Annotated in this window: 48 protein-coding genes, 1 tRNA gene and 1 pseudogene; 10 read left to right on the forward strand and 40 right to left on the reverse strand. The window is 44.3% G+C overall.

Translation table 11 applies throughout. The annotated features are described in order from the left end of the window. Positions 1-75: 75 nt before the first annotated feature. From RYK49_RS06550 to RYK49_RS06620, 15 genes and pseudogenes are all read right to left on the reverse strand, one after another. Positions 76-3,063: a type I restriction endonuclease subunit R, EcoR124 family gene (locus RYK49_RS06550; protein ID WP_125439291.1), complete on the reverse strand. Its 2,988-nt coding sequence runs from the start codon at positions 3,061-3,063 to the stop codon at positions 76-78. Positions 3,064-3,202: 139 nt separating this feature from the next. Further along, positions 3,203-3,655, reverse strand: coding sequence for a GNAT family N-acetyltransferase (locus RYK49_RS06555; RefSeq protein ID WP_314865287.1), 453 nt, complete (start codon positions 3,653-3,655; stop codon positions 3,203-3,205). Beyond that, positions 3,656-4,501, reverse strand: coding sequence for an aldo/keto reductase (locus RYK49_RS06560; protein ID WP_125378676.1), 846 nt, complete (start codon positions 4,499-4,501; stop codon positions 3,656-3,658). Positions 4,502-4,581: 80 nt separating this feature from the next. Then, a complete protein-coding gene (locus RYK49_RS06565) occupies positions 4,582-4,776 on the reverse strand; it encodes a hypothetical protein (protein ID WP_002903311.1) in 195 nt (64 codons plus the stop codon). 158 nt (positions 4,777-4,934) lie between these two features. Continuing rightward, the gene (nagA, locus tag RYK49_RS06570; RefSeq protein ID WP_314865290.1) at positions 4,935-6,086 is read right to left on the reverse strand and encodes an N-acetylglucosamine-6-phosphate deacetylase; all 1,152 of its coding nucleotides are present in this window, start codon (positions 6,084-6,086) and stop codon (positions 4,935-4,937) included. A 240-nt stretch (positions 6,087-6,326) separates the two neighbouring features. Next, the gene (gene rbfA / locus RYK49_RS06575; RefSeq protein WP_002908941.1) at positions 6,327-6,677 is read right to left on the reverse strand and encodes a 30S ribosome-binding factor RbfA; all 351 of its coding nucleotides are present in this window, start codon (positions 6,675-6,677) and stop codon (positions 6,327-6,329) included. Between the two features lie 174 nt (positions 6,678-6,851). Continuing rightward, positions 6,852-9,644 (reverse strand): translation initiation factor IF-2, encoded by a 2,793-nt coding sequence (infB, locus tag RYK49_RS06580; protein WP_314830778.1) that lies wholly within the window; start codon positions 9,642-9,644, stop codon positions 6,852-6,854. A gap of 19 nt (positions 9,645-9,663) precedes the next feature. After that, positions 9,664-9,960 carry a YlxQ-related RNA-binding protein gene (locus tag RYK49_RS06585; RefSeq protein WP_002918063.1) on the reverse strand — a complete coding sequence of 99 codons (297 nt, stop codon included), beginning with the start codon at positions 9,958-9,960 and terminating at the stop codon, positions 9,664-9,666. Then, entirely contained in the window at positions 9,953-10,249 is a 297-nt protein-coding gene (rnpM, locus tag RYK49_RS06590; RefSeq protein ID WP_002923338.1) for an RNase P modulator RnpM, read from the reverse strand. Before rnpM ends, RYK49_RS06585 begins: the two co-directional genes overlap by 8 nt. 168 nt (positions 10,250-10,417) lie before the next feature. Next, positions 10,418-11,516 (reverse strand): annotated as a pseudogene (nusA, locus tag RYK49_RS06595) (transcription termination factor NusA); the annotation flags it as partial. A 59-nt stretch (positions 11,517-11,575) separates the two neighbouring features. After that, positions 11,576-12,064 carry a ribosome maturation factor RimP gene (rimP, locus tag RYK49_RS06600; protein WP_314449302.1) on the reverse strand — a complete coding sequence of 163 codons (489 nt, stop codon included), beginning with the start codon at positions 12,062-12,064 and terminating at the stop codon, positions 11,576-11,578. Between the two features lie 199 nt (positions 12,065-12,263). Then, complete coding sequence (gene trmB, locus RYK49_RS06605; RefSeq protein WP_314830779.1) at positions 12,264-12,902, reverse strand: tRNA (guanosine(46)-N7)-methyltransferase TrmB; 639 nt, start codon at positions 12,900-12,902, stop codon at positions 12,264-12,266. After that, on the reverse strand, positions 12,899-13,693 hold the full coding sequence (gene ccrZ, locus RYK49_RS06610) for a cell cycle regulator CcrZ (RefSeq protein WP_002893562.1): 795 nt from the start codon (positions 13,691-13,693) through the stop codon (positions 12,899-12,901). The genes trmB and ccrZ overlap by 4 nt, the downstream gene beginning before the upstream one ends. A 50-nt stretch (positions 13,694-13,743) precedes the next feature. Beyond that, positions 13,744-14,790, reverse strand: a complete 1,047-nt coding sequence (locus tag RYK49_RS06615; protein ID WP_314865292.1) for an ABC transporter permease — start codon at positions 14,788-14,790, stop codon at positions 13,744-13,746. Then, positions 14,787-15,518 (reverse strand): ABC transporter ATP-binding protein, encoded by a 732-nt coding sequence (locus tag RYK49_RS06620; RefSeq protein WP_314865293.1) that lies wholly within the window; start codon positions 15,516-15,518, stop codon positions 14,787-14,789. The genes RYK49_RS06615 and RYK49_RS06620 overlap by 4 nt, the downstream gene beginning before the upstream one ends. A 68-nt stretch (positions 15,519-15,586) precedes the next feature. Here RYK49_RS06620 and RYK49_RS06625 point away from each other — a divergent pair, with 68 nt between their 5' ends. Both RYK49_RS06625 and RYK49_RS06630 read left to right on the forward strand, forming a co-directional pair. Then, on the forward strand, positions 15,587-15,997 hold the full coding sequence (locus tag RYK49_RS06625; RefSeq protein WP_314865295.1) for an HIT family protein: 411 nt from the start codon (positions 15,587-15,589) through the stop codon (positions 15,995-15,997). Positions 15,998-16,006: 9 nt separating this feature from the next. Continuing rightward, on the forward strand, positions 16,007-16,297 hold the full coding sequence (locus tag RYK49_RS06630; protein WP_314865297.1) for a hypothetical protein: 291 nt from the start codon (positions 16,007-16,009) through the stop codon (positions 16,295-16,297). A gap of 117 nt (positions 16,298-16,414) precedes the next feature. Here the strand turns inward: RYK49_RS06630 and brpA are convergent, their stop codons facing one another. The 5 genes from brpA to RYK49_RS06655 all read right to left on the reverse strand — a co-directional run bounded on the left by brpA (position 16,415) and on the right by RYK49_RS06655 (position 20,952). After that, positions 16,415-17,653, reverse strand: coding sequence for a biofilm formation/cell division transcriptional regulator BrpA (gene brpA, locus RYK49_RS06635; protein ID WP_125402347.1), 1,239 nt, complete (start codon positions 17,651-17,653; stop codon positions 16,415-16,417). Positions 17,654-17,660: 7 nt separating this feature from the next. Further along, on the reverse strand, positions 17,661-18,182 hold the full coding sequence (locus RYK49_RS06640; protein ID WP_314865299.1) for a GNAT family N-acetyltransferase: 522 nt from the start codon (positions 18,180-18,182) through the stop codon (positions 17,661-17,663). Beyond that, complete coding sequence (tsaE, locus tag RYK49_RS06645; RefSeq protein WP_314865300.1) at positions 18,175-18,615, reverse strand: tRNA (adenosine(37)-N6)-threonylcarbamoyltransferase complex ATPase subunit type 1 TsaE; 441 nt, start codon at positions 18,613-18,615, stop codon at positions 18,175-18,177. The genes RYK49_RS06640 and tsaE overlap by 8 nt, the downstream gene beginning before the upstream one ends. Before the next feature lie 140 nt (positions 18,616-18,755). Next, positions 18,756-20,177 carry an NCS2 family permease gene (locus tag RYK49_RS06650; RefSeq protein WP_314865301.1) on the reverse strand — a complete coding sequence of 474 codons (1,422 nt, stop codon included), beginning with the start codon at positions 20,175-20,177 and terminating at the stop codon, positions 18,756-18,758. Positions 20,178-20,322: 145 nt separating this feature from the next. Further along, a complete protein-coding gene (locus RYK49_RS06655) occupies positions 20,323-20,952 on the reverse strand; it encodes a DUF1361 domain-containing protein (protein ID WP_314865303.1) in 630 nt (209 codons plus the stop codon). Between the two features lie 96 nt (positions 20,953-21,048). Here RYK49_RS06655 and RYK49_RS06660 point away from each other — a divergent pair, with 96 nt between their 5' ends. The 6 genes from RYK49_RS06660 to RYK49_RS06685 all read left to right on the forward strand — a co-directional run bounded on the left by RYK49_RS06660 (position 21,049) and on the right by RYK49_RS06685 (position 26,797). Then, the gene (locus tag RYK49_RS06660; RefSeq protein ID WP_314865305.1) at positions 21,049-21,861 is read left to right on the forward strand and encodes a Cof-type HAD-IIB family hydrolase; all 813 of its coding nucleotides are present in this window, start codon (positions 21,049-21,051) and stop codon (positions 21,859-21,861) included. A gap of 217 nt (positions 21,862-22,078) precedes the next feature. Then, entirely contained in the window at positions 22,079-23,098 is a 1,020-nt protein-coding gene (gene adhP, locus RYK49_RS06665) for an alcohol dehydrogenase AdhP (protein WP_314830782.1), read from the forward strand. Positions 23,099-23,558: 460 nt separating this feature from the next. Continuing rightward, positions 23,559-24,554 (forward strand): PTS sugar transporter subunit IIB, encoded by a 996-nt coding sequence (locus tag RYK49_RS06670; protein ID WP_314830783.1) that lies wholly within the window; start codon positions 23,559-23,561, stop codon positions 24,552-24,554. A gap of 44 nt (positions 24,555-24,598) precedes the next feature. After that, positions 24,599-25,405: a PTS mannose/fructose/sorbose transporter subunit IIC gene (locus RYK49_RS06675; RefSeq protein WP_002893578.1), complete on the forward strand. Its 807-nt coding sequence runs from the start codon at positions 24,599-24,601 to the stop codon at positions 25,403-25,405. Between the two features lie 18 nt (positions 25,406-25,423). After that, the gene (locus RYK49_RS06680) at positions 25,424-26,365 is read left to right on the forward strand and encodes a PTS system mannose/fructose/sorbose family transporter subunit IID (RefSeq protein ID WP_002893579.1); all 942 of its coding nucleotides are present in this window, start codon (positions 25,424-25,426) and stop codon (positions 26,363-26,365) included. Between the two features lie 69 nt (positions 26,366-26,434). Further along, positions 26,435-26,797 carry a DUF956 family protein gene (locus tag RYK49_RS06685; protein WP_111675359.1) on the forward strand — a complete coding sequence of 121 codons (363 nt, stop codon included), beginning with the start codon at positions 26,435-26,437 and terminating at the stop codon, positions 26,795-26,797. Between the two features lie 185 nt (positions 26,798-26,982). Here the strand turns inward: RYK49_RS06685 and RYK49_RS06690 are convergent, their stop codons facing one another. From RYK49_RS06690 to RYK49_RS06700, 3 genes are read right to left on the reverse strand one after another with little or no spacing between them, the layout of a single operon-like run. Continuing rightward, the gene (locus RYK49_RS06690; RefSeq protein WP_314865307.1) at positions 26,983-27,615 is read right to left on the reverse strand and encodes a GNAT family N-acetyltransferase; all 633 of its coding nucleotides are present in this window, start codon (positions 27,613-27,615) and stop codon (positions 26,983-26,985) included. Between the two features lie 13 nt (positions 27,616-27,628). Continuing rightward, entirely contained in the window at positions 27,629-28,207 is a 579-nt protein-coding gene (locus RYK49_RS06695; RefSeq protein WP_314865309.1) for an NAD(P)H-dependent oxidoreductase, read from the reverse strand. Then, positions 28,200-28,757 carry a TetR/AcrR family transcriptional regulator gene (locus RYK49_RS06700; protein ID WP_314865311.1) on the reverse strand — a complete coding sequence of 186 codons (558 nt, stop codon included), beginning with the start codon at positions 28,755-28,757 and terminating at the stop codon, positions 28,200-28,202. Before RYK49_RS06700 ends, RYK49_RS06695 begins: the two co-directional genes overlap by 8 nt. A gap of 311 nt (positions 28,758-29,068) precedes the next feature. On the opposite strand from RYK49_RS06700, the gene serS reads away from it, so the two are divergent. Further along, complete coding sequence (gene serS, locus RYK49_RS06705; RefSeq protein WP_314865313.1) at positions 29,069-30,346, forward strand: serine--tRNA ligase; 1,278 nt, start codon at positions 29,069-29,071, stop codon at positions 30,344-30,346. A gap of 119 nt (positions 30,347-30,465) precedes the next feature. Here serS and RYK49_RS06710 read toward each other — a convergent pair whose 3' ends face one another. The 16 genes from RYK49_RS06710 to RYK49_RS06785 all read right to left on the reverse strand — a co-directional run bounded on the left by RYK49_RS06710 (position 30,466) and on the right by RYK49_RS06785 (position 44,006). After that, positions 30,466-31,383, reverse strand: a complete 918-nt coding sequence (locus tag RYK49_RS06710; RefSeq protein WP_314865315.1) for a TDT family transporter — start codon at positions 31,381-31,383, stop codon at positions 30,466-30,468. Positions 31,384-31,455: 72 nt separating this feature from the next. Continuing rightward, the gene (locus RYK49_RS06715) at positions 31,456-32,520 is read right to left on the reverse strand and encodes an acyl-CoA dehydrogenase family protein (RefSeq protein ID WP_314865317.1); all 1,065 of its coding nucleotides are present in this window, start codon (positions 32,518-32,520) and stop codon (positions 31,456-31,458) included. An 18-nt stretch (positions 32,521-32,538) separates the two neighbouring features. Then, on the reverse strand, positions 32,539-33,087 hold the full coding sequence (locus RYK49_RS06720) for a carboxymuconolactone decarboxylase family protein (RefSeq protein ID WP_009659051.1): 549 nt from the start codon (positions 33,085-33,087) through the stop codon (positions 32,539-32,541). A gap of 199 nt (positions 33,088-33,286) precedes the next feature. After that, positions 33,287-34,057 (reverse strand): acetyl-CoA carboxylase carboxyl transferase subunit alpha, encoded by a 771-nt coding sequence (locus tag RYK49_RS06725; protein ID WP_002927615.1) that lies wholly within the window; start codon positions 34,055-34,057, stop codon positions 33,287-33,289. Further along, positions 34,054-34,917, reverse strand: coding sequence for an acetyl-CoA carboxylase, carboxyltransferase subunit beta (gene accD, locus RYK49_RS06730; RefSeq protein ID WP_314830788.1), 864 nt, complete (start codon positions 34,915-34,917; stop codon positions 34,054-34,056). Before accD ends, RYK49_RS06725 begins: the two co-directional genes overlap by 4 nt. A 99-nt stretch (positions 34,918-35,016) precedes the next feature. Beyond that, positions 35,017-36,384, reverse strand: coding sequence for an acetyl-CoA carboxylase biotin carboxylase subunit (locus RYK49_RS06735; protein WP_002893598.1), 1,368 nt, complete (start codon positions 36,382-36,384; stop codon positions 35,017-35,019). A gap of 18 nt (positions 36,385-36,402) precedes the next feature. Next, positions 36,403-36,825: a 3-hydroxyacyl-ACP dehydratase FabZ gene (gene fabZ, locus RYK49_RS06740; RefSeq protein WP_002896886.1), complete on the reverse strand. Its 423-nt coding sequence runs from the start codon at positions 36,823-36,825 to the stop codon at positions 36,403-36,405. Continuing rightward, on the reverse strand, positions 36,822-37,310 hold the full coding sequence (gene accB / locus RYK49_RS06745; protein ID WP_314865319.1) for an acetyl-CoA carboxylase biotin carboxyl carrier protein: 489 nt from the start codon (positions 37,308-37,310) through the stop codon (positions 36,822-36,824). Before accB ends, fabZ begins: the two co-directional genes overlap by 4 nt. Positions 37,311-37,316: 6 nt before the next feature. Continuing rightward, positions 37,317-38,549: a beta-ketoacyl-ACP synthase II gene (gene fabF, locus RYK49_RS06750; RefSeq protein ID WP_060976613.1), complete on the reverse strand. Its 1,233-nt coding sequence runs from the start codon at positions 38,547-38,549 to the stop codon at positions 37,317-37,319. 64 nt (positions 38,550-38,613) lie between these two features. Next, positions 38,614-39,348, reverse strand: coding sequence for a 3-oxoacyl-[acyl-carrier-protein] reductase (gene fabG / locus RYK49_RS06755; RefSeq protein ID WP_002922206.1), 735 nt, complete (start codon positions 39,346-39,348; stop codon positions 38,614-38,616). Positions 39,349-39,360: 12 nt separating this feature from the next. Then, positions 39,361-40,281, reverse strand: a complete 921-nt coding sequence (fabD, locus tag RYK49_RS06760) for an ACP S-malonyltransferase (RefSeq protein WP_314865323.1) — start codon at positions 40,279-40,281, stop codon at positions 39,361-39,363. After that, on the reverse strand, positions 40,274-41,248 hold the full coding sequence (fabK, locus tag RYK49_RS06765) for an enoyl-[acyl-carrier-protein] reductase FabK (RefSeq protein WP_002902460.1): 975 nt from the start codon (positions 41,246-41,248) through the stop codon (positions 40,274-40,276). The genes fabD and fabK overlap by 8 nt, the downstream gene beginning before the upstream one ends. Before the next feature lie 136 nt (positions 41,249-41,384). Further along, positions 41,385-41,609 carry an acyl carrier protein gene (locus tag RYK49_RS06770; protein WP_002893611.1) on the reverse strand — a complete coding sequence of 75 codons (225 nt, stop codon included), beginning with the start codon at positions 41,607-41,609 and terminating at the stop codon, positions 41,385-41,387. A 55-nt stretch (positions 41,610-41,664) separates the two neighbouring features. Beyond that, on the reverse strand, positions 41,665-42,639 hold the full coding sequence (locus RYK49_RS06775; RefSeq protein WP_314865328.1) for a beta-ketoacyl-ACP synthase III: 975 nt from the start codon (positions 42,637-42,639) through the stop codon (positions 41,665-41,667). Further along, entirely contained in the window at positions 42,639-43,073 is a 435-nt protein-coding gene (locus RYK49_RS06780; RefSeq protein ID WP_002901186.1) for a MarR family winged helix-turn-helix transcriptional regulator, read from the reverse strand. Before RYK49_RS06780 ends, RYK49_RS06775 begins: the two co-directional genes overlap by 1 nt. A 141-nt stretch (positions 43,074-43,214) precedes the next feature. Beyond that, positions 43,215-44,006: an enoyl-CoA hydratase gene (locus RYK49_RS06785; protein ID WP_314865329.1), complete on the reverse strand. Its 792-nt coding sequence runs from the start codon at positions 44,004-44,006 to the stop codon at positions 43,215-43,217. Positions 44,007-44,257: 251 nt separating this feature from the next. On the opposite strand from RYK49_RS06785, the gene RYK49_RS06790 reads away from it, so the two are divergent. Continuing rightward, a complete protein-coding gene (locus RYK49_RS06790) occupies positions 44,258-45,622 on the forward strand; it encodes an aspartate kinase (protein ID WP_314865330.1) in 1,365 nt (454 codons plus the stop codon). A 231-nt stretch (positions 45,623-45,853) separates the two neighbouring features. On the opposite strand, the gene RYK49_RS06795 is transcribed toward RYK49_RS06790, so the two are convergent. Beyond that, positions 45,854-45,927 (reverse strand) — tRNA-Asn (locus RYK49_RS06795). Positions 45,928-45,984 lie beyond the last annotated feature (57 nt).

Here is a 45,984-nt window from a genome sequence, read left to right on the forward strand (position 1 = left end):
CGTGTTCGGCTTTTAGATTGATTGGTTTTTTAGCCAGAGACTATTCTTCGAAGTTTTGATGATTCCCTTTTTCTCTTATCTCCCCGCTCTCAAGGGCTCGATGACTTCCTCAATCAGTCGAATGCAAGCTTCTTTAATTTCTTTTTTGTAGCGCAGAGGATTAAGAGCGCCTTCAACTTCCGTCTTGTACTCTTTGTATCGTTGGCTATGGTTTAGCTGACTCTCGCCGGCTTGTTTTTTCGCTCCTTTGCGGTAGTTATCGATGAAATAGCGAAGCTCATCTGCTCCAACATACCACTGCTTGGCAAAGGTCTGGACGTGTTGGTCAATGACTGATTGGATCATCTGATCTAGGATGTGGGAGATGGACTGACCGCGATAATTCTCAGGGTCTTTCTGGATTTCCTGCCAGAGGTCAGCGATAATCTGGGCTAAAGCTGGATTGGTCCTGCTGAGACTGGCGATATAGTCACCAACAGCTTGGACATCCTTTGGACTCAGCTCTCGGCTGTCTATATCCTCTTGAGAGATAAAGGCTTGGATGAGGGAGAGGATATAGCTGTAATTGATCTCATCAATATGGACAGATTCCAGCTCATAGAGGATATCCAAAGGCTCATCCTCGTCTGTACCGTCCTTGCGAAGCTTGAGCTCAGCAAGGATATTCTGATACAGGCCAAGATAATTCTCCAGACTCTCATCGCTAAGTCCAGTCTCCTGATAAAGCGTCTCCTTGTCATACTCAGCATAAACCTGGATAGAGGCCATATACTTGTCCAGTTGCTGGTAGCTTTTGGCTAGCTTCTTCAGCAAGGCTGTCGGGGCGCTTTCGATAGCTAGTCCATCCTCGGAGCTACTAGATAGCTGTCCCTGAAAATCAGCTAAAGCCCGGTCAAAGTTAGCTTTCTCCTCCGGCCATTCTGGAGCCAGCACCTCATTTTCTCCCCCATTGGAGTAGAGTCGCAGGGCATCGTCCACTGCATCCTTAAAGGCTAGTGGCTTTTGAAAGGTCATGATATGTCCATAGGACTTACGCTGATCAAAGATCCGATTAGTCCGACTGAAAGCTTGGATCAGATCCTGCGGCTGCATAGGCTTTCTATCAATATAGAGTGTCGATAGGCAAGGGGCATCAAAACCTGTTAGGAGTCTATTGACGACAATGACCAAGTCCAGCTGCTCATCTCGATAGAGATACTTCTCTTTCTTTCTGGATAGACGATTATTGACATCAGTATTAAAGCTCCCAAGAGTTGATAGACTGTAGTGAGTGCCAAACTCCTGATTGTAGTCATCCAAAGCCTGCTTCATCTTGTCCTGATTGACAGAGGATTCCTCTTCATTCTCTGTCACTGAGTAGGTAATAGTAAACTTAGGAAAGTCTGGCAGCACGCGCTTCGTCCGCTCAGAGACCTTAATGCGAGTCTGACCTTCCTTGACCTGTTTGAGCAGGTCATAGTAGCGTTGCGCCTGATGAATTGACTTGACAGTCAGGATGGCAGTATAAGTCCGGCCAACGCCATTTTCAAGACCCAGCTGACGATGGCTTTTATTGAGGATAGCATCCAGCACTTCCAGCATATGATCTTCATGCTCATAGGCACTATCTGGGATAGCTTCTTCTTCTGCGTCCGTGATAAGAGTGTTGCGATAGTCCACCTTGAAGCCTAGCACAGAATTGTCATGAATGGCTTCCTTGACCGTATATTCATGCAGACGCTCTCCATACTGCTGCTGGGTAGTCTGAGCCAAATCCCCTACCTGCTTGCGTTTATTTTCCCCAAAGATAGGTGTTCCAGTAAAGCCATACCAGAGCGAGTAGATAAAGAACTCGCTGAGAGACTTGTGAGCCTGTGGCGTGACAGCTCGGTGGCACTCATCCACAACAAAGGCTACTCTGAGCTCTTTGATTTTCTTGTATTCCCGCTGGTAATGTCCCTCTTCAAACTTGTGCAGCATGGCATTGATCTTCTGAATGGTCGTAACGACCAGCCCTTTATTATCTTCATAGAGACGGCTGATCAGTTCTTTAGAATTGTCCGTCTCATCAATATCAATGATATCATTGGCTGCATAAGAGAGAAAGCTAGAAGTCGTCTGATCATCGAGCTCTCTGCGGTCTACGACAAAGATTGTTTTTTGAATCGATGGGATTTGCAGGAGATTCCGAGCCACCTTATAGGAAGTCAATGTCTTCCCAGAGCCCGTCGTGTGCCAGATATAGCCCGACTCCTGACGCATGGAGGCTTCTCGGACGGCTTCAATAGCATGCACCTGATAAGGCCGCAGTAAAATAAGCGACTTTCTCACATCATCAATGACCGAATACTGCATGACCATCTGATGGGCACGCGGAATAGACAGCACTTGCTCCGCGAAGTCAAAGAGATCTGTAACCGGCTGGTTCTGGCTATCAACCCACCTGGTCAGAAACTGCGCATTGAGCTTGTTTTCCTTTGCAGCTGCGATATAACGGGTGTCAATGACATTGGATACGACAAACATCTGCAGGCTGGAGTAAATCCCGCGAAACTTCCCTTCCTTGTCGTAATTCTGGATTTGCCGAAAAGCGTCCAAAAAAGGCTTTTGACGGCTTTTCAGCTCGATATGAATCATGGGCAGGCCATTGATGAGCAAGGTCACATCCAGACGACGGTTCGGATCCATTGGATAGGCCTTGTCACGCTCCACTTGATGGACAATCTCATAGCTAGACTTGCCACCTGCCACATTGTCTCGCCAAATAACTGAGAGACGAACCTTTCCAAGTCTGGCATCTTCTCGCTGAACCTGGACTTTTGCAATTCCATTCTCACCTGCCAGCCATTTAGCTGCTTCATAGTAGTTGACAAAGTTGAGCTGGTTTTTGATTTGCTCCTTTTCCTGCGCAGTCAGCATCTGATCTTTCAAATCAGGCAGATTATTTTGCTCTAACTTAGCAAAAAAATTCTCCCACAGCTGCTCCTCTGTCCGCAACTCTTGCCGATAAGTCCATTGACTTTCTCCACTTGTCAAGCGCTCAATTAGCTGTCTTTCGATTTCCAATTCTTGGGTCTTCTTCATCTAACTCTCCCATATTAGTGTTTCGTTGGATATTGGTCTCATTTTACATCTCTCATTATAGCACATAAGCAGCTTGTTTTATAGTTTCTTCTGGCGGTAGAGATAAAAATCCCCAGCTCTTTTCAAACTGGGGATAGCTTTATATTTTTAATTCATATACTTCCTGCCAGCCGGCTGGTCCTAATATGCGCTGGGGCTTTTTGCTAAAGCCGGTCTCTCGGTAGAGATAGGAAGCTACTTGATTTCTCTCATTGACGCCTAGTATGATGCTTTTATACATAGGCAAATGCTCTCTTATGAAATCAGGCAAGAGCTTCAGCGTCTGACTACCGTATCCTCGCATCCGAAAGCCTTCATCCGTTGAAAAACTACGAAGGAGCAGGCTATCTGGCTGACCGCCATAAGCAAACTTCTTTTCTCCAGCATCCAAGATTAGAAAGGTTACAATTTGATCTTCTTCAAGACCCAAGATAGCATAGCGATTTTCCAAATCAGCGACAGCCTGGCTCGGATGGCTGGTAAATCTCAAGTCGGTTAAATGGTAAGACTGCAAGGCTTCTCTATCTGAGCTTCTATAGAATCGGATTTTCACCTAAAAATCCATCCCATCCGGATTTGGTGCGCCACCGGCCAAACCGCTGACATTTTTGAGCACTTCCAAGTCAGCAGCATCTAGCTCGATGTCAAAGCAGTCCAGATTGCTGGCGATCCGGCTCGGAGTGACCGACTTAGGCAGGGGCAGGAAGCCTTCCTGCAAGCTCCAAGCTAGAGCGACTTGGGCAATAGTCTTGCCATACTTATCTGCCACAGCCTGTACGGCTGGATTTTGGAAGAGCTCACCTTGGCCAAATGGTCCCCAAGCTTCCAGTAAAATCTCATGCTCACGACAGAAGTTCACCGCTTCTGTCTGATAGACACCTGGAGCCAGGCGGATTTGATTGACAGCTGGGGTCATACGCGCAGTTTCAAGCAAGGCTTCTAAGTGATGAGGCAAGAAATTGCTGACGCCAATCGCTCGAATCTTGCCGAGATTATAAAGATCTTCCATAGCCCGCCAGACTTCGGCATTGCGCTTTTTCCAAGCATCGTTTTCCCTCAGGGGTTTGGGATTCGGCCAGTGGATGAGGTAGAGGTCCAGATAGTCCAGTCCCAACCGCTCCATTGAGGCAGCAAAGGCCTCTTGAGCTTCCTCGTAAGTATGAATGTCATTCCAAAGCTTGGTCGTGATGAAGAGCTCCTCCCGCGGAATGCCGCTGTCCTTGATTGCCCGTCCGACGCTCTCCTCGTTCTTATAGATGGCTGCCGTATCAATGTGCCGATAGCCTGCCTTGAGAGCGGCTAATGTTGCTTGATAGGCTTCTTCGCCATCCTGAGCTTTCCAAGTACCAAAGCCCAGCACCGGAATGCCAACACCATTGTTCAAAAGATATTCTCTCATCTCACGTCTCCTTTATAAGTTTCATCTACTGCTTGCCTTCAGTAAGGCAGCTGCTACAGTGATTACAAGAGCAGAACTGCTCACTTCTTTTCTTTTTTCTTCAGTATTGGCTTAGGTTTGAAGATATTTTCCTTGGTCGGCTCCATACCTTTACTGAAAAAGCTATAGATAATGAAAGCCACTCCTGCGACAAGGATCAAGATTCGTCCAAAAATCAGTCCCGCCAGCAGCAAAACAAGTCCCATTATCAAAAATTTCGCATCAATTCGTTTCATAGCCTACTCCTGTTTACATCATAGTTTCATTATATCACGCCTAAGAAAGCAATTCAAATCTAGGCGAAGACTATCAAGTAGCTTGCCAATCAAAAAGAACAGGTTGCCCTGCTCTTTCTGAAAAATATAAGGAGACTAATTTAAAATACCTGCGGTTCTCATGCATGGAATCGTTCTTGACCATCAAGATAAGTAGCTACCAGCTCTAAATCTTTATCTAAGACGATAAAGTCAGCATCGTAGCCTTCCTTGATCTGTCCGCAGACATCATCAATATGGACGGATTTTGCCGGAATCAGGCTAGCCATCATAACCGCCTGATGAGGATTGGCAATGCCCCATTTGACCACATTTTTCAATCCGTCCTTGAGCTTGAGGATAGACCCAGCTAGATTTCCCGTTGACTTGAGCCGAGCGGTTCCTTCCGCCACAACCACTGGAAATTCTCCCAGCATGTAGTCACCATCTTCAAGACCTCCTGCGGTCATACAGTCAGTAATGAGGGCAATATTTTCATGTCCCTTCTGCTTGAGCAAGATGTCACAGGCCTTAGGGTCCACATGATGGCCGTCACAAATCAGTTCCGCATAGGTGTGGGGCAACTCATACATGGCACCAACCATGCCTAGCTCCCGATGAGTCAAGCCCCGCATACCATTGTAAGCATGCACCCAGACACTGGCACCTGCTTCGACCGCAGCTTTGGCTTCATCATAGGTTGCGTTAGAATGCCCCAGAGCAACGGTCACGCCTTCATCAGTCAGCGTACGGACAAATTTCTCAACGCCATCACGTTCTGGCGCGAGAGCTATCTTATTGAGCAAGCCATTTGCGGCCTTTTGCCAAGCACGAAACTCATCCATGCTAGGATCTTTCATATAGGCCGGATTTTGAGCGCCTTTATACTTTTCGGTGAAATAAGGCCCTTCAAAATAGAGTCCGCGAATCTTGGCCCCGCTGGCTTCTTGATAGCGAGCACCGATATTTTCAGTAACCGCTAAGAGCCGCTCATAGGACGAAGTCAGCGTTGTAGGTAAGAAGCTGGTCACACCGGTAGTCAAGAGACCCTCACTCATGGTATGAAGAGTTCCTTCGATGTTGTTGTCCATGACATCAACACCGCCGAAGCCGTGAATATGAGTGTCCACTAAACCTGGTGCAATCGAGTAGCCACTGTAGTCTATGACTTCTGCATCCTGCGGAACAGACTGCACCAGCTTGCCAAACTTGCCGTCAATCAGCTCTAAATAACCGCCCTGACGGATTCCTTGAGGATAGAAAAATTGATCTGCTTTGATATATGTAGGCATAAGACTGCCTCCCTTGTTCTTGAATGCTATATTCTCGGCCATTCAAAGCGGAAGTCTGTGATAGAGCTAGCATCTTTCTATAGCTACTTTCTACCCCCCGCTTTTGAATCTCTGAGTTTTCTTGACTATATTATAACTCTTTCTTTTTTATTTGTAAATGGTATATACCTATTTTTGTAAAAAATTGTTATATTAAATTTAAAAAACAGAAAACCCAGCCATGACAGCTGAGTTTCTGCTTTACTTTTTATCTAAATCGCGCAGCATCTGGTCGATTTTATTGCCATACTCAATGGATTCGTCCTTGACAAAGGTCAAATCTGGAATCTTGTACATCTTCAGATTGTGACCCAGCTCTCGCTTGATGGTACCGGTCGCTTTTTCAAGACCAGTCTGAGCTTTTTGATTATCAGAGGCCAAATTGCTCATAATCGTGTAATAGACCTTGGCCATGGATAGGTCACCCAGCATCTGGACATCGGTAATGGTCACACCTTGGACACGCGGATCACGAACTTTCTTCTGCAAGATTTCATTGACTTCGCGCTTGATTTCCATGCCGACACGGTCTGTACGAAAATTATTTGCCATGAGATTTCCTTTCTAATTTTTCTCTTCTGCAATATAAGCTAGGCTAGGCCTAGCTTATATTTTAGTTTTAATGAATGAAATCTGTTTTAAACTCTTTGTGAAAAAACATGGGATTAGAAGTACAGACTTCCCCCAACAATGATTTCACTGCGAGTTTTCAACCTACTTCTTATCTTATTTCTTAATTTCTTCCATAATGTAAGCTTCAATCGTGTCATCTACTTGGATGTCATTGTAGCCATCAATCATGAGTCCACCTTCGCGGCCGTTAGTCACTTCCTTAACATCATCCTTGAAGTGCTTGAGGCTGGCAAGCTCCCCATCGTAAATCACGACGCCATCACGGATAACGCGAACCTTGGAATCACGGGTCACTTTACCGTTGATAACCATAAATCCACCGATAGTACCAACCTTGGAAACCTTGAAGGTCTCGCGGATAAGAGCTTCCCCGATGATTTTTTCTTCGTATTCTGGATCCAGCATTCCCTTCATGGCATCTTCCATTTCTTCGATAACCTTGTAGATAATGCTGTGGAGACGAATTTCGACATCATCAGCTTCTGCCTGTTGGCGAGCCTGAGATGTTGGACGAACGTTAAATCCGATGATGAAAGCATTTGAAGCTTCCGCCAGTGTTACGTCTGACTCATTGATAGCACCAACTGCTGAGTGGACGATGGTAATCTTAACGCCTTCCACTTCAATCTTCTGCAGGGAAGCAGACAGAGCTTCTACAGACCCCTGTACATCAGCCTTGATGATAACATTAACAGACTTAACTTCACCAGCTTTGAGGGTATCAAAGAGATTTTCCAGACTGACGCGATGAGTAGCTTGACGCTGTTTAAGAAGGGCACGTTTGGCGCGTTCTTCACCGGCTGCACGCGCAGCTTTTTCATCTTCATAGACCGCAAAGTGGTCACCAGCCATCGGAGTTTCATTGAGACCAGTGATAGAAACCGGTGTAGATGGTCCTGCCACCTTAACACGACGGCCCAGATCATTGGTCATAGCCCGAACACGACCGAAGGTATTACCAACAACGATTGGATCCTGCACATTCAGAGTTCCCTGCTGAACCAAAAGGGTTGCGACAGCACCTTTTCCTTTATCCAGACGGGCTTCAATGACTGTACCAATCGCTCGAACAGTCGGATCTGCCTTGAGCTCTTGGATTTCAGCCACTAAAAGGACTGTTTCTAGCAAGCTGTCAATATTTTGATTGAATTTCGCTGAGATTTCGACAAATTCAGAATCTCCGCCCCAAGCTGTTGACATGACACCATGCTCAGCCAATTCACCAATCACGCGCTCAGGATTCGCTCCTGGTTTATCAATCTTGTTGATAGCTACGATGATTGGGACATCAGCGGCTTTGGAATGGTTAATGGCTTCGATTGTTTGCGGCATAACACCGTCATCAGCCGCAACGACCAGAATAGTGATATCCGTCACAGAGGCACCGCGAGCTCGCATAGAAGTAAAGGCCGCGTGTCCAGGCGTATCCAAGAAAGTAATCTTCTTGCCGCTTTCCTCGATCTGGTAAGCACCAATGTGCTGAGTGATACCACCTGCTTCACCTGTTGCTACCCGAGAATTACGCAGGGTATCCAAGAGGGTTGTTTTACCATGGTCAACGTGTCCCATGATGGTGACAACTGGCGGACGCTCTACCAAGGCATCTTGGTTGATATAACCTTCTTCTACGAAGAAGCGCTCAATGTCAGCTGTGTCAACTTCCACCTTCTTCTTAGCTTCGATACCGTAGTCCACCATGAGGAGCTCAATAGTATCGCCGTCAAGAGATTGGTTTTGCGTTGCCATTACGCCCATCATAAAGAGTTTCTTGACAATTTCAGCTGGCTCGCGCTTGATGCGTTTTGCAATTTCTGCAACGGTCATTCCGTCTGTATATTCAAATTCAGTTGGCAACTCATGGAACTTACGTTCTGTAACAGGTTTTGGTGCCTGGTTATTGTTGCCCTTTCCTTTTTTATTTTTCTTGTTTTTATTCCAATTACTATTTCTTTGATTTCTCACTTGATTTTGACTGCTTCGATTCTTTTGTTGTTTTCTTGGACCTTCTTCTTCGCGATCAAAATCATCGCGCTTCTTATCTGGTCGAGCTTGCTTCTTACGACGCGTATCCACAGCGGATGGCGCTGGGCTTGGATTGGCTGCTGGAGCAGATGGAGCTGCAGCAGGCTGAACTGGTGCACTTGCTTCTGCCTTAGGTTGCTCCTTGCGGCGGTTTTGCCGTTCCATAACTTCTTTAGCTTCCTGTGCTTGCTTAAAGCGTTCCTCACTTGAGCGAGCGTATTCAGCATTCTGCTCTGCTTTCAAAGCTGCTGCCCGAGCCTTAAAGTCAATCTTCGGACCTTGAGGCTGTTGGCGGTTTTGGCCGTTAAATCCTTGATGATTCTGACCATTGCGGCGGCCATCTTGACCACGATTATCGCGACGGTCATTTGGACGATTGCCCCTATCTCGGTCGTTGCGGTTTCCGCGATTCTTATTTCGATTATCGCGATCCTCACGCTTGCCTTGCTCTTTGTTTTGTGGTTTGCGGTTACCTTGCTGCTTACGACGCTCTGCCTCTTCTTTGGCTCTCGCTTCACGCTCTGCCTTAAAGTTCCGGCTTTGTGGGCGCTTGACAGGTGCTACCGTTTCTGCTTTCGCTTCTGGCTTAGTAGCTACTTTTGCTTCTGTCTGTTCTGCCTTGACTGGCGCTGCCTCTTTGGCAGGAGTTTTTTGCGGTGATGGCTGAGCTGCTGCAGGCTTTTCTGCAGGAGCTTGAGGTGCGGCTACTTTCTTGAAGCTGGATTTGATTCGCTCACCAGCATCAGCTTCTACGCTGGATGAATGACTTTTAACATCCAGTCCCAACTCCTTAGCACGAGCCACTACCTCCTTACTTTCTTTTCCCAGTTCTTTGGCGATTTCATACAATCTTACTTTAGACAAATCTTGTCCTCCTCTTCTATTACATAAGAGACCTCATTTTCTTTGTAAAACCAGCATCTGTCACGGCGAGCACTTTTCTGGCCTTGCCAATGGCAGAGCTTAATTCCAGTGTTGAAAACACGGTTGATACTTCTACTTGATAGTAACGACTTTTATCAGTGATTTTCTTGCTGAGATTAGGAGCTGCATCCTGGGCCAAAAAGACCAGATCTGCTTTTCCCTCCTGGATAGCCTTGACGGTCAGCTCCTCACCAGAAATGATGCGGCCGGCCCGCTGAGCCAGTCCCAGCATATTTGCAAGTTTCTCTTTATTCAAGACCTAACTCTCTTCTTTTGACCTTGTGATCGACATAGGCGATTAGCTCATCATAGAAAGCCTCATCCACTTCCATATTAAAGCTGCGGTTAAAGACCCGCTTCTTCTTGGCTTGAAGAGCTTCCTGATTATCCAGTTTGATATAGGCTCCACGGCCGTTGGCCTTGCCTGTCGGATCGATAAAGACTTGACCTTCCTTGTTCTTGACAATCCGCAATAAATCGCGCTTGTCAATCACTTCGTTGGACACCACTGATTTTCTTAAAGGGATTTTTCTTGTTTTTGCCATTCCAGCCCCCTTAATCTAGTTCTTCAGCTTCGCTTTCTAAACCAGCTGTTTCCAGTACAGTTTCCTCTGCAGCTGCGTCAAAGTCTGTTGCTTCTGCTGCTGAAACTTCTGTCTCTAGAACAGCTGCATCCGCAAGAATTTCTTCTGCTTCCTGAGCAAATCCGCCCAGTTCATTGGCTGCTTCCATTTCTTCAAACTCAGTGGCAGACTTGATATCAATTCTAAAGCCTGTCAAATGAGCTGCCAAGCGAACGTTCTGTCCGCGACGACCGATAGCCAGAGAAAGCTTGCTGTCCGGTACGACAACCAAGGCCCGCTTGTTATCTTCTTGATTAAAGATAACTTGGTCAACTTCAGCAGGAGCGATAGCGTTGTAGATAAATTCAGCTGGATCTGCTACCCACTCGATGACGTCAATATTTTCTTCAGTCGGTACCATACGACCGCTCTTGGGATCATATTTGGCAGGATGGAACTTGCTAGTAATTTTCTTGATATTGGCTCCACCGCGTCCGACGATTGTTCCGATGGCATCCACATTAGGGTTGTGGCTGCGAACGGCTACCTTGGTCCGATCGCCTGCTTCCCGTGACACGCTCATGATTTCCACAGTTCCGTCATAAACTTCTGGGATTTCCTGCTCCATCAAACGCTTGATCATTTCTGGATGGCTGCGGCTGACAAAGACATTGACACCGCGAGGATTGTCTTCTACCTTGTAGACAAAGACTTCGATACGGTCATGAGAGGCAAAGACCTCACCAGGAATCTGGTCTTGTTTCGATAGTTGCGCTTCAATGCTGCCAAGATTGACATAGATAAAACGATTGTCAAAGCGCTCCACCGTCCCGCTCATGATTTCATTTTCATGCTCTTTATAGGTGTTGTAAGTGATTGCTCGGGTCTGCTTGCGCATCTTTTCCATGATGGTTTGCTTGGCAGACTGAGCAGCGACACGGCCAAATTCAGCTGGCGCTTCTTCAAACTTAATCTTATCTCCCAATTCATAGGCTGAACTGATAGCCAAGGCATCTTTGAGACTGATTTCCAAACGGCTGTCAAAGACCTCGTCCACGACTTCGCGAACAGTATAGACACGGAAATCTCCTGACTTTTCGTCAAACTCAATGGCTGCGCTGTCTGCCTGACCATAGCGACGACGATAGGCTGAGCGGAGTGACTCGGTCACTGCGTCAATGATATCTTCTTTCTTGATTCCTTTGTCTTCTTCCAAAATGCGGAAGGCCTCTAGCATTTCTTTACTCATTTTCATGTGACTTTTGCCGAAACAAAAGTGTTCCTTTCTTTTCTATATTGCTTCTGCGGCTAAAACTTAACGGCTAATCTGGCTTTGGAAACCAGACTGTAGGGAATTTCGACTTCTTTTCTGCGAGTCTTGTCCAGATATTCCATGAGCAGAACATCCTCTTCAAAGCTCAGCAAGGTGCCTTCAAAGACTTTCTGCTTGTCAACAGCCTTATAGAGACTGACATGAATATAACTACCGACTGCATCAGCTAGCTGTTCCTTGGTCTTGAGCGGACGCTCCAAGCCTGGACTGGTCACTTCCAGAAAATACTGTTCTGGGAAAGGATCTGGCTTGATTTGATCCAAGAGCGGACTGATAATATCCGTCAAATCCGCTGTATCATTGACCGTAATACCTTCGGGCTTATCTACAAAGACACTGAGAACGTAGTCCCCGCCCATCTTTCCGTACTCAATATCGACTAATTCATAGGGGGCCAGAATGGCTGGTTCAATAACCTCCCTCACCAATTCAACAATCGTTGCGATATGACGACACCTCCTCACAGATAAGAGGCGAAGATACTTCCTCGCCTCTCTTTCCTTATTCATTACTAGTATTATAGCACGACAAGTCCCAGAATGCAAGGGAAATGTGCCATGTAAGCTTGTTAAGACGGAATTCCACTTAAAACGTTCTTATTTTTAAGCAAAATTCTTTCCCAATAATAAAGTCTTCAAGGAGTATTTCCTCGAAGACTCTTTCTTATTCAAACGCTGCTTCCACCCGGTAGATGACTTGTCCTTTGTTGGCAAATTTCTGCTCATACTCAGTCAGGACATTATCCTCGAAGTCGCTGGCATGCAAATCCAACCACACGCCCTTTAACTTCATACCATACTGTGAAAAGCTCACTAGGCTATACTCAAAAAGACCGCGGTTGTCCGTTTTGAAGTGGATTTCTCCATTTTCCGGCAAAATCTGCTGATAGGTCGCCAGAAAGGACTGATAGGTCAGACGGCGCTTTTCATGACGTTTCTTGGGCCAAGGATCCGAGAAGTTCAGATAGAGGCGGTCAATCTCACCCTCTTCAAAATAATCAGTCAAATCCGAACCGTCCACCCATAGAAGTTTGATATTGGACACATCCGTTGCTAGCACCTTGTCCAAGGCATAGCTGAGGACCGATTTCTGGATATCAATCCCGATGTAATTGATCTCAGGATTGGCCTTGGCCATGCCAGATACAAAAGCTCCTTTGCCGCTGCCAACCTCTACATGAATGGGATGGTCATTGCCAAAAATCTCCCGCCATCTGCCCTTGGCGTCTGTCGGATTCAAAATCACATACTGGGGATGCGCCTCCAGCAGTTCCGTCGCTCCCTTACGATTCCTTACTCTCATTGTCCTCTTCCGTATTTAGAACGGAAGTTTCGTAATGCGTAAATCTCCCGGTTCACATTTTCTAAATCATTGTTTTCATAGTATTTGGCAATCTGCATCAGATAAGAATACTGACCAAACCAGTATAGCTTATTGAAAACAGTCTGATTATACTTATAACCATAAGCGCTCAGCCACTCTTGCCAGCCTGAATCAGGCACATAATGGCTCAAAATATGAGCTACATCCATCATCCTGTCTGTCAGACGCACAGAATCCCAATCCACTAAGTAAATAAGCCCGCTATCGGTCTCTACCCAGTTGCTGTGGCGCACATCTCCGTGAACGATGGTCGCATAATCCTCACGAAAGGCTGGCACTGTCTGGCGCAGGTCGCGGATAACTGATTGCAGATATTGATTATTCCTCAAAGCAAGCGGCACTTGATTGAGCCAAGCATTCAGCAAATCAGTTGGCGTTTCCAAAGTATAGCCCAGCTTGGTCAGCTGCGTCATCAATGGGCGCGAGCGATGCAGCCGTGTCAAAATATTGATTACCTGCTTTTTGGACATATCATTTGGGGTCAGAATAGTGCCTGAAAGCCACTCCTGCCCGCTCATAACATTGCCGTCCGGCATCCGGCGGCTCCACAAAAGCTGCGGTGCGATTTGTTCTCGAGCTAAGCCTGCTAAGATAGGGGTTGTATTCATCTTGACGAAAACGCGCCCCCCGTCGGGATAAGTCCCCATATAGGCCTTTCCGCTCTTACCAGCTATCGGTGTCAGGGTCAGCTCGTTATCAACCAAGTCCATATTTCCCCTCCGTAAAAAGTTTCTTTATCATTTTACTAATTTTACCTCTTTTAGTCAACCAATCTCCGTAACTTAAACGGCAGATAGAACAGATAGAGTAGGGCAGTCGCTCCCAGCATGGCCAGCACTGCTGTCTTGTCTTGGAAAAATAGCAGAGCAGTCAGTACTTCAGCCAAGAGAACACTGCTGCCAATCGAAGTAATAATTTGTCTTGCTCCCTTCAGCTTTTCCCCTCTTTCTATCGGAAAAAGCTGGGTCAAAAACTGATAGTCAAAAGCTTCATACAAGGCCGTCAGCTGGAAGAGCAAGAGGTAATTGAATAAGACTGCAAAAGCTGCAGCAATCCAAGCTTGACTGACAAAAATCAAGGCCAAAAGAGCTAGAAAGAGCAGTCTTAAGGTCAGAGCAAAGAAGTCTCCATTTCGCAAGTAAGAGCGCAAAAAGAGATTCTGCCAGGTCTTGCTATGCTGCTTGCCCACAAGTCTCGTCAAACCATCCAGATAGGCCCGGCGCTTGACACTGTTTGAAATGCCTTTAACATTGGTAAAGAGAGCAAAGAAGCGCAGAATCGTCTGCTTTCGGGCTGCTTCATAAGCCACCAGCGCCTGCCAATCTAGGCCATTTTCAGTAAAGAACTTCTTGGCCTTAGCCTGAAACAAAAACCATTTCAAGACTAGCATAAGGAGACAGTAGAGCCCGAAGCCCCAAACAGGCAATCCCAGAGCCAGAAAAAGCGGAGCTAACAGCAGCAATAGCCCAGTCTGTAAGACCGCGTACAAGAGATAGGAACGTAGAATCTGAGCCTTGATAAAAGCCCTGACTTCTGCTTCTCTGACTAAGAGAAAAAGAGCATCCGGCTTTTCCAGATAGGTCGCAATCCGTCCAAAAGGCAAGATAAAGACCGATAAAATAGCCAGACTAGCAATAATGGGTAGGTGATTAGTCGGAAAATGTCGCAAAAGCTGACTGTACTGAACACCTAAAAATCCCATAAAAATCAGTAGAAAGAGCACAAAATGGTCATTAAAAACATAGCGCAGGTATTTCAGACACTGCTGACGAAAATCCTGCTTTCGTTTGGCAAATAATTCTTTCATAGCGCTGCCTCTTCTGTCAGGGCTAGATAGATGTCATTCAGACTAGCATCCGGCATTTGAAATTGAGCACGCAACTCAGTCAAGCTGCCCTTGGCCCGCACTTGACCCCTGTGCAAGATTACAAAACTATCGCACATCTTCTCAGCAGAGTCCAGAACATGGGTGCTCATCAGAATCGACTTGCCCTTCTTCTTTTCCTCATCCAAGAGCTGGATAAGGTCTGCAATAGCTACCGGATCCAGACCCAGAAAAGGCTCATCTACGATAAAAAGGCTGGGATCAACTACAAAAGCACAGATTATCATCACTTTTTGCTTCATCCCTTTTGAAAAGTGAACAGGGAACCAATCCAGTTTTTCCTTGAGTCGGAACATTTCCAATAGCTTATCCACGCGCTTAAAAGCTGTTTCCTGCTCAATGTCGTAAGCCATAGCTACTGTCTCAATGTGCTCGCGCAGGGTTAATTCTTCGTAAAGACTAGGCGTTTCCGGAATAAAACCGATCTTCTTGCGGTAATCGCTGGGATTGGTCCGCAGCTCCAGTCCATCAATTTGAATCTGTCCCTTATAAGGCGTCAAAAGACCAATAATCTCATTGATAGTCGTAGACTTTCCCGCACCGTTGAGACCAATCAGACCAACCAGCTGGCCGTTGCCCACTTCAAAGCTGACATCCTTTAAAACCGGGATATTAACATAGCCGCCCGTAAGCTCTTTGATTTCTAACATATTTTCTCCGAATTCTGGTATAATGGTTCTTATATTATAACAAAATCTAGCGAATAGAGGTACCATTTATGGCTGATTGTATTTTTTGTAAAATTATTGCCGGAGAAATCCCTTCTTCTAAAGTCTACGAAGACGAGAAAGTCCTTGCTTTTCTAGATATTTCCCAGGTAACACCAGGTCATACCTTGGTTGTCCCTAAAGAGCATTTCCGAAATGTGCTGGATATGGATGCCGACAACACCAGTCAGCTCTTCGCTCGCGTACCTGACATTGCTCGAAAGGTGATGAAAGCCACAGGTGCAGCTGGTATGAATATCATCAACAATAACGAAGAAATTGCTGGACAGACTGTCTTTCATACCCATGTGCATTTGGCACCGCGCTACAGTGATGCAGATGACCTCAAGATTACTTTCGCAGCCCACGAACCAGACTTCCCAGTTCTGGCCGAATTAGCTGAGAAGATTGCACAAGCTTAAGGAGGGAATATGAAACTTTCAAATATTTTCCTATTTATCGGTGCCGCAGCAGCCAGTTACAAACTGATTGAAAACCGACAAAAAATTCAAGAAGAAATCATTGAAACAACAGATAGTCTAGACAAAGTAAAGGAAAGCCTAGCCAATATCCAACGAAATATTGCCATCATTCAAGAGCAAAAAGAGCAAGTCAAAGACATTGCTCAAGATCTTACTTATAAATATAAAGTCCTTGAAAATCAAGCTCAGGTGCAGATCCAGCAAGTCAAAGACATCTGGGAAAAGTACGAGTCTCAATAGAGAAAAGATGGATGATAGGGAAACAAAAACTCAAATCCGGCACCGCGTCAAGAACTTCTTGTCATTACCAAAAGAGACCGAGACATTTTGTCCCGGCCTCTTTTTATATTTAACTTTTTACTCTGTAGTCGCATTGACTACTGGCTGACTTTGTGGGGTGCTGACACTGACATCTGCCGCTGGAGCAGAGGAAGCTGCTGGAGCAACCGGAGTCGTATTCGTAGTTCCAACTGTTGTATCTGTCGACGGATAAGAGTAATTCTCATAACCATTATTATAAGTAGGCTGACTATAAGAATTCTGGTAACTGCTATAGCTTTCTGTGCTACTAGATGTACTACTGCTATTGCTGCTTCTTAGACTGTTGCCGCCCATAATATCTTCATAGAGAACAGCATTGGTCTTCAGACTCTTAACTGTGTCCAAGCCCAGAGACTTGCGGATTAGATTCTGCATGCTCAGCAGATGCTCTGACGTCACCAGCTGATAGCTTCCACCATCAGGCAAGGTCGCATCTTCTCCACGTAGCTGTTCAGACTTGATGTTCTTAAAGGCATCCTGATAGCCTAGCAATTGTGGAATGCTTTTTGAATCAAGTGCGATATTGGTCTGCATATTGCTGCTGACAGCTTTTAAAATAGCCTGATAATGGCTGACACTGTTGAGACTGAGAACTTTTTCAACCACTTTCTTAATTACTTCACGTTGACGCTTCTGGCGGCCATAGTCACCCTCTGGATCCTGATAGCGCATGCGAGCATAGACCAGCGCCTGATCACCATTGATAGTTTGCTTGCCAGGCTCAACCTTAGCAGTATACTCAGGCTCATTATCCTCAATAGAAATTGGGAAGTCAAAGGTATTATTGACCTCAATACCACCTACTGCGTCTACTAACTGAACCAAGCCCTGCATATTGATCATCACATAGCGGTCGATGTGGATATTCATCAAGCCCTCAATAGTCGAAATGGCTAACTCTGCTCCGCCTGTCGCATAGGCTGCATTCAGCTTGGCTTCAACTGTCTGACCGTTCTCATCAATCTGAGTCAGAATATCACGTTCCAAACTCATCATGACCGTTTTCTTGGTCTTGGGGTTGACACTCAGGAGAATCATGGTATCGCTGTTCCCGACCCAAGTATCCTCGCGGGATCCGCTCCCTGTATCTACACCCATCAGCAAAATGGTCATGGGCTTAGTCGCAGAAATGACATCTGTCTCATTTCCCAAGCCCTTATAAGTCTTGGACAGCTCATCTGTTGACTGACCATAGATTGTCCAAGCATAAGTACCGATACCAGCTGTCGTTACGACAAGGAGGCTAAGAAACATCATTATAATCTTTTTAAACATATCATTTTTAGTCTATCAGTTTACCCATCAGGTAAACATCAAGAAATATCCCTTCTTTTAAATAGGCTCCTCTTTTTTGTAAGCCTTCAATTTCAAATCCTAAATCTTTATAAAGGTGAACTGCTCGTTCGTTTCTAACCTGAACGCTCAATTCCAAACGTCTAATAACTTGAGAATCTTCTGCCCAAGTCAGTGCCTCTTCTATCAGTATGCGTCCCAGTCCTTGGTTCCAGAAAGCTTTCTTCACAACAACAAAGACTTGACCAATATGGCGAATTCGCTCATGGAAATCAGCTGTGATGCTGACAAGGCCAGCAATCTCACCATTTAAAAGCGCCAACAGATAAAGCTGATTACTAGAAGCAGCCTGATTCTCAATGAATGAAGCCATCTCCTCTTGATTCATCAAAATTCCAGCTTCATCCAGTGTCATATAATCTGACTCAGACCCAACCTGATTGAGGAAGGCAATCAGCTCAGCAGCATCTGTTTTTTCCGCTTCACGCAAGCATAATTCATATTCAGTCATTCTGCAGTTCCTCAAGTAGATCTTGGGCTCGCTTTCCTTTGGCTTCAAAAACCAATTCACGCCCGTCTTCCTTTTTCAAGAGGCTTAATTTGAGATAGTCTTCAGGCAGATTTTCTCCCAGCAGCTCTCCCCATTCAATGACCGTCACACCTTCCCCGAAGAGAAAGTCATCCAAATCGATGGAATCTGGATCGTCTCCGATGCGGTAGACATCCAGATGATAGAGTGGCAAGCGACCCTCGTATTCCCGAACAATGGTATAGGTTGGACTTTTAATCATCTGACTGATACCCAAACCTAGAGCCAGACCCTTAGTAAAGGTTGTCTTCCCTGCTCCTAAATCTCCCGTTAAAACCAGTACGTCCCCTGCCTGAAGCAATTTGCCCAGGCGCTGACCCCACTGGATTAATTCTTCCTCATTATGACTAAACATTCTCTTATTATACCAGAAAAAATTTTTTTCTGCTTAATTTTGCAAAAGAAAAATCAGCCAGAAAAAGCTGATTTTTTATACCAAAAAACGTATCCTACACAAAGGGTACTAAAATCAAGGAAATCCAGCAATGTTTAAGCCTAATTTAAAGCCAAATTTACGAAATTCAAAATAAAGAGAAGATCCAAAATCCAAATCATAGAATGCACATCCTTGGCTTGACCTTTGAAGATTTTGACCAAGGTGTAGGTAATAAATCCAGCTGCTATCCCGTGAGTGATAGAATAGGCAAATCCCATAAAAATAGAAGTAAAGAAAGCTGGGATGGCCTCCGCCATATCATCCCAATGGATATTTTTCAGACTAGCCAGCATCATAATCCCAACAATAATCAGAATCGGTGCAGTTGCAGCGTTGGGAACAATGGCTAAAAGCGGGCTAAAGAAGCTTGACACCGCAAAGCAGATAGCTACGACCAAGGCGGTCAGACCTGTTCGGCCGCCAGCTCCGATACCAGCTGCAGACTCCACATAAGTCGTCACGTTAGAGGTTCCAGCAATAGCTCCGATAGAGGTTCCGATGAGGTCCGAATAAAGAGCCTTATCTAAGCCTTCTGATTCATGATTTTCCCCAGAAGTCGCTACAATCCCGACCTTTTCACCAGTACCGATTAAGGTACCAATGGTATCAAAAATATCTGTCAAGGAGAAAGCCAGAATGGCCATACATGTCTGAGGCCAGCGAGCCGAATCTGCTAAGAGGGCACCGAGGCCTTTCGGACCTACTGCAACCCCAAAAATCTGTCCCAATTCACTAACAGCAGTGCCAATGTTATTCTGCCCAAAGTCAATAGCTGACAAATCAACCAAGCCAACCAGAATAGCTACCACTGTCGTGACCAGAATAGATAGGATAACACCACCCTTGATATTTTTCACGATAAAGAAGATTGTGATGGCTAAACCGACCAAGGCTACGATGACCGCTGGATTGTTAAAATCTACCAGACCGGGAGTTGCTGCTGAATTAGCCGTAATAGCCGCTGCAGCCTTATCTGCTCCTTTGCCAGCTACTGTATAGTTACCTGGATCAATTGAAAACTTGAGCAAGCCAGCATTTTTAATACCTACATAAGCAAGAAAGACCCCGATTCCTGCCGAGATAGCTGCTCGCAAGGAGCCTGGAATTGACTCAATAATCATCTTACGCACCTTGGTCAGAGTGATAATGAGCGAAATAATCCCGCAGATAAAGACCATAGCCAAGGCTTCCTGCCAAGTGTAGCCCAAGGCAAAGACGACCGTAAAAGTGAAAAAGGCATTCAACCCCATGCCCGGTGCCTGCGCATAAGGCAGATTGGCAAAGAAAGCCATCATCAAAGTACCTGCAACAGCCCCGATAATCGTAGCTAGAAAAACACCTTGCTTGGGCATACCTGTCTGAGCCAGCATAGCCGGATTGACGAATAAAATGTAGGACATGGCAAAGAAAGTCGTCAGACCAGCCAAAACTTCTGTCCGGACATCTGACCCTTTTTCGGTCAGTTTGAAAAATTTATCCATTTTTCAATAAATCTCCTTTTGAGTAAAATTTCTAATATCTAGTTCAATAACAAAGAAAAACAGATTGAAATTCGTTTATTTGCGAACAATAATTTAAATTATAATAAAAAACATTCACTTTTTCAAGATGAATGTCTCGCTTTTCTTATTTTTTATTATCTCTCATCAGAAATACCAAACTCATAAACTGCAAAAAGGCAAAACCAAGAATGAAAGGCAGACGATCAGGCTGCAAGGTTTGCAAGAGCTTCTGTAGAACCAGCTGAGGATGAAGCAATAAATCCCAGCTATTGAGGCGATCATAACGTCCTATGTAGATAGCCAGACTGGACACAGCCGACAGAGCTGCCGTCAGCAACAAATCCAAATACCAGTTAAGCTTCCAGCCTTCCTTGATGACATACCAGCTCTCCATACCACAGAAAATACCGAACAAAATACTAGAAACAAAAGCTAAAAAGAGCAGGAAAACACTTGGCTTACTCAGAACATCTGCCACCCAAGTCATGTGAATCAAATCTGTAATCATATAGAAAGTGTTAGGGAAGAAAAGCAACCACAGCAGGAAAAGAAGAGGATAAGCCCACTTCTGCTTCTTGAATAAAAGCGTCAAGACAGCTGCATCATAGCTGATTAAGGCCAAGGTCATATTCCAGATGAGATAGGTCGGACCGCCATTTAGAGATTGGATATAGATAAAAAAGGCAATCATCAGAAAAAGAGCATGAATCATGATTGGTTTACGCATACGAAAAGCTCCTCCTTGGTGTGTCATAATTGTGACTGATTAGAGCACCATTATAACATAAGTCGTGTTATTTACACTGAATTCTGTTATAATAGTCTGTATTATCACTGAAAAGAGACTCACATGACAAAAAAAGTAATCGCTGTGGACTTGGACGGAACCTTGCTGGATTCAAATAGCAATCTGTCTGATTTCACCAAAGAAACCATCAAAAAAATTTCCCAAAAGGGCCACAAGGTTATTATCACAACAGGCCGGCCCTACCGTATGGCCTTGAAATATTATAAAGAATTAGAGCTCAATACGCCCATGATCAACTTCAATGGATCTCTGACTCACATTCCAGAAAAGAAATGGGATTTTGAAAAATCGCTGACGCTGGATAAATCCTTTCTGCTGGATATGGTTAAGCGCAGGGATGAGATTGAAGCGGATTTCATTGCTGGCGAATACCGCAATAAGTTCTACATCACAAATCCCAATGAAGAAATCGCTGATCCCAAGCTCTTTGGCATCGATGCTTTCAAACCAGAAAACCAGTTTCAAGCCAATCTGGTAACGGAGAATCCTAACGCCATTCTCCTGCAGACACGAGCAGCTGACAAATATGCTCTGGCAGAGGAAATGAATGCTTTTTACCAGCATGAACTTTCTATCAACTCTTGGGGCGGCCCACTCAACATCCTCGAGTGTGCTCCCAAAGGAGTCAACAAGGCCTTTGCCCTTCAGTACCTACTTAATATTCTCAATGTGGACCGTAAAAATCTGATTGCCTTTGGCGATGAGCAAAATGATACTGAGATGCTGTCCTTTGCTGGCACTGGCTATGCCATGAAAAATGCTAATTCCGCCCTGCTGCCCTACGCTGACCAGCAGTTATCTTTGACCAATGACCAAGATGGCGTCGCCCACGAGCTCAACAAACTCTTTTTATAAAAGTAGACAATTAGACAAACTCTGTTCGAGAGTTTGTCTTTTATTTTTTTCTTCTCTCAAACTCCGTTAGTTGCAAAAAGCTTTAAAAATAGGAGTTTATCAGCTATGTCAGAATATTAGAGTGAATCCACGCTTAGTTTTGTAAGCGTTTGCCGTTTGTTTGAGTTTGTGATATAATTAACATAATCAAAAACTAAATAACAGGAGGAAACTACTTATGAAAGCAGTTGTTGTAAATCCAGAGGGAACTAATGTCCAACTCGTTGAAAATAAAGAAATGCGTCCGCTTGAAACAGGGGAAGCTCTCGTTGACATCGAATACTGCGGTGTCTGCCATACGGACCTTCACGTCGCGCACGGTGACTTTGGAAAAGTGCCGGGCCGCGTTCTTGGCCACGAAGGTATCGGTATTGTCAAAGAAATCGCTCCAGATGTAAAAAGTCTCAAAGTCGGAGATCGCGTCAGTGTCGCTTGGTTCTTTGAAGGCTGCGGCGCTTGTGAATACTGTACAACTGGCCGCGAAACCCTTTGCCGTACAGTAAAAAATGCTGGTTATTCTGTTGATGGTGGGATGGCAGAACAATGTATCGTAACAGCTGACTACGCTGTCAAAGTCCCTGAGGGACTCGATCCTGCCCAAGCTTCTTCTATCACTTGTGCCGGTGTAACTACCTACAAGGCTATCAAAGAAGCCCAGCTACAACCAGGCCAATGGACAGTTATCTTTGGAGCAGGTGGATTGGGTAACCTAGCGGTTCAATATGCTAAGAAAGTCTTTAATGCCCATGTCGTTGCTGTTGATATCAACAATGATAAGCTAGCTTTGGCCAAAGAAGTTGGTGCTGATATCGTCATCAACGGCCATGAAGTTGAAGATGTCGCTGCTCTTATCCAAGAAAAAACCAGCGGTGCGCATTCTGCCATAGTAACAGCTGTTTCTAAAGTTGCCTTCAACCAAGCTGTTGATTCTGTTCGTGCTGGCGGTCGGGTAGTTGCCGTTGGATTGCCATCTGAAATGATGGACCTCAGCATTGTCAAAACCGTTTTAGATGGTATCCAAGTCATCGGTTCCCTCGTTGGTACGCGCAAGGACTTGGAAGAAGCCTTCCAGTTTGGTGCTGAAGGATTAGTGGTTCCTGTCGTTCAAAAACGCCCTGTTTCAGATGCTGTGGATGTCTTTGACGAAATGGAAGCGGGTACCATTCAGGGACGTATGGTACTTGACTTCACACACTAATGCTTTAAAGCATGTCAGTCCCAACATTTACAAAACTCTTGGAAACGTATGGTGGACAGACTTGATATTATTTAGAAACTTTTGCCATTATAGAGGGAGACTAAAGACATAAGACGCGACTTTTTGTCTTTGGTCCTCCTTTTTCTTTTTTGATAAATAAACACTTTCTCAAACAAAATTCTCTTCTGTCATTTCAAAAGTCTCTTTCATATTATTTCAATCTTTTTCATATATTAATCTATTGTATTTTCTATTTTCCTAATTTATTAAAACATTTCTATAGCTAAGGTTTGCTTATACTTATATTTATCAGGGTTTCAGCAAATACTGACATTTTTGAAAGAAAAAGTCGTTTTTAGGAACAAACGCTTGCATTTTTCATGAAAACGTTTTATAATAAACTTGCCTTAAAGTTTTCTTAAAACTTAAGTCAAACATTTTATAAGGAGGAATGTCAATAATGAGTATCGGAATCATTATTGCTAGCCACGGTGAATTTGCTGCTGGTATTCATCAATCAGGTTCTATGATTTTCGGTGAGCAGGAAAAAGTACAAGTTGTAACTTTCATGCCCAACGAAGGACCAGATGATCTCTATGCAAAGTTCAATGACGCTGTGGCTTCGTTTGATGCGGACGATGAAGTGTTGGTCTTGGCTGACCTTTGGAGTGGCTCTCCATTCAACCAAGCTAGCCGTGTCATGGGTGAAAATCCAGACCGCAAGTTCGCTATCATTACAGGCTTGAACCTGCCTATGCTGATTCAAGCTTATACAGAAAGGATGATGGATGCCAACGCCGGCGTTGAAGCTATTGTTGCTAACATCATCAAAGAAGCCAAGGAAGGAGTCAAAGCTCTGCCTGAAGAGCTGAACCCTGCTGCTGAAGAAGCAAATGCTCCTGCTGCAGCTGCTCCAGTTGCCCAAGCAGCAATCCCTGAAGGGACTGTAATCGGTGACGGCAAGCTCAAAATCAACCTTGCCCGGATCGACACACGCTTGCTGCACGGTCAGGTAGCAACAGCTTGGACGCCAGATTCAAAAGCAGATCGCATTATCGTTGCTTCTGACTCAGTAGCTCAAGATGAACTTCGTAAAGAATTGATTAAGCAAGCTGCACCAGGTAATGTCAAAGCCAATGTTGTCCCAATCGACAAATTGATTGCTGTTTCAAAAGACCCTCGCTTTGGCAACACTCATGCCTTGATTCTGTTTGAAACTCCTCAAGACGCCCTTCGTGCTGTTGAAGGCGGTGTGCCAATCAAGACCCTTAATGTCGGTTCTATGGCTCACTCAACTGGTAAAACAATGGTCAACAACGTACTGTCAATGGATAAGGAAGACGTTGCCACTTATGAAAAGCTTCGTGACCTTGGCGTTGAATTCGACGTACGTAAAGTACCAAATGACTCTAAAAAAGATTTGTTTGATTTGATTAAAAAAGCCAACGTGCAGTAGAATCAAACGTTTTGCTTTTATTAATTTAGGAAAGGATTTAGAACATGTCTATTATTTCTATGGTTTTAGTAGTCTTTGTTGCCTTCTTAGCTGGCCTAGAAGGTATCTTGGACCAATTCCAATTCCACCAACCGCTGGTTGCTTGTACCTTGATTGGACTGGTAACTGGTAATTTGGCAGCCGGTGTTATGCTGGGTGGCTCTCTCCAGCTGATCGCTCTTGGCTGGGCTAATATCGGAGCTGCTGTAGCACCTGATGCTGCCCTCGCTTCTGTTGCCGCTGCTATCATCATGGTATTGGGTGGAGACTTCTCAAGCAAAGGAATCGCTGTAGCACAAGGTGTTGCAATTCCACTTGCTGTTGCTGGTCTCTTCTTGACTATGATTGTCCGTACTTTGTCAGTTGGTTTGGTTCACGGTGCAGATGCTGCTGCGAAAAAAGGCGACATCAAAGGCGTTGAACGCGCTCACTTTATCGCTCTCTTCATGCAAGGAGCACGTATTGCTATCCCTGCAGCACTTCTTTTGATGATTCCTGCTGAGTCTGTTAAATCTGCTCTTGAAGCTATGCCAGCTTGGCTATCAGAAGGGATGCAAATCGGTGGTGGTATGGTAGTAGCCGTTGGTTACGCCATGGTTATCAATATGATGGCAACTCGTGAAGTATGGCCATTCTTCGCTATTGGTTTCGCTTTGGCTGCTGTCAGCGAACTCACTCTGATTGCCCTTGGTGCAATTGGTGTCGCTATCGCTCTCATCTACCTTGCCCTGTCTAAAAAAGGCGGAAATGGTGGTGGCGGAGCAACAGCTTCATCTAACGATCCAATCGGCGACATCCTAGAAGACTACTAAGAAAGGAGACACACTATCATGACAGAATTAAATACTGTAAAACCTGATGAGTCAGGAAAATTGACTCTTTCAAAGGCTGACCGTCAAAAAGTTTGGTGGCGTTCTACTTTCTTGCAAGGTTCTTGGAACTACGAACGTATGCAAAACTTGGGCTGGGCTTATTCACTGATTCCAGCTATTAAGAAACTTTATACTAAAAAAGAAGATCAAGCTGCTGCTCTTGAGCGTCACTTGGAATTCTTCAACACTCACCCGTATGTTGCAGCTCCAATCATCGGAGTTACACTTGCGCTTGAAGAAGAAAAAGCAAATGGTGCAGCAATTGACGATGCGGCTATCCAAGGGGTTAAAATCGGTATGATGGGACCTCTGGCTGGTATCGGAGACCCTGTCTTCTGGTTCACAGTTCGTCCTATCCTTGGTGCACTTGGGGCATCTCTTGCTTTGACTGGAAATATCATTGGTCCACTTATCTTCTTCTTAGCTTGGAATGCTATCCGGATGGCTTTCCTCTGGTACACACAAGAATTGGGCTACAAGGCTGGTTCTGAAATCACTAAGGACATGTCTGGTGGTATCCTTCAAGACATTACCAAAGGTGCTTCAATTCTAGGTATGTTTATCTTGGCTGTTCTGGTTGAGCGCTGGGTATCTATTAAGTTTGTCTTTAACGTTTCATCTGTTAAGCTAGATGATAAAGCATATATCCATTGGGACAAATTATCTAGTGGCTATAAGGGTATCCAAGAAGCCTTTGCTCAAGTAGGTCAAGGACTATCTCAAACCCCTGAAAAAGTTACAACTTTCCAACAAAACTTGGATTCCTTGATTCCTGGTTTGATGGGACTGCTTCTAACTTTCGCTTGTATGTGGTTGCTTAAGAAGAAAGTATCCCCTATCACTATCATCATCGCCCTCTTTGTAGTTGGTGTGCTAGCTCACGTTGCTGGTTTGATGTAATAAAAAGAAGGTTTCGGCCTTCTTTTTATTGTGGTATAATAGCTATATTATTTAAAAGGGAGTTACTCTATGGCACAGTCACAAAATAAAACAGTTGAGTTTAATACCACTGGCGTTTCCTATCTTGGATTAGGCGGAAAGGTTGGGAAATTTCTAATCGGCGAGACAGCTCTGGAGTTTTATGCTGATGCCAATGTAGAAGATTATATTCAGCTGCCTTGGTCTAGCATCACTACTATCGGTGCTAATGTTTCTGGCAAAAAAGTCAGCCGCCATTTTGAAATCTGGACTGACAAGGGAAAGTTTCTCTTTGCCTCCAAAGATTCTGGTAAGATACTCAAAATTGCGCGGGAGCATATCGGCAACGACAAAGTCGTTAGATTGCCGACTCTGTTACAAAAAATTGCTGGAATCTTTAAGAAGAAAAAATAGGGTTGAAACTTTTCAACCCTATTTTTTATATTTTCGACTAAGACAAAAGCTGCTTGTATCAGCAAAATGGAGCTAGCACAAAAAATTGGAAAGTGAAACTGTCTGAGAATGCACTATTTCAGCCCCTTGAAATGATGGGATGGGGTAAGCAGACATTATCAATAAAAGACCGCTTCATTAGATTTTCAAAAAGGATAAACATCAGCTAAATTTTTCTCGAAAGTCCATGTCTTGACACCTTCAACATCACGGACATCTAGCTGCTTAAATCCGTTCTTTTTGTAAAAACGACAGTTGCTTTCTGTATGAGTAATCAAAGTAAGCCGCTGGCATTTCTCTTCTTTGGCAAGCAACTCAAGTCCCTTTGAGATAAAAAGACCGCCAACTCCCTGTCCTTGATAATCAGGCAGCACCCCCAGCAGTTCAAGATATAGAGTTGAAACACCCCTTTTCTTAGCTTCTTTACTCCCCTCCCCAAAGACTTTTTGAAAGGCTAAAAGCTGGGGAATATATTGCCACATCCTCCATGCTCCTGCCCGCAAAAAGGAAAGCATACCGACAGGATGATTACCGAGCTTATGAATAGTAGCGAAAGCCATAAGACGTCCATCCACTTCAGCAAGTAGGCAAATATGATGACGCATCGCTGCCTTAACCATAACTGCATGCAATCTATTTAGAAAATCAATATAAGACTGGCTGCTGCCAAAGAGAGGGCGGAATTTTTCTCTATAGACCTCATGCTCAGCAAAAGCAGCAGTTAAAACCGAGACCGCAGCAACAAGATCCCTTTCATTTGCTCTTCTAAAACGAATCATGATAGCTACCTCTTCAAATCTTTTCCGATAGTTTTTCTAAAAAAGCTTGACGTTTTTCAGCTGTAGACTGAGAAATATTCCCGAAATTCAACCAACGGCGCTGTCTAGCACCGATAGACTTAAAGGTATGGCCCAACATGGCTTTCTTGACGACATCACCACAGAAATACTTAAGATAGAAGGTCGGTGCTGCAGAGGTAGTAATAGCCAATACCTCTTTAATATTGGTCAGACGACCAACTAACTGGCGGGTTTTCGTCTCCTCGTAAATCTTATTTTTCAAAAATACCTTATCTTCAAAGCCCTTGACAATAGCTGGCATATCCGCCCACCAGATAGGAAAAATCATGATAAGGCGGTCACAGGACGCAAGAGCTTCCTGATATTTTAAAACCAGTGGGTCTAGTGCCTGCCCTTTATTAAAAAGCGCTAGCTCTTCCTTGGTATAGACTGGATTAAAACCATCCTCATAGAGATCAATCAGTTCATAGGTCTGACCTTTCTTCTCCAACAAGTCCTGAACCTGCTTTAAAATAGCATGGTTAAAGCTTTTATCATAGGGATGTGCATAAACAATGAGATTTTTAAACATGTTTGTAACCTCCTAGTAAATCATTGAACATTGAGCGATAAACTTCCTCATCAAAAGGCTCCAAGCCTTTGGCAATAAAATGCCCATAGCCTGTGATGAAGGTGTCCAGCTTGAGCAAAAGAATCTTTTTCTCTTTCTGACTCTCAATAGGCAGCTGATCCAGATAATCCACTGTCTTATTCCCGATTTCCAGAAGCTCACCTTTCCGGTAAGCCTCTATCGCCACAGGGCTGAAAAAGAGAAAATCCATCATCTGACTGTTGGTCTCATATTCCGATAAAAGAAAGAGTCCTATCTGCCAAATGCAATCCAAAGGATCAGAGACTCCATCTAGATACTGCTCCTCTAAACGCTTAAGCTGCTTCTGGTTTTCCAAAAGACAGACCTGATAATAAAGATCCTCCTTATTCTCAAAAGCCTTGTAAAAAGCACCAGTCGTAACCCCCAGCAGAGATGCCAGTTTCCTCAGGGGGATATTCTGATAGCCATATTCTCTGATAAGCTGGCTTGCCTTCTCAATCATACGGTCGCGCGTTGTTTGTTTTACCATAAGAACTCCTTCTAGATAACTATGTTACCTTTATCTAAAGATAACATAGTTATCTTTTTCTGTCAAGATTTTTCCTATCCTGGGATTTACATTTTCCGGAAAATCCTGTATAATAGTCGAAACGGATAAGTACTATTGGGCACTTTTCAGAAAGTCTGCGGTGGCTGTGAGCAGATAAGAAGAAAATAGGAAATTCTACCGTTAGTTTAAAAATGAATAATTAAGCAAGTGCACTTTTGTGAAGTTGGATGGAACCGCGGCTCTGCCGCTCCAACAGTTTCATAAAGTGCTTTTTATTTTTGGAGGTACCTATGTTAGATTTAAAACGCATCCGCACTGACTTTGATACTGTCGTTGAAAAATTAGCTACACGAGGTGTTGACGCTGCTACTCTCAACCAAATGAAAACCATCGACAAAGAACGCCGGGATTTATTAGTCAAGGTCGAAGAACTCAAAGCTGAGCGCAATACTGTTTCTGCTGAAATTGCCCAAGCTAAACGCAATAAAGAAAATGCAGATGACAAGATTGCTGCCATGCAAAAACTTTCTGCTGAGGTCAAGAACTTAGACGTAACCTTGGCTGAGCTAGACGCTAAGTTGACTGAATTCACTACCACTCTGCCTAATATCCCGCACGAAAGTGTTCCTGTCGGAGCAGACGAGGACGAAAATGTTGAAGTTCGTCGCTGGGGGACACCGCGCCAATTTGACTTTGAAGCCAAGGCTCACTGGGATTTAGGTGAGGATTTGAACATCTTGGACTGGGAGCGTGGGGCAAAAGTTACTGGTGCTCGTTTCCTATTCTATAAGGGCTTGGGAGCAAGACTTGAGCGTGCTATCTACAATTTTATGCTGGACGAGCATGGCAAAGAAGGCTATACAGAAGTCATCACTCCCTATATAGTCAACCATGATTCTATGTTTGGGACTGGGCAATATCCTAAGTTCAAAGAGGATACCTTTGAGCTAAGCGATACCAACTTCGTTCTGATTCCAACTGCTGAAGTTCCACTGACCAACTATTATCGAGATGAAATTTTGGACGGAAAAGAATTGCCAATCTACTTCACAGCTATGAGCCCATCATTCCGCTCTGAAGCTGGCTCTGCTGGTCGTGACACGCGCGGTCTCATCCGTCTGCACCAGTTCCACAAAGTTGAAATGGTAAAATTTGCCAAGCCAGAAGAATCTTATCAAGAGCTGGAAAAGATGACTGCCAACGCAGAAAACATCCTGCAAAAGCTGAATCTGCCTTACCGCGTTGTAGCACTCTGTACTGGGGATATGGGCTTCTCAGCTGCTAAGACCTACGACTTGGAAGTTTGGATTCCTGCTCAGAACACCTACCGTGAAATCTCTAGCTGCTCTAACACAGAAGACTTCCAAGCCCGTCGAGCTCAAATCCGCTACCGTGACGAAGCAGATGGCAAGGTCAAACTTCTTCATACTCTCAACGGTTCTGGACTGGCTGTCGGACGCACAGTTGCAGCTATCTTAGAAAATTACCAAAACGAAGATGGCTCTGTGACTATCCCAGAGGTTCTGCGTCCGTACATGGGTGGATTAGAAGTTATAGCGCCAAAATAAAAATCAGATTATCCTGATACTTTGCCTGTATCATTAGGTCTAAGTTCAGACTTATTTTGCTAAAATTAAAAAATCCGAGATCAACTCAGAGAAAATCAAAAACAGATTTTCAAAGAGTATCATCTCGAATTTTTTGTTATCTTTCTGGCCCGCAATGAGACTGTATAGTAAAAACAAACATAGAGGACGATTACGAAAGCTAGCAGAGCTTCTGCATGACTAAGCCAAACAAGCCAGGTCCAACCTAGAAAATCAAGTCCCAGTTTCAGGGCAAAAGCTGTATTGACAAGAGGAAAGGTCAAGGCTGACCAGCTAAGCTGAGGTCTCAGTCGGAAAATGCGAGGTAAAAGACATAAAACCAACAGATAAAAGACCTGCGATAAGAGGAGCAGCAAGGTAACAAACCAACCTTCAGCATCAGAACCAGCAAAACGGATATAACTTCCCAGCAGGAGCGAAAAAGGCGCACAGTAAATGGCCCACTGCGGCTTTAAAGCATCAGGCAGCCTTTGTGACCGTCTAACCTTGTAAAACAAGGGATAGAGAATCAAACTCAGTAGCAGAGCAAAAAACCAAGCCAAATAGCCCAAAAGTGGCTGATGAACTACACCCTGGGTCAAGCTTGCCATGGCCAAGCCAACATAGAGAACCGTCCAGCTCGGGGTTAAAGATAATCCCTCGGCCTTAAGCACATACTTCCAAGTAAAGTTAGCTATTAGAAAAACATGCAGAAGCAAGGCCATGTACCAAAGCAGCTGGCTCACCCAAAATAAGCCAAGCTTACTTAGGTAAGAAGCTAAGAGCATACTAGCCATAGGATAAGTCGCAAAGCTCGATAAGAAAGGAGCCTTTTGCAAATCTTGCCGATAGTCCGAAAATGACAGCACTAAAGCCAGTGTCAGATAAAGCCAAAGTATCAAAGCTAGACCATTCAAGAAGTAGAAAAAGATAGAATGGTAGTTCAGTAAAAGATTAGCTAAGCCAAATAGGCCAAGAATCAACCCAGATAAAAGAATGGGCGGTCGTTTGCTGTTCACGAAGCAACTCCTTTATAGTAATGTCTTGAAGTCCCTCTTCAATGACAATCAGATGTTTGTTTGCCATCATTTCTATGAAACTTCTAAAATATGCCGCAGCTGGACTGCACTCGGTGAGACAATGGGAAGAAAAGCTCCTTCGTTCCAACGGCGGATAAAGCCAGAAGTCGAATTACTCAAGTATCCTCTTCCTCCACTAGCCTGGAGCTCCAAGAGCAGACTTTGGGCTACCACATCAACTATATCAATTCGCAGCTGGAAGAGCTCCTTAGGACGCTCAACAAAATAACCAGGCTGGAGAAGACCTCTATAGAGCTGATCCTGGATCGCAGTCAGAGCAGCCACTTGCTCCTCCCACTCCTCTCTCAAAATAGAGCGGACTGACAGATTAGCTTCGACCTCCGCCAGCGATTTCTCCGCTAGGCCAAGAGCCAGACCAAACTGATAACCTAGAAAAGCTGGGCGATTTTCTGCCAAAAAGACCTGGGCATCTTGTGCAAGAATCCATTCCTCTTGCAAAGGCACATAATTAAAGGTCAGGGCAGCTGTATTTCCCCCTTGCAAGGATACAAACGCTAAATCCGCCGAACGGGAGAAATTCTCTGCGTCAGACGGCACAGCCAGAACCAGCGGCTGGCGGCTCCCGTCTTCGAAACCGGCAACAAATATGCTGAGGAAGCGATCCGCGCGAGCATTGGTTACCCAAGGCAGGCGCCCCTTTAGATAAAGCTGCCCACCTTCCTCCACAATAGAGACATTTAACTCTTCTAGGTCTGACAGGAATTTAACGGCATTGGACAGGGCGGTCGCACCTGCATATTCCCCTGACAAGAGTCCTTCTAAATAATTATTTCTAAAGTAGGGATTAGCAGACTTTAAGACGTTATCAATAAAGGTCCTTTGCCCCCAAGAGATAAAGGAAGCGGTCAAGGAATGGTGAGCCAGCTCCTTGAGCACTTCAATCACATCCGTATCATTGCCACCTCGGCCTCCCAGCTCTTCTGGAACGCCAACCCGAAAGGCTCCTTCAGCAGCGATACGCTCAATCAATTGATTGCCTGCTGCACAGGATTCTTTGTCAATTTGGTCAGCGTGGTCATCCAACCAGTTGATAAACTCTTCTGAAAAAAATGTCATTTGCCACCTCCTCAAAGACTAAGCATAAGGTTGCAATTCCGGATTAATTGGCGTGTTGGCCAGATTATTAGCATAATTGCAGAGGGTCGCAAGGCTGACACCCAGAACTACATCCAGAGCATTCTCATGCGTATAGCCCGCTTCTAGGAAGTCTGCCAAAGCCTCGTCTCCGACCCGTCCCTTAGTATTAATGACAGCAATGGTAAATTTAGCAAGCGTATCTAGCTTCGGATCTGTATCAATCGGAGTACGATTGCGCAGAGCCTCCAAAAGATCATCATTCATTTGAATCTGCTTGATTGAAAAAGCTGTATGACCTGCTACACAGAAAGCACAGCCATTGGTAACTGCGGCCGTTATCTGCACTACTTCACGCTCAGTCGGTGTCAAGCTGTTACGGCGATTGATAGCTCCAACCGTCCGATAAGTTTCCAAAGCCGTTGGCGCATTGGCCAAAAGACCGATAAGATTGGGAATGTAGCCACCGTTATCTTTTTGAACAGTTTCCAGGACTTCTTTTACCTCAGCTGGTGCGGACTCAATCGTGTGGATAGTAAATTCTGACATATGAAACCTCATTTCTTTTAATTAGAAACTATCTTAACATAGGACCAATGGCTTGTATAATATATATTTTATATAAGTCCTATAAAGAGAATATAATGCGATTTTTCAAACTAAAATATATTTCCCTCGTAAGGTAGCTCCACATCAATTTCAAACGAGAATTCGAAACGAGAAAAAGAAGCCTTTTGGCTTCGATTTTTTAATATTTCCTAAATCGCTGGTAACGATTTTCCAGTAATTGCTCCAAGGGTAGCTGAGACAGACTATTCAACTCAGTTGCGATTTCTTCTTTCACTGCAGCCAGTAATTCATGGTTGTTAAAGCCTCTTTCGGGAATAACCTTATCTACCACTTCCATCTGCAAGAGCTCGTGTGAAGTAATTTTCATCAGCTCTGCTGCTTCCATAGCGCGGCTGCCGTCTTTCCAGAGGATGGAAGCAAAACCTTCCGGACTGAGAACTGCATACATAGAGTTTTCCAGCATCCAGACCTTGTCTGCTACAGCCAAAGCCAAGGCACCACCTGAGCCACCCTCACCAATGATGATGGCAATAATCGGCACTTTGAGATTGCTCATTTCCATCAAATTACGGGCAATAGCTTCCCCTTGGCCACGCTCCTCAGCACCGACACCAGGATAGGCTCCTGCCGTATTAATAAAAGTTACCACAGGACGGCCAAATTTTTCCGCCTGCTTCATGAGGCGCAGGGCCTTGCGGTAGCCTTCTGGATGCGGCTGTCCAAAGTTTCGGCGCAGATTGTCTTGCAAATTGCGGCCTTTTTGAATACCGACCACCGTTACAGGCTGACCGTTTAGCGTCCCAATACCGCCAATCACCGCACCGTCATCTCGAAAAGAGCGATCTCCATGCAGCTCGACGAAGTTATCAAAAATTCCTTGTGCAAAATCCAGCGCAGTCAAACGAGCCTGATCACGCGCTTCTTTAATAATCCGAGTGATTTTTGTCATGCTTGACCTCCATGGAATGCTAATAAGTTAGCAAGTGTATCTCTCATGTCACTACGCTTGACGATGGCATCAACAAAACCATGCTCCATGAGAAATTCAGCCTTTTGAAAATCATCTGGCAGTTTCTCACGAACTGTGGACTCAATAACCCGACGCCCGGCAAACCCAACAAGAGCCTGAGTTTCTGCCAGAATAATGTCTCCTTCCATTGCGAAAGAGGCTGTGACACCACCAGTTGTTGGATCCGTCAAGACGGTCAGATAGAAGAGGCCTGCTGCAGAGTGACGCTGAACAGCCGCAGAGACCTTAGCCATCTGCATCAAGCTCATAATGCCCTCTTGCATGCGGGCACCGCCAGAAGCCGTAAACAGCACTATTGGCAATTTATGCTCTGTCGCATACTCAAAGAGACGGGTAATCTTTTCACCCACAACTGTCCCCATAGAAGCCATGATAAAGTTTGAATCCATGATTCCTAGAGCCGCTTTATGCCCCTTGATGCTAGCTGTTCCAGTCAGAACCGCCTCATCAAGTCCCGTCTTCTCACGGGTAAGAGCCAATTTTTCTTGATAATTAGGGAAGTTCAGAGGATCCTTGGTTTCAATTCCAGTGAACATCTCCTCAAAACTATTTTCATCTACGGTTAGGTTTAAGCGCTCATGAGCAGAAATACGGAAATTATAGCCACAGTTAGGACACACACTGTCATTTCCAAGATCTTTTTGGTAAATGGTATGCTTACAACCTGGGCATTTCGAAAAGAGTTCGTCTGGTACCTCAGGCTTTGCTTGAGGCTTTTCCCGACTCGCTCGATTAGGATTGATACGGATATATTTATCCTTCTTTGAAAACAAAGCCATCGTTTACGTCTTCTCCTTTTCAAGATTTTATACTCAGGCACATCAAACAGCAAGAGCCGCCGTCTTTTTAGTTTACAGAGCAGCTCTTAAATATCGCTTCTATTGTTTCTCTTGATAAGCCGGAAGGAACTTCTCCATGAGAAAGGCTGTGTCATAATCACCAGCAATTACATTAGGATCTGAGATTAAGTCCAGTTGGAAGCCGCTGTTGGTTACAACACCGTCAATTTCTAGTTCATAGAGCGCACGTTGCATCTTCATCAGAGCATCGAAGCGATTTTCCCCATGAACAATTATCTTCGCAATCATGCTATCGTAGTAAGGGGGGATGGTGTAGCCAGGATAGACGGCCGAATCCACACGCAGCCCCACTCCACCGCTTGGCAGATAAACATTTGAAATCTTACCAGGACTCGGCGCAAAGTTAAAGGCTGGATTTTCAGCATTAATCCGACACTCAATCGCATGCCCTCGGATTTCAACATCATCCTGACTGAAGGACAGCTCTTGACCGTTTGCAATCTTGATTTGTTCTTTTACAATATCCACACCAGTAACAAACTCGGTGACTGGATGCTCAACCTGCACCCGAGTGTTCATCTCCATAAAGTAGAATTCACCCTTAGCTTCATCGAGCAGAAACTCAATTGTACCGGCATTTTCATAGCCGACAGACTGAGCAGCCCGAACAGCTGCTTCACCAATCTGCTGACGCAGAGTTTTCCCAATTGCCACAGACGGACTTTCTTCCAGCACTTTCTGATTATTACGCTGCAAAGAGCAATCCCGCTCGCCCAAGTGGACCACATGCCCCTGCTGATCTGCCAGAATCTGCACTTCAATATGGCGCGCTGGATAGATGACTCGCTCCATATACATGGCACCATTACCAAAGGCTGCTTTTGCTTCGCTAGAAGCAGACTCAAAGGCCGCTACTAAATCCTCAGCCTTTTCAACCTTACGAATACCCTTGCCGCCGCCGCCAGCAGAAGCTTTGAGCATGACTGGATAGCCAATCTTTTCTGCTACTTCCAAGGCTTCTTCAGAGGTATGAACTTCTCCATCAGAGCCCGGGATAACTGGCACTTTCGCCTTAATCATCTGAGCCCGAGCATTAATCTTGTCGCCCATCATGTCCATAACAGCACCTGAAGGCCCAATAAACTTAATGCCAACTTCTTCGCACATGGTCGCAAATTTAGAGTTTTCGCTCAAAAAACCAAAACCAGGATGAATGGCTTCTGCACCTGTCAGAACAGCAGCAGACAGGACTGCGTTCATATTTAGATAAGAATCAGTGGACTTGGCTGGGCCGATGCAGACGGCCTCATCAGCCAGTAAGGTATGGAGTGCTTCCTTGTCAGCCGTTGAATAAACAGCTACCGTATCAATTCCCAACTCGCGAGCTGCACGAATAATTCTGACCGCAATTTCCCCACGGTTAGCAATTAAAATTTTACGAAACATGGTGAAAGCTCCTTTTATCTACTGGCCAATCGCAAAGGTCAAGGTACCGCTGGCTGCAAGTTTTCCATCAACTTCTGCTTTCGCCTCTACAACCGCAATGGTTCCGCGGCGCTTGACAAACTTAGCTGTCATAATCAGCTGGTCACCTGGTACAACTTGCTTTTTGAACTTGACCTTGTCCATGCCAGCATAGAAGACCAGTTTGCCCTTATTTTCTTCTTTGGACAATTCCAACACGCCGGCTGTTTGAGCCAGAGCTTCCATGATTAAGACACCTGGCATAACAGGATATTGAGGAAAATGTCCGTTAAAGAAAGGCTCATTGACTGTCACATTTTTCAGAGCGACAATCTCATCTTCGCTAACTTCCAAAACACGATCCACTAAAAGCATTGGGTAACGGTGCGGAAGTGCTTCTTTTATTGCATTGATATCAATCATTTGATGCGTACCAGCCCTTTCCCAAATTCAACCATTTCTTCATTCTGAACTAGAATTTCTGTAACCAGGCCATCTTTAGGTGCTGGAACTTCATTCATGACCTTCATTGCTTCAATAATCATCAGGGTTTGACCTTTTTTAACTTGGTCTCCAACAGATACAAACGGCGGCTTGTCTGGACCAGCTGCTAAGTAAGCCACACCAACCAAAGGGCTTTCCAAAACATCACCTTCAGCAGCAGGTGCCGGAGCTTCTGAAGCTGTTTCTGGCTCTGCAGACGGAGCTGCTTGAGGAGTTGGCTCAATCACAGGCGCACTCGCAGCCTGCAAAGGTGCAGCAATTGGAGCTGAACTTGCTGTTGGAACTGCAGCCTGACCTTCATTCTTACTAAAAGTCAGCTCATCGCTCTGATTTTTGTAAGAAAACTCACGCAGACTAGACTTGTCAAACTGCGCCATTAAATCTTTAATTTCGTTGATATTCATAGGTTTTTAAGCCTCCCAGCGTTTAAAGGCAAGAACTGCATTGTGGCCGCCAAAGCCAAATGTATTGGAAATCGCATAAGGGATTTCCTGTTCCTTACCTTGACCGTAAATAACGTTGGCTTCAATATAGTCTGGCAGCTCTCTTGTACCAGCTGTTTTTGGCACATAGCTATGACGCATTGCTTCAATCGTCGCAATAGCCTCAACCGCGCCCGCTGCACCGAGCAGATGTCCTGTAAAGGATTTAGTAGAAGACACCGCTACATCTTTACCAAAGACAGAAACAATGGCTCCGCTTTCGCCTTTTTCGTTAGCAGGAGTTGATGTACCATGAGCATTGACATAAGCTACATCTTTCGGCTCAATTTCAGCTTCTTCAACCGCCTGTTTAATCGCCTTGATAGCGCCCAAACCTTCTGGATGCGGAGAAGTCATATGGTAAGCGTCACAAGTATGACCGTATCCTACCACCTCAGCCAAGATAGTCGCTCCGCGCTTCTCAGCATGTTCCAAGCTTTCCAGAACCAGCATACCAGAACCTTCACCCATGACAAAGCCATTGCGGTCCTTGTCAAAAGGAATAGAAGCACGCTTAGGATCTTCTGTCGTAGAAAGAGCAGTCAGAGCCTGGAAACCAGCAATCGCAAATGGTGTAATAGAAGCTTCTGAGCCACCAACCAGCATCACATCTTGATAACCGAACTTAATTGAGCGGAAAGCTTCACCAATCGCATCGTTAGCTGAGGCACAAGCTGTATTGACAGACTTACAGATACCATTGGCTCCAAAGCGCATCGCAACATTTCCTGCCCCCATATTTGGCAGGGCTTTTGGCAAGGTCAAAGGTTTGATACGTTTAGGACCTTTTTCATGCAAGCGAACAACCTGCTCTTCAATTTCCTGAATCCCACCGATACCTGAAGCCACAATGACACCAAAGCGATCCTTATCCAACGCATCTACATCTAAGTGAGCATTGTTGACCGCTTCCTGGGAAGCATAAATTGCATAAAGTGTGTAATTATCATAACGATTGGTATCCTTTTTGACAAAGTATTTATCAAAAGGGAAATCCTGAATTTCCGCCGCATTGTGAACACTGTATTCACTATGATCAAATTTAGTAATTGGACCGATTCCAATATTGCCTTCTTTTAAATTATTCCAGAATTCTTCTGGAGTATTGCCGATAGGTGAAGTTAAACCGTATCCTGTTACAACAACTCGATTAAGTTTCATATTGAGCTCCTTTATTTAGATGAATCAACTGATTTTCTACTCGTTATTATTCAAAAATTGTGACTTACTGCATAGTAAAGCCGCCATCAATCGTGATGACTTGACCTGTTAGATATTCTTGACCCGCCAAGAAGAGAGCAACATCTGCTACTTCTTCCGGAGTACCAAAACGCTTCATCGGAATGAGTGCCAGAGACGCCGCCTTTACTTTTTCTGGAAGTACATCTGTCATATCAGATGCGATAAAGCCAGGGGCAATGCAGTTCACACGGATATTACGCGCTGCCACTTCACGGGCTACTGACTTAGAAAAACCAATCAGACCGGCCTTGGAAGCTGCATAGTTTGCCTGACCGATATTTCCAGCCAAACCAACGACACTCGATAGGTTGATAATAGCACCCTGACGAGCTTTTGTCATCGGTTTCAGGACTGATTGTGTCATATTGAATGTTCCAGTCAAGTTCACTTTCAGCACCTGCTCAAAATCTTCTTCCGTCATTTTCAGCATGAGCTTATCACGTGTAATACCAGCGTTATTGACCAATACATCTACAGACCCCAGAGCCGCAACAGCTTCTTCCACTATCCGCTGAGCATCCGCAGATTTAGACACATCCCCAATAACAGCTACGACTTTACCAGAATAGCCGGCAAATTCAGCCAAAATATCATCAGAAATCCCGCTTAGTCCGTTTAAAATAACATTGGCTCCGACACTGGCAAATTTATGCGCAATTGCCAGCCCAATCCCACGAGCGGACCCTGTAATTAACACATTCTTGTTTTGTAATTCCATGATGATTCCTCATTATTTTTCTAGAAGAGCATTCAAACTTTCTACATCTTCAACTTGGCGTACATCCGCAGATTTATCAATTTTCTTAATAAAACCAGATAGGACTTTGCCAGGACCGATTTCGATAAATTCAGTCACACCAGCTTCCTGCATTTTAGCAATGCTGTCATAAAAGCGCACTGGCTCCATTACCTGACGAGTCAAAAGCTCTTTGACTCTCTCTTTTTCCATCACAGTTGCTTCAGTATTTCCGACTAATGGCCGTACAAAATCTGAAAACTCAACTGTTTCTAATACTTCTGCCAATCGTTGGCTGGCTGGCTTTAAAAGCGCCGTATGGAAAGGTCCGGATACATTGAGCGGGATTAAGCGCTTGACACCGGCATCTTTCAAAAGCTCCACAGCTTTGTCCACCGCTGCCACTTCTCCGCCGATAACGATTTGACTAGGCGTATTATAGTTAGCCGGTGAGACTACACCAATAGCACTTGCTTCTTGACAGACCGCTTCAATGAGAGAAACTTCTGCATTTAAAACTGCGACCATTTTCCCAGAACCAGCTGGAGCCGCCTCTTCCATGAAGCTACCGCGCTTAGCAACCAAGGCCACCGCCGTCTTGAAATCAAGGGCGCCCGCAGCCACCAAGGCAGAATATTCTCCAAGAGAGAGACCAGCTACCATGTCAGGCTCGATTCCCTTATCAGCCAAGATGCGATAAATAGCTACTGAAGTCGTTAAAATAGCCGGTTGCGTGTAGCGAGTTTGATTGAGCTTTTCTTCATCTTGATCGATCAAAGCTCGGACATCATAGCCTAGAACTTGGCTAGCCTCATCAAAAGTTGACCGCACAAGCTCATACTGATCATAAAGCTCGCGCCCCATTCCAAGGTACTGCGCTCCCTGACCGGCAAAGAGAAAGGCTCTTTTAGTCATTTCTAGTTACTCCTGCCCAACGTTTTGCTTCCTGCTGAATCTTCTCAGCAGCACCATAGTAGATATCTTTGAGGATTTCTTCGACTGTTTCTTCCTTACTGATTAAACCAGCAATTTGACCAGACATGACGGAACCATTTTCCACATCTCCGCGAACAACCGCATTGGCCAAAGCACCAGCTCCAAGATTTTCAAAAACAGTCAAATCCGGATTTTCTTGCTTGAAGGCTTCTTTTTCTGCCTTTTCGAAATCACGCGTCAGCTTATTCTTAATAGCACGGACCGCATGGCCGAAATGCTGGGCAGAGATAGTCGTATCAATATCGCGAGCCTTCAAAATCATGTTCTTATAGTTTTGATGGGCATTGGATTCCTTTGCAACAACAAAGCGAGTTCCGACCTGAACGGCCTCTGCTCCCAACATAAAACCAGCTGCAGCACCAGCACCATCTGCAATACCACCGGCAGCAATAACCGGAATGCTAACTGCTTCTGCAACCTGACGAACCAAGGACATGGTAGTCAATTTTCCGATGTGACCACCGGCTTCCATACCTTCTGCAATGACTGCATCCGCACCGATTTTTTCCATCCGCTTAGCCAAGGCCACACTTGGCACAACAGGGATAACTGTAATCCCCGCTTCATGGAAACGAGCCATGTGCTTGCTTGGATTACCTGCACCAGTTGTTACTACTTTTACTCCCTCTTCAATGACGAGATCAACAATGTCGTCCGCAAAAGGAGACAGGAGCATGATATTAACACCAAAAGGACGGTCTGTTAAGGACTTAATCTTGTCAATATTAGCTTTTACCACTTCCTTAGGTGCATTTCCGCCACCAATGATACCAAGACCGCCAGCTTTTGAAACTGCACCAGCCAAGTCACCGTCAGCAACCCAGGCCATTCCGCCTTGGAAAATAGGGTAATCAATGTTCAATAATTCTGTAATACGTGTTTGCATAATACCTTCCTTTTATCATTGCTTAAGTAATAGCTTGATTTCAAACTACCACACGCTAGATGTATTTTCTTTACTTTGACAGTCAAACTATTACCTAAACAAGAGAGAATATCTTTCGATACTCTCAGTTACTTGCTTATTTAGTTTTTTCTTCTACATAAGCAACCAAATCACCAACTGTGTTCAAACCTTCTTCAGTTTCGATTTGGATGTCAAATGCATCTTCAATTTCTGAAATCACTTGGAACAAATCCAATGAATCTGCTTCAAGATCATCGAAAGTTGACTCAAGAGTAACTTCTGATGGCTCTTTGCCAAGTTCTTCAACGATAATTTCTTGTACTTTTTCAAATACTGCCATGGATAGACTCCTTTAAAAATAAAATATTTTTTATCATGTGTTTCCACTTGATTAACTAAATTGTAACAATAAGCGTGCCCCATGTCAAACCTCCACCGAAACCTGACATCAAAATTGTCTGATTTCCGTTCAGTTTAATCAGTCCTTGCTCGACACACTCAGATAATAAAATCGGGATGCTAGCAGCGCTAGTATTGCCATATTCCATCATATTGGCTGGAAGTTTCTCCCGCGCAACACCAAGCTTCTTAGCCATTTTATCCAAAATACGGATATTGGCCTGATGCAGCAACAGAAAATCCAAATCTTCCACTGAAAGCTGACTGCTTTCAATGGTTTCCCTGATAGAACGAGCAACATCACGAATAGCAAAGTCGAAAATAGCTCTACCGTCCATTGTCAGATAAGGCTGATTCTCACCCTTTTCAGAAAAAGGTGAAGACAAACCGATTTTTCCGCAGGTCAGACTATCTCCGCGAGATCCGTCTGTAAACTGACTTTCTGCCAAAAAATGCTTTTCTGAAGCACTTTCCAACAGTACACCGCCAGCACCATCTCCAAAGAGAACCGCTGTTGAACGATCCGACCAATCTACCGTCTTAGAGAGAGTTTCACTTCCTATGACTAAACCCTTTTGATAACGACCTGAAGAAATAAACTTTTCCCCAGTAGATAGGGCAAAGATAAAGCCACTGCAAGCTGCGGTCAAATCAAAGGCAAAGGCATTCTTAGCACCGATGTTTGCCTGTACTCTCGCAGCCGTTGAAGGCATTAAAGAATCCGGCGTAATGGTAGCAACAATGATAAAATCTAGGTCTTGAGCAGAAATTCCCGACTTTTGCAGCAAATTCTCTGCTACTTTTGTCGCTAAATCACTGGTCGTTTCATCTGACGATAAATGGCGTTTTTTAATCCCAGTTCGACTTGAAATCCACTCATCACTGGTATCCATAATCTCTGCTAGATCATCATTACTGACAACCTGACGGGGAGCATAATGAGCCGCTTGGCTAATCTTAGCATAGTTCATTATTTCAAATCCTCTAGGAAACTATATAAATTTTGTAGGCCCTTTTGCATCACTTGTCTCTCTTCTGGACTCATCCCATCCACTACTTGCATGACCATGCGGTTGTGGAATCGCTTGTGAAGACGATACAAAAGCCGCCCATTCTTTGTCAAATTCAGATGCACCACACGACGGTCAACTTCCGACCGACGCCGCTCAATATACCCCTTACGCTCCAGATTATTCAAACTGGTCGTAACAGTTCCCAAAGTAACCATCAATTCTCGTGATATATCACTTGGAGTAGCATTTGGGGTTGTACCGATGACATCTATCGTATGCATTTCCTTAATGGAGACGTCGTTGAAGCGACTGCTTCTTAGGCTCGATTCTTCAATAACCAAGACATTATTGAAAATAGACGTTAAGTAATCATTTACTAACTGAAAATTCAAAACCATACCTCCTTAAGAAAATACTTTGACAATCAAATTTTATCAGATAGAAAAGTAATTTGCAAGCTTTTTTGAAAATTAATTTGATTTTCAAATATTTTTGTAAACAACTTGCAAAATAAGCAACCTTGAACCAATACATTATTTACCAGTGAAGTTTGGACGACGCTTCTCAGAATAAGCCCGAACCCCTTCTTTGAAATCCTCTGTGAAAGCAAGCGATTTCTGAAGCTGCAATTCTAGCTCAGCATACTCAGACCAGCCGCTGAAAAAACTCTTCCAAACCATTTCTTTCATGGCTCTGTAAGAATTCAGAGAGCCACGTTTGAGCTTCTTCAGTAACTGTTCCGTTGTTTTTTCCAATTTCTCTGCTTCACAGACTTTATAAAGTAAGCCATAATCCAGAGCTTTCTCTGCAGTCAGAGCTTCCCCAGTCATAACCAGATGAGTCGCCCGAGTCACCCCGATAGCACGAGTCAGTAAGTAAAGACCGCCAGCATCTGGCGCCAGACCAACACCGACAAAGGCCTGAATGAAACGTGATTTTTCAGTCGCAATACAGAAATCCGCTGCAACGACCATATTAGCAGCCGCACCAGCAACGGGACCATCAACACTCATGATAACTGGCTTAGGAAGGCGTTTCATAGCAAAAGAAATATCATTTACCAATTCAGCGATTTTCACCAAGGATTGGACATCATCATCACTGACTGCTCTCTGCATCTCAGCCAAGTCGCCACCCACTGAAAAAACCTTTCCATTGGCATTGATAACTAAAAACTTGACGGACTCATCCTTAGCAGCAAGTTCAATAGCCTCTAAAATTTCCTCACACATAGGAATATTAAAACCATTTGAAACTTCAGGGCGATTGAAAGTAATCGTTGCTACCTCATCTGCTACATGATAGAGAATTCCATTAAATGTCATTTCAGCTCCATTCCCGACCCGATTTCAAATCAGCCGTTTTGTTTTATTCTTAAATAATTTGATATTCAAATTATAAACAACTTATATTTTATCATAAAATATAAAAGAAAGGAAATAAAAGATGGGAAAAATTAGATGGTCTTCAAATTTGAAGTGTAAAAGCAATATTTTGGTTAAAATATAGTATAAAAACTGCGTTTGAATAATTTTCAGAATTTTGTTATAATTTTTAAAATAAGATAGGAGAACCAATGAAAGTTGTAAAATTTGGTGGAAGTTCACTGGCTTCTGCGACTCAATTAGAAAAAGTTTTGAACATTGTCAAATCTGATCCTGAACGTCGATTTGTTGTAGTGTCAGCGCCAGGAAAACGCCATGATGACGATATCAAAGTAACCGATGCCCTGATTAAATATTACCGAGAATATATTGCAGGAAATGATGTCACACCTAACCAACAGTGGATTATCAATCGCTATGCAGATATGGTGGCAGAACTAGGCTTGAAACCAAAAGTTCTGGAGAAAATTTCCAAAAGCATCACAAGCCTTGCAACCTTGCAAATTGAAGATAACGCATTTCTTTATGATACTTTTCTTGCTGCAGGAGAAAATAACAATGCCAAACTGATTGCAGCATATTTCAGTCAAAATGGCGTTCCAGCTAGCTACATACATCCAAGAGAAGCAGGACTCGTCGTTTCCAGTGAACCTGGCAATGCACGCATTCTCCCTTCTAGTTATGATAAGATTGAAGAACTCAACAATTCTGATGAAGTTCTAGTTATTCCTGGTTTCTTTGGTGTAACTCAAGATGGACAAATCTGTACTTTCTCTCGCGGGGGTTCTGATATTACGGGCTCTATCATTGCTGCGGGAGTCAAAGCAGATGTTTATGAGAACTTCACTGATGTTGACGGAATCTTTGCCGCCCATCCTGGCATCGTTCACAAACCACATTCCATTCCTGAGCTAACCTATCGGGAAATGCGTGAATTGGCCTACGCTGGCTTTACAGTTCTCCATGATGAAGCTCTGCTTCCAGCTTACCGCGGCAAAATCCCGCTGGTTATTAAAAATACCAACAATCCAGAACATCCAGGTACTCAAATTGTTCATAAACACAGTAAGGATCACTTACCGGTCGTTGGAATTGCTGGAGATACAGGCTTTGTCAGCATTAACATGTCCAAGTACCTGATGAACAGAGAAATTGGCTTTGGTAGGCGCGTCCTTCAAATTCTAGAAGATTTGAATATTGGTTGGGAGCATATGCCTACAGGAATTGACGACCTCTCCATTATCTTACGTGAGCGCGAATTAACTCCTATCAAAGAGGAAGAGATCCTTCGACAACTTGTCCAAAAAGCAGAGGTTGATCATGCAGAAATTGAACACGACCTTTCCATTATCATGATTGTTGGCGAAAAAATGAAAAGTCATATTGGTGTAACAGCTACTGCAACCAAAGCTCTTTCAGAAAACAATATCAACATTCAAATGATGTCCCAAGGCTCAAGCGAAGTATCCATCATGTTTGTTGTTGAAAAAAATCAAGAAAAAGCTGCCATTCGTGCTTTATACAGAGCCTTCTTTGAAGTCAATACAGAATCATAAATGCAAACCTCAGAAGCATCTTTATCATACAATCACTCGATAATCGAAAAAGGCAGAAGTTAGTTACGCACTAACTTCTGCCTTTTTGATTTAAGTGCTAAATACTGTCATTTAATTCACAGACTATCTGAAAAACAATAGCTTTTAACACTACTACTCACAATCATAGAATTATCTCCCATTGTAAATAATACCAAAAAGTACAAAAAAAGAGGTAAAACCTCTTTCAAACTCCGCCAGTAGGACTCGAACCTACGACATCATGATTAACAGTCATGCGCTACTACCAACTGAGCTATGGCGGATAAAAGCTAAGCGACTTCCATATCTCACAGGGGGCAACCCCCAACTACTTCCGGCGT

This window comes from uncultured Streptococcus sp. (assembly GCF_963525625.1).
Taxonomy (GTDB): Bacteria; Bacillota; Bacilli; order Lactobacillales; family Streptococcaceae; genus Streptococcus.

Bases quoted from the DNA above. Each gene is read 5' to 3' on its own strand.
- serS (WP_314865313.1), top strand. From the start codon at position 29,069: ATGTTAGATTTAAAACGCATCCGCACTGACTTTGATACTGTCGTTGAA.
- rbfA (WP_002908941.1), bottom strand. From the start codon at position 6,677: ATGGCAAATAATTTTCGTACAGACCGTGTCGGCATGGAAATCAAGCGC.
- RYK49_RS06770 (WP_002893611.1), bottom strand. From the start codon at position 41,609: ATGGCAGTATTTGAAAAAGTACAAGAAATTATCGTTGAAGAACTTGGC.
- fabZ (WP_002896886.1), bottom strand. From the start codon at position 36,825: ATGATTGATATCAATGCAATAAAAGAAGCACTTCCGCACCGTTACCCA.
- RYK49_RS06660 (WP_314865305.1), top strand. From the start codon at position 21,049: ATGACAAAAAAAGTAATCGCTGTGGACTTGGACGGAACCTTGCTGGAT.
- RYK49_RS06650 (WP_314865301.1), bottom strand. From the start codon at position 20,177: ATGGATAAATTTTTCAAACTGACCGAAAAAGGGTCAGATGTCCGGACA.
- RYK49_RS06735 (WP_002893598.1), bottom strand. From the start codon at position 36,384: ATGTTTCGTAAAATTTTAATTGCTAACCGTGGGGAAATTGCGGTCAGA.
- fabD (WP_314865323.1), bottom strand. From the start codon at position 40,281: ATGACTAAAAGAGCCTTTCTCTTTGCCGGTCAGGGAGCGCAGTACCTT.
- nagA (WP_314865290.1), bottom strand. From the start codon at position 6,086: ATGCCTACATATATCAAAGCAGATCAATTTTTCTATCCTCAAGGAATC.
- RYK49_RS06690 (WP_314865307.1), bottom strand. From the start codon at position 27,615: ATGATTCGTTTTAGAAGAGCAAATGAAAGGGATCTTGTTGCTGCGGTC.
- RYK49_RS06720 (WP_009659051.1), bottom strand. From the start codon at position 33,087: ATGTCAGAATTTACTATCCACACGATTGAGTCCGCACCAGCTGAGGTA.
- RYK49_RS06700 (WP_314865311.1), bottom strand. From the start codon at position 28,757: ATGGTAAAACAAACAACGCGCGACCGTATGATTGAGAAGGCAAGCCAG.
- RYK49_RS06790 (WP_314865330.1), top strand. From the start codon at position 44,258: ATGAAAGTTGTAAAATTTGGTGGAAGTTCACTGGCTTCTGCGACTCAA.
- adhP (WP_314830782.1), top strand. From the start codon at position 22,079: ATGAAAGCAGTTGTTGTAAATCCAGAGGGAACTAATGTCCAACTCGTT.
- accD (WP_314830788.1), bottom strand. From the start codon at position 34,917: ATGGCTTTGTTTTCAAAGAAGGATAAATATATCCGTATCAATCCTAAT.
- RYK49_RS06550 (WP_125439291.1), bottom strand. From the start codon at position 3,063: ATGAAGAAGACCCAAGAATTGGAAATCGAAAGACAGCTAATTGAGCGC.
- RYK49_RS06625 (WP_314865295.1), top strand. From the start codon at position 15,587: ATGGCTGATTGTATTTTTTGTAAAATTATTGCCGGAGAAATCCCTTCT.
- fabF (WP_060976613.1), bottom strand. From the start codon at position 38,549: ATGAAACTTAATCGAGTTGTTGTAACAGGATACGGTTTAACTTCACCT.
- fabK (WP_002902460.1), bottom strand. From the start codon at position 41,248: ATGCAAACACGTATTACAGAATTATTGAACATTGATTACCCTATTTTC.
- brpA (WP_125402347.1), bottom strand. From the start codon at position 17,653: ATGTTTAAAAAGATTATAATGATGTTTCTTAGCCTCCTTGTCGTAACG.
- RYK49_RS06670 (WP_314830783.1), top strand. From the start codon at position 23,559: ATGAGTATCGGAATCATTATTGCTAGCCACGGTGAATTTGCTGCTGGT.
- RYK49_RS06565 (WP_002903311.1), bottom strand. From the start codon at position 4,776: ATGAAACGAATTGATGCGAAATTTTTGATAATGGGACTTGTTTTGCTG.
- RYK49_RS06680 (WP_002893579.1), top strand. From the start codon at position 25,424: ATGACAGAATTAAATACTGTAAAACCTGATGAGTCAGGAAAATTGACT.
- rnpM (WP_002923338.1), bottom strand. From the start codon at position 10,249: ATGGCAAAAACAAGAAAAATCCCTTTAAGAAAATCAGTGGTGTCCAAC.
- RYK49_RS06615 (WP_314865292.1), bottom strand. From the start codon at position 14,790: ATGAAAGAATTATTTGCCAAACGAAAGCAGGATTTTCGTCAGCAGTGT.
- RYK49_RS06715 (WP_314865317.1), bottom strand. From the start codon at position 32,520: ATGACATTTTTTTCAGAAGAGTTTATCAACTGGTTGGATGACCACGCT.
- RYK49_RS06775 (WP_314865328.1), bottom strand. From the start codon at position 42,639: ATGAACTATGCTAAGATTAGCCAAGCGGCTCATTATGCTCCCCGTCAG.
- RYK49_RS06785 (WP_314865329.1), bottom strand. From the start codon at position 44,006: ATGACATTTAATGGAATTCTCTATCATGTAGCAGATGAGGTAGCAACG.
- RYK49_RS06640 (WP_314865299.1), bottom strand. From the start codon at position 18,182: ATGACTGAATATGAATTATGCTTGCGTGAAGCGGAAAAAACAGATGCT.
- RYK49_RS06695 (WP_314865309.1), bottom strand. From the start codon at position 28,207: ATGTTTAAAAATCTCATTGTTTATGCACATCCCTATGATAAAAGCTTT.
- RYK49_RS06560 (WP_125378676.1), bottom strand. From the start codon at position 4,501: ATGAGAGAATATCTTTTGAACAATGGTGTTGGCATTCCGGTGCTGGGC.
- RYK49_RS06655 (WP_314865303.1), bottom strand. From the start codon at position 20,952: ATGACACACCAAGGAGGAGCTTTTCGTATGCGTAAACCAATCATGATT.
- fabG (WP_002922206.1), bottom strand. From the start codon at position 39,348: ATGGAATTACAAAACAAGAATGTGTTAATTACAGGGTCCGCTCGTGGG.
- accB (WP_314865319.1), bottom strand. From the start codon at position 37,310: ATGAATATCAACGAAATTAAAGATTTAATGGCGCAGTTTGACAAGTCT.
- trmB (WP_314830779.1), bottom strand. From the start codon at position 12,902: ATGAGAGTAAGGAATCGTAAGGGAGCGACGGAACTGCTGGAGGCGCAT.
- RYK49_RS06725 (WP_002927615.1), bottom strand. From the start codon at position 34,057: ATGACAAAAATCACTCGGATTATTAAAGAAGCGCGTGATCAGGCTCGT.
- RYK49_RS06620 (WP_314865293.1), bottom strand. From the start codon at position 15,518: ATGTTAGAAATCAAAGAGCTTACGGGCGGCTATGTTAATATCCCGGTT.
- tsaE (WP_314865300.1), bottom strand. From the start codon at position 18,615: ATGTTTAGTCATAATGAGGAAGAATTAATCCAGTGGGGTCAGCGCCTG.
- RYK49_RS06630 (WP_314865297.1), top strand. From the start codon at position 16,007: ATGAAACTTTCAAATATTTTCCTATTTATCGGTGCCGCAGCAGCCAGT.
- ccrZ (WP_002893562.1), bottom strand. From the start codon at position 13,693: ATGGACTTGGTTGATAACGAGCTGACCCTGACACCGATAGCTGGTAAG.
- RYK49_RS06685 (WP_111675359.1), top strand. From the start codon at position 26,435: ATGGCACAGTCACAAAATAAAACAGTTGAGTTTAATACCACTGGCGTT.
- RYK49_RS06675 (WP_002893578.1), top strand. From the start codon at position 24,599: ATGTCTATTATTTCTATGGTTTTAGTAGTCTTTGTTGCCTTCTTAGCT.